Origin of the sequence: Enterobacter sp. 148H3 (assembly GCF_034107425.1) — a bacterium.
Classification (GTDB): Bacteria; Pseudomonadota; Gammaproteobacteria; order Enterobacterales; family Enterobacteriaceae; genus Enterobacter; species Enterobacter vonholyi.
On sequence record NZ_JAWNEI010000019.1, the window covers coordinates 1 to 55,962 of the forward strand.

Genomic DNA, 55,962 nt, shown 5'->3' on the forward strand with positions numbered 1-55,962 from the left:
GGGGGTTGGATGGTTGGGTGCGGTCTGGTTCCCTCACCCCGGCCCTCTCCCACAGGGAGAGGGAGAAAACACTAAAAAAGGCAACTTGCGTTGCCTTTTTGCTTTTACCTATCCGCCCAGATACGCGCTCCGCACCGCTTCGTTCGCCAGCAGCGCGTCGCCGGTGTCCTCCAGCACCACGCGGCCGTTCTCCAGCACGTAGCCACGGTCGGCGAGCTTCAGCGCCTGGTTGGCGTTCTGCTCGACGAGGAAGATGGTCATCCCCTCTTTGCGCAGCTGCTCGATGGTGTCGAATATCTGCTGGATGATGATTGGCGCCAGGCCGAGCGACGGCTCGTCCAGCAGCAGCAGGCGCGGCTGGCTCATCAGCGCGCGGCCGATCGCCAGCATCTGCTGTTCACCGCCGGACATGGTGCCCGCACGCTGAATGCGGCGCTCCCACAGGCGCGGGAAGAGTTCGTACACCCACTTGATGCGGGTCTGGTATTCATCGCGGTGGGCGAAGAACCCACCCATCGCCAGGTTCTCTTCCACCGTCATACGCGAGAACACGCGGCGCCCTTCCGGAACAATCGCCACCGCCTCGCGCATGATTCTGGCGGTCTGCCAGTCGGTAATGTCTTTGCCATCAAACACAATCCGCCCGCTGGTGGCGCGCGGGTCGCCGCACAGGGTGCCGAGCAGCGTGGTTTTGCCCGCGCCGTTGGCGCCAATCAGAGTCACGATTTCACCCTGATTGATATGCAGGCTGACGTCGTGCAGCGCCTGGATCTTGCCGTAGTGCGCGTTGACCTTGTCGAACGTTAACATCGCTTTTTCCATCTTATGCCTCACCCAGGTATGCGCGGATCACGTCCGGGTTGTTGCGGATCTCTTCCGGCGTGCCGTTTGCCAGCGGCGTACCCTGGTTAACCACGTAGATACGGTCCGAAATGCCCATTACCAGCTTCATGTCGTGCTCAATCAGCAGAATGGTGGTGTCGTGGTGATCGCGCAGCTCGGCAATCAGCTCGTCCAGCTCTTTGGTCTCTTTCGGGTTGAGGCCCGCCGCCGGTTCGTCGAGCATCAGGATTTCCGGCTGGGTGACCATGCAGCGCACAATCTCCAGACGACGCTGGTCGCCGTAGGCCAGATTGCTCGCCTGGCGGTTAGCGTGCTGCAGCAGGCCAATTCGGTCGAGCCAGGTGGCGGCGCGATCGAGCGCTTCATCCTGGGCGCGGCGGAAGGCCGGGGTTTTCAACAGGCCGGAGAACAGCCCGGTTTTCAGCTGCTGATGCTGTGCCACCAGCAGGTTCTCAATCACCGTCATCTCGCGGAACAGACGCACGTGCTGGAAGGTACGCACCACGCCCATGCGGGCAATCTGCTGGCCCGGCAGCCCTTCAAGGTGCTTGTCGCGCAACATGATGGTGCCGCCCGTCGGCTTGTAGAAGCCGGTCAGGCAGTTAAAGACCGTGGTTTTCCCCGCGCCGTTCGGGCCAATCAGGGAGACAATCTCTTTCTTGTGAAGATCCAGTGACACATTGTTGACCGCCAGCAGGCCGCCAAAACGCATCATCAGACCGTTAACGGATAATAATGGCTGACTCATGCCTGCTCTCCTTTCGCTTGCCCGTTCTTCAGCTTCAGCTGTGGACGGGTCATCGGCAGCAAGCCCTGCGGACGCCAGATCATCATCAGCACCATCAAACCACCCAGCATTAACATGCTGTATTCGTTAAAGTCGCGCATCAGCTCGCGCGAAACCACCAGAAGGATGGCCGCGAGGATAACGGCGAACTGCGAGCCCATCCCGCCGAGCACCACAATCGCCAGCACAAAAGCGGATTCGGCAAAGGTGAACGATTCCGGGCTGACGAAGCCCTGACGCGCGGCAAACAGCGTCCCGGCGAAACCGGCAAACGCGGCGCTGATGGTGAACGCGGTCAGCTTGATGCGTGTCGGGTTCAGGCCCAGGGAACGGCAGGCGATCTCATCCTCGCGCAGCGCTTCCCACGCGCGGCCCAGCGGCATGCGCAGCAGGCGGTTAATCACGAACAGGGTGATCACCACCAGCAGCAGCGCTACCAGATAGAGCCAGATCACGCGGTCGGACGGGTCATACTTCACGCCGAAGAAGTTACTGAAGGTATCCCAGCCGCCTTCGCGGGCGGTACGGCTGAACTCCAGACCGAAGAAGGTCGGTTTCGGGATCTGGCTGATGCCGTTCGGGCCGCCGGTCACTTCGGTGTTGTTCAGCAGCAGGATACGGACGATTTCACCGAAGCCTAAGGTCACGATCGCCAGGTAGTCACCGCGCAGGCGCAGCACCGGGAAGCCAAGCAGGAAACCGGCTGCGGCGGAGACCAGCCCCGCCAGCGGCAGACAGGTCCAGAAGCCGAGGCCGTAATAGTGGTTCAGCAGCGCGAAGGTGTAGGCGCCGATGGCGTAGAAGCCGCCGTAGCCAAGCACCAGCAGGCCAGATAGCCCCACCACCACGTTCAGACCAAGACCAAGAATCACGTAGATCATGGTCAGGGTAGCGATATCTACGGTTCCACGAGACACCACGAACGGCCACGCCACGGCGGCTACCAGCAGCGCCACGAGGAACAGCTTCTGCTTAACGGTTGACCCGTCGATGGCCGGCAGAACGAATTTCGGCCCGGAGACGTTTTTCAGCGACTTCTGGAACAGCGGACGCAGCAGCTGGAACAGGAACACGACGGCAGTGCCGATAAACACCCACTGCCAGCGGATGTCGGGGGCGGCGTCCACCACCAGCTTCGTCCCGTCCAGACCTAACTGGACGCCCATAAAGACGCCCGCCAGCACGAAGAACATGGCGGCAGAGAGCAGCGCCATTGCAAAATGCATCGGTTTCATACTTTCTCTACCTCCGGACGGCCCAGAATGCCGGTAGGCATGACCAGCAGAACCAGAATCAGCAGGGCAAACGACACCACGTCTTTATATTCCGTGCTCAGATACGCCGAGGAGAGCGCTTCCGCCACGCCCAGGATCAGGCCGCCGATCATCGCCCCCGGAATACTGCCGATACCGCCCAGAACCGCCGCGGTGAAGGCTTTCATCCCGGCCATAAAGCCGATGTACGGGTTGATCACACCGTAGAACTGGCCGAGCAGCACGCCTGCGACGGCCGCCATCGCGGCGCCAATTACGAAGGTCAGGGCAATCACGCGGTCGGTGTTGATGCCGAGCAGGCTCGCCATCTTCAGGTCTTCTGCGCAGGCGCGGCATGCGCGACCCATACGCGAGTAGCGGATGAACAGCGTCAGGGCGAGCATCGCAATAAAGGTCACGACCCAGATAACCAGCTGCATAGTGGTGATAGAAGCCGAGAAGTTTTCACTGGCCCCCACAATCCACTGGCCGTTAAACAGGCTTGGCAGCGCCACGTCACGCGAGCCTTCGGTGAGGCTGACGTAGTTTTGCAGGAAGATCGACATCCCGATCGCGGAAATCAACGCAATCAGACGCTTGGAGCTGCGCACCGGCCGGTAGGCCACGCGCTCGATGCTCCAGCCGTAGGCGCTGGCAATCACAATCGCGCCAACAAACCCGGCGGCGACCAGCAGCCAGCTGCTGTCGATGCCCATCATCATAAGGGCAGCAATAATCATAAAGGAGACATAGCTACCGATCATGTAGACCTCGCCGTGGGCGAAGTTGATCATGCCGATAATGCCGTAAACCATCGTATAGCCGATGGCGATCAGCGCGTAGGTGCTTCCCAGCGTAACGCCGTTAAACATCTGCTGCAGGAAATAGAGAAACTGCTCGGACATATGCAAACCTTTTTATACCCGCCCGTCAGTCCGGGCGGTGGGATAATTATTTGGCGGCCGAGGATGAACCGTCGGCGTGCCACTTAAAGACACCAAACTCAAATCCCTTCAGATCGCCTTTCTCATCCCAGTTCAGCGGCCCAATCACGGTGTTCGCCCCGTGTGCTTTTAAATCTTTCACCAGATCCAGCGGTTCTTTGCTGCCGGAGCGTTCCAGCGCGGTGGCCAGAGACTGTACGGCGGCGTAGGTGATCCAGACGTACGGACCACTCGGATCTTTCTTCTGCGCCTTGAGCGCATCCACGATAGCCTTGTTGGCCGGATCCTGGTCATAGCGTTTTGGCATCGTCACCAGCATGCCTTCAGCAGAATCCCCGGCGATGTTCGACAGAGAGGCATTGCCCACGCCCTCTGGCCCCATAAACTGGGTCTTCAGACCGGTGGCGCGCGCCTGACGCAGCATCTGCCCCATCTCCGGGTAGTAGCCGCCGTAGTAAACAAAGTCGATATTCTCTTTTTGCAGGCGGGCGATCAGCGCGGAAAAGTCTTTCTCACCGGCGGTAATCCCGTCGAAGAAGACGATGTTTGCGCCGCCTTTTTTCAGGCCGTCCTGAACGGAGCGCGCCAGGCCTTCGCCGTACTGCTGCTTGTCATGAATAATGGCGATACGCTGCGGCTTGACGGTTTCAAGGATGTATTTGGCGGCGGTTGGCCCCTGAGAGGAGTCCAGCCCCGCGGTACGCATGATGTGCTGGTATCCGCGCTGGGTCAGCTCAGGGTTAGTGGCGCCAGGGGTGATCATCAGAATGCCTTCGTCTTCGTAGATATCAGACGCGGGCTGGGTGGACGACGAGCACAGGTGGCCGATCACATACTGGATGCCGTCGTTAACGATTTTGTTGGCGACCGCGACGGCCTGTTTCGGATCGCAGGCGTCGTCATATTCTACGCCCACCAGCTTGTCGCCTTTGATGCCGCCCTTAGCGTTGATGTCTTTGATGGCCTGGCGCGCACCGTTGAACTCCATATCACCCCACTGGGCAACAGGGCCGGACATCGCGCCCACTACCGCAACTTTAATGTCCTCCGCCATGGCGGCATGCGAGATCGACAGTGCGACCATCCCCGCGATTAACGTCTTCGCGTTCCTTTTCATCTCTGAATCCCCATTCGTGATGTCGTGTTTATATTTTGTTTTATTATGGTTAAAAAGCATTCTGTACTTTTAATGAACAACGCTATTTTTACCAGTGCCTTTAATGGTTTAGCGCAGGTTTTTGTCAAAAACCAGACTAAAATCTCTATTTTTCAGGCGATTAAGCAAAGATAATATTCTGAAATCAGGCAGAGATAAACAAATAAAAGTGCAGTTTGCAGCATAAAATAACGGTACAAAGCGCCGAATAAATCACTACCATTCAGGTTAAAATTCTGCTTATTTTTCGATCCATGTGTTTTCAAACTGCCCATCGCGTTGCCAAAAAACTAATCACCTGGTTAATGAGAATAAAAAGAGGAAGCCGCTGAGTGAATAAATTGAGTACACTGCCTCTACTCAATTTGATTTGGACAAGTAGCTAATGAAACTGACTATCGTGCGTCTGGTGACCTTTAGCGACCAGGATCATATCGACCTGGGCAAGATCTGGCCGGAATATTCCCCTTCGTCGCTGCGCGTTGATGAGACCCACCGCATTTATGCCGCGCGTTTTAACGAGCGCCTGCTGGCTGCGGTTCGCGTCACCCTGAGCGGTACAGAAGGAGCGCTGGACTCACTGCGCGTTCGTGACGTCACCCGTCGTCGCGGCGTGGGACAGTATTTAATTGAAGAAGTGATCCGCGAAAACCCAAGCGTGACCTCATGGTGGATGGCCGACGTGGGCGTAGAAGACCGCGGCGTGATGGCAGCGTTTATGCAGGCGTTAGGCTTTACGGCACAGGAAAGCGGGTGGGAGAAGCGCTAAAAGAAAGCCGGGTGGCGGCTGCGCCTTACCCGGCCTACATTCTCCACTGTATTTTCCCAAGCATTTCGTGTTGCAGGAAGGCGGCAAGTTATGAAATCCCCGGGAGCTTACATAAGTAAGTGACCGGGGTTGAATAACGCAGCCAACGCACCTGCGGCGCGAAAGGAGACGGGAAAATTATTTTGCGTCTGTCGCCGTGCCATTGGCATGCCAGTCAAACACGCCGAACTCGAAGCCCTTCAGGTCGCCCTTCGCGTCCCAGGAGAGTGGTCCCATAACGGTCTGAACCGTATTCGCTTTAAGCCAGGTGGCAATTTCAGCCGGATCGGCTGACTGGTTCAGGCCTGCCTGCAGAGACTGCAGCGCCGCGTAGGTGGTCCAGACGAAAGCGCCGCTTGGATCCTGTTTCTTCGCCTTGATGGCATCTACGATAGGTTTGTTCGCAGGGACCTGGTCGTAGTTCTTCGGTTTGGTCACCAGCAGGCCTTCGGCTGATTCACCCGCGATGTTAGACAGAGAAACGTTCGCCACGCCTTCCGGGCCCATAAACTGGGTTTTCAGGCCAGCAGCGCGCGCCTGACGCAGGATCTGGCCCATTTCCGGATGGTAGCCGCCGTAGTATACGAAGTCGATATTCTCTTTCTTCAGACGCGCCACCAGGGTGGAAAAGTCTTTCTCACCGGCGGTGATCCCGTCGAAGAACACCACGTCGGCATTGGCTTTCTTGAGGTTGTCCTGTACTGAACGCGCCAGACCTTCACCGTACTGCTGCTTGTCATGAACGATAGCAATGCGCTTCGGCTTCACTTTTTCAACGATGTATTTCGCCGCGGTTGGGCCCTGGTCAGAGTCCAGACCGGTGGTGCGCAGGGTCAGCTTGTATCCACGCGCAGTCAGCTCCGGTGCGGTCGCTGCCGGGGTGATCATCAGAATACCTTCGTCTTCGTAGATGTCAGACGCGGGCTGAGTAGAGGAAGAGCACAGGTGACCGATAACGTATTTGATCCCGTCGTTCACCACTTTGTTCGCGACCGCGACCGCTTGTTTCGGGTCACAGGCATCATCATATTTTACGATCTGCAGTTTTTCGCCTTTGATACCGCCCTTAGCATTAATGTCTGCAACCGCCTGTTCAGCGCCGGTAAATTCCTGGTCGCCGTACTGTGCTACCGGACCGGACATCGCGCCAACCACAGCCACCTTGATGTCTGCCTGTGCCATGGTGCTGAATGCCAACGCGATACATCCTGCCAGTAACGCTTTACCCTTCATGTTCATCCTGAGATTCCCCATTATTATGGTTATTACGATTGTTGTGATGTTGTTGTGCAGCGCTTTATGTCAGTTATAGGTGTGCTGTCCGCGCTTTTTCAGCATACTCTGCTAAAACATACCCGATTTTTATGATTTTGGAATAGCTAATTTGAAATGAATATATGATAAGCCCGGCAGGATTTACCGCCGGGCATGTGGCTTTAACGTGTCAGCGACGCGGAGATAATGTCCAGCGCTTTACGGAACTGCGCTTCAGGGATAGTCAGCGGATAGAGGAAACGAATGACGTTGCCGTAGACGCCGCAGCTCAGAAGAAGCAGCCCTTCCTGCAACGCGCGCTCCTGCACCTCACGGGTAAATTCCGGCGAAGGCTGACCCGTTTGCGGGTCGTTAAACTCTACCGCCACCATCGAGCCCTGCCCGCGAATGTCAGCGATATACGGGCAGTGTTCCTTGGCTTTGTTGAGCACTTCCACCAGGTGATGGCCGAGATGCGCCGAGCGCGTGCAGAGATCTTCCTCGTCAATCACGTCCAGCACCGCGTGCGCTGCGGCAATCGCCAGCGGATTGCCCGCGTAGGTGCCGCCCAGCCCGCCCGGCGCAGGCGCGTCCATCACGTCGGCACGGCCCGATACCGCCGAGAGCGGCATCCCGCCCGCCAGGCTTTTTGCCATGGTGATCAGGTCCGGCTTCACGCAGTGGTGTTCCATCGAGAAAAGCTTGCCGGTGCGGGCGAAGCCGCTTTGCACCTCGTCAGCAATCAGCAAAATACCGTGGGTATCGCACAGGGCGCGAAGAGCCTGCATAAAATCAGCAGGCGCAATGTTGAAACCGCCCTCTCCCTGAACCGGTTCGAGAATAATCGCCGCGACCTGGTCAGGAGCAATATCCGCTTTAAAGATACGTTCCAGGCTTTTTAACGCCTCAGCGGTGCTGACGCCGTGCAGGTCATTCGGATACTGCGCGTGGTAAACCGAGCCGGGGAAGGGTCCGAAGCCGAGCTTGTACGGCGCAACTTTGCCGGTCAGCGCCATGGTCATAAAGGTGCGGCCGTGGAACGCGCCGCCGAAGGTGATAAGGCCAGGACGTTTGGTATAGGCGCGCGCAATTTTGACCGCGTTTTCGACCGCCTCAGCCCCCGTCGAGAAGAACGCCGTTTTGGCAGGACCTTCTACGGGCACGCGTGCGTTGATACGCTCGGCAAGCGCCACGTAGCCTTCGTACGGCACAATCTGGTAGGCCGTGTGGGTAAACGCGTGGAGTTGTTTTTCGATGGCGGAAATGACTTTGGGATGGCGATGGCCGGTATTCAGCACCGCGATCCCAGCGGCGAAGTCGATATACTCATTGCCTTCCACGTCCCACACCGTGGCGTTTTCGGCTTTATCGGCATAGAAGTTACACATCACGCCGATGCCACGCGGCGTCGCCTGTAAACGCCGGTCGATCAGTTCGTTATTTTTCACCCTGTCCCCCCTGAGAAAGTCGCCTGCTTAGCGCATCAGTAAGTGTTTGCCAGGGGGAGGAAATTAGCCAGAGCGGGCGCTAAAAAAACAAAACCCCCGAATTTGCATTCGAGGGTTCTCGGTGTACTTCGCGAAAATTACGCTTCGATAGCGGCGCGAAGTTTTTTCATGGCGTTCTTTTCAAGCTGACGCACACGTTCTGCAGAGACGCCGTAGCGGTCGGCCAGCTCCTGCAGCGTGGACTTGTTGTCTTCGTCCAGCCAGCGGGCGCGGATAATATCCTGGCTACGTTCGTCGAGGCCTTCCATCGCATGGGTCAGCTTGTTCGCAGCCTGATCTTCCCAGTTGTCCTCTTCGATGCCGTCAGCAAAATTAGAGGTTTTATCCTGCAGATACAGAACCGGCGCCATTGGCTGGCTGTCGGAGGCGTCATCGTCGGAGGACATATCAAAGGTCATGTCCTGCGCGGCCATACGGGATTCCATCTCACGCACGTCTTTGCTGGATACGCCCAGCTCGCGCGCCACCATTTCCACTTCGTCCTGATTGAACCAGCCCAGACGCTGCTTGGTTTTACGCAGGTTGAAGAACAGTTTACGTTGCGCTTTTGTCGTGGCGACTTTCACGATACGCCAGTTGCGCAGCACGTATTCATGAATTTCTGCCTTGATCCAGTGTACGGCGAAGGAGACGAGTCGCACACCCACTTCCGGGTTGAAGCGACGCACAGCCTTCATCAGGCCGATGTTACCTTCCTGAATCAAGTCCGCCTGCGGCAGGCCATAGCCCGCATAATTACGAGCAATGTGAACAACAAAGCGCAGGTGAGACAGAATCAGCTTTTTCGCTGCTTCCAGATCGCCCTGGTAATGCAGCTTTTCAGCAAGCTCCTTTTCTTCCTCGGCCGTTAACATCGGCCAGGTGTTCGCAGCCCGGATATAAGATTCCAGGTTACCAACAGGGGCTAAAGCTAAAGTTTGCATTTCTTTGGTCATTCATTCCTCTCAGTATTTCTTCTGGTCCAGGCTGTCCCCGTCAGGCAACAACCATGCCAAAGCGTTTGAGCAACGAGATTAGCATTCACTCTTTTATCAGACAGTGATTTTATCCACAAGTTCCAGGTGCAACGGTGAATAAATTACGCACAAAATGTGACATGGAGATGATAACAGGGGAAGAGACAACAGGGACGCTTTCCCTGCAGAGCGAACATCTCGGTGCAGGGAAAGATTATATCACGCTTTTATTAGTCGGGAGTAAAGTGACGTAAATGTTGAACGGTTGCCAGCCACGCTGCCACCCACCCAATCATCGAACACACCAGCAGCAGTAACAGGCACTCATCGAACCCTAAGCCACTGATATCAAACTTCGTTCCGAAAACCTGCGCCACTTCAGTCACGGCAGAGGAAAGCCGCATCACCAAAATTTCTGACAATATCAGTGAAAGAAATGCGCCGGAAAAACCGAGCAGTGCGCCGCCGTAAAGGAACGGACGGAGGATGAAACCATCCGTCGCACCAATCAGTTTCTGCACGTTGATGGTATCGCGACGGGCGAAAATGCTCAGGCGCACGCTGTTGCCGATGACGAGGAAGACCGCCGCCACCATCAGCACGCCAATCATCGCCGCGACGCGGCCTACCAGCCCGGTGAGAGCAGAAAGGCGCGCAAACCAGCTGTCATCCATGCGCACTTCATCAATGCCCTTAATGCGCGTGATGCGATCGCGCAGGGTGTTAAGCGACTCGGTCCCCTGGAAATCCAGCTTCGGGATTACCACCGCCACGGCGGGCAGCGGGTTCTCTTCGAGCATATCCAGCGCGCCGCCAAAGCCAGACCAGTTACGAAACTCGCCCAGCGCGTCTTCACGTGAGAGATAGTTGACCTTCTCTACGCCCTGCTCGGCCTGAATTTGCCCAACCACTTGGGCAGCCGCGTTATCGTCGAGCGCTTTATCCAGATAGACCGTGATCTGCGGGGACGGATAATACTGTGAGGCCGCCTGGTTGACGTTTTTATAGACCATATAGCAGACGCTCGGCAGCGTGAGGGAGATGGCAATCACCATCACCGTCAGGAACGTCGCCAGCGGTTTGCTTTTCAGGTCCTGCAGCGCGCCGTGGAACGCGTAGCGCACCTGCTCGTTAAAGACGTTGGTTTTACGGGAGGCCGGTTTTGGCGCGGCCTTCTGGCGCTTCGGCGCATTACGATTGCCGTCACCCCCGCCCTGCGGCTTACGGAAACGGTCAAACCGGTTCCCGAACTGCCGAATCTGGTTTATTGCATCACGCTTATTCACCGTGGCCTCCGTGCAAATGACCGTCGCTCAGGGTCAGCATGCGGTACGAACGACGGGAAATCAGCCCGATGTCGTGCGTTGCCATCAATACGGTAACCCCTACGCGGTTAAATTCCTCAAACAGACGCAAAATCCCTTCTGACAGAGCATCGTCCAGGTTACCGGTCGGTTCATCCGCCAGCAGCACCGCAGGCTTGTTCACCACCGCGCGGGCGATACCCACGCGCTGCTGTTCACCGCCGGAGAGCTGGATCGGGAAGTTCTTCGCTTTGTCCAGTAGCCCGACCTTATCCAGCGCCGCAGAGACGCGGCGGCGGATATCGTCATAGCTGGCGCCGGCAATAATCAGCGGAATGGCCACGTTATCGAAAACGGTGCGATCCATCAGCAGATGGTGATCCTGGAAAATCATGCCGATCTGGCGACGCAGGAACGGCACCTCACGGTTTTTCAGGCGGCTGATCTCATGGCCGCTGAAAAAGATCTTCCCGGCGCTTGGGCGCTCGATCCCACAGATAAGCTTGAGCAGGGTACTTTTCCCCGCGCCGGAATGGCCGGTCAGGAATGCCATCTCGCCTGGCTGCAGGTGGAATGTGACCCCCTGCAGCGCTTGTCTCCCACCGAGATAGGCCTTGCTGACGTGTTCAAAGCGAATCATTGTTAGTCCTCTCGGGCAAATAATGCCTCAATAAAGTCGTCCGCCTTAAACGGACGTAAATCCTCAATACGCTCGCCCACACCGATGTAACGGATAGGAATGCCGAACTGGTCAGCCACGGAAAAAATCACCCCGCCTTTCGCGGTGCCGTCCAGTTTGGTCAGCGTGATCCCCGTCAGTCCTACCGCTTCATGGAACAGCTTCGCCTGGCTGATGGCGTTCTGTCCGGTGCTGGCATCAATGGTCAGCATAATTTCATGCGGTGCGTCTTCGTCCAGCTTCTTCATGACGCGAACGATTTTCTTCAATTCTTCCATCAGGTGCGATTTGTTCTGCAAACGCCCTGCGGTATCGGCAATCAGCACGTCCACGTTGCGCGCCTTCGCCGCCTGGATAGCGTCAAAGATCACGGACGCGGAATCCGCGCCGGTATGCTGGGCAATCACCGGAATGTTGTTGCGCTGGCCCCACACCTGCAGCTGCTCAACCGCCGCTGCACGGAAGGTATCGCCCGCCGCCAGCATCACCGATTTGCCCTGCTGCTCGAACTGGCGCGCCAGCTTGCCGATGGTGGTGGTTTTACCCACGCCGTTCACGCCGACCATCAGAATAACAAATGGCGTTTTGCCTTCAATATTAAGCGGTTCGTCAACTTTTGCGAGAATTTCACCCATCTCGTCTTTCAGCAGACCGTACAGCGCTTCGGCGTCGCGCAGCTGTTTGCGGCTCGCCCCTTCGGTCAGATTGGCGATGATCTTACGGGTAGTTTCTACCCCAACGTCAGCAATCAGCAGTTGTTCTTCCAGCTCTTCAAACAGATCGTCGTCGATCTTCTTGCCGCGGAACAGACTGATAAATCCGGAACCTAAGTTTTCTTTGGTTTTAAGCAGGCTGCGCTTCAGGCGCGCGAAGAAACCTTCTTTGGTCGGTTTTTCCTGCTCCTGAACGATCTCGTCTTCGGCCTGCTCTTCTACCGGCACAACGATGACCGCTTCTTCAGCTGCCTCCGCCGCCAGCGCCTGGGCTTCCAGCTCGTCGTCGGTCAGCTCTGGCTCAAGCGCCGCTTCTTCTTCCACCGCCTCAACGATTTCAACGGTTTCCGCTTCGGCCTGCCACTCTTCGGCAGACACCGCTTCGTCTTTGACCTCTTCCGGCAGCGGAAGCTCTTCGTGTTCGATAGCGGCCTGTGGCGCTTCGGTAACGGCTTCGACGACAACCGGTTCTGGCATCTCGTTCTCCTGAACCTGTTCAGTGACTTCAATCACCTCTTGTGCAAAGGATTCAATTTCTTCTTTGCTGTGCGCCGTTTCTTCCGCTTCGACAACCGCGGCGGTTTCTACAGGCGTTTCAGGCTGCGACTGCTCTTCAACGGCTTGTTGCTCTTCGGTTTTCTGTTCTGTTTCTTGCTCTTTTTCACCGAAGCCCAGCCAGGAAAAGAAGCCACGTTTTTTTTGTTTTGCCATCTGCGACTACACTCCTCGCGGCGCTATATACATGGAAGCTAAAAAAATGATGAAATAGTCTAACACTTTACTTAATTGACATCACCGCCCGCAATCGCAGGCCAATTGTTAACAGAGCTTTCCTGAGATGAAGAAACCCAACCGCGCCCCGGCCGGTCAAATTCGTATTATCGGCGGTCAGTGGCGAGGCCGGAAATTACCGGTGCCGGACAGCCCCGGTTTACGCCCAACTACCGACCGCGTGCGCGAGACGCTGTTTAACTGGCTGGCTCCGTCTATGGTAGACGCCCACTGCCTGGACTGCTTCGCAGGAAGCGGCGCCCTCGGGCTGGAAGCGCTGTCGCGCTATGCCGCCAGCGCCACGCTGCTGGAGATGGAGCGCGGCGTTGCGCAGACGCTACAGCAAAATCTGGCGACGCTGAAGGCGAGCAACGCCAAAGTGGTGAACACCAACACGCTGAGCTTCCTCGCGCAAAAGGGCACGCCGCATAACGTGGTGTTTGTCGACCCGCCGTTCCGCAAGGGGCTGCTGGAGGAGACGTTATCCCTGCTGGAGCAAAACGGCTGGTTGGCGGATGACGCGCTAATTTATGTTGAAAGCGAAGTGGAAAACGGTTTACCGCCGGTTCCCGCCCACTGGGATCTGCACCGTGAAAAAGTGGCAGGTCAGGTTGCTTATCGTCTTTATCACCGTCAGGCACAAGGAGGATTCGATGCCGGTACTGATTAACCTGGGACGCTTGCTGATGCTGGGCGTCTGGGCGTTCTTGATTCTGAATCTGGTGCACCCGTTCCCGCGCCCGATGAACATTTTCGTTAACGTGGCGCTGATTTTCACGTCGTTTATGCATGCCCTTCAGATGGTGATGCTGAAAAACGGCCTGCCGAAAGACGGCCCGCAGATGACGGGCTGGCAGCAGCTGCGCGTCTTTATTTTCGGCGTGTTTGAGCTGCTGGTGTGGATGAAGAAGTTTAAGGCGCAGGTGAAGAAGTAAGGTGCGGCCTGATGCCCTCACCCTAACCCTCTCCCACAGGGAGAGGGAAACGATCGCGCATTACTCAGCCCTAAAATCTTCAAACCGCGACCCTTTGTAACTCAGCGTTCCTTTCTCTCCCACCGTCAGCTGGTGGTACTGTTGCGCCTCCAGGCGGAAGGTCATCTCAAGGCCGCCCGTTTCCGGCTTAAAGCTCGCTTCATAGCGCATTGTTGTGCCCGCAGGCGTCACCTGCTGCTGGCGCGAGCGGCGGTCGTTGAGCGGTTTTTCGCGTTTGTTCGTCACCACCACGCGCTTTTGCATCAGCGGTGCGGCATCGTTATCCGCCTTCTCGCGGCGCTGCTGCACGAAACGAAACGAGGCGGCAATGACGATAATCGCCACCACGATAATGAAAAAAAGCGGCATCTTGCTCATTGAAAAATCCCATCAGATTATGCGGAATTCAGGATACCTTGCCTTCCCTACCATTGCCAAACGCCCGCCCGCGTCACTACACTGGATCAGAAACTGATTATTCAGGCTTAACAGATACAGGGAGTTAATATGCTTTGGTCATTTATCGCTGTCTGTTTTTCCGCATGGCTTTATGTCGATGCGTCGTACCGTGGTCCCACCTGGCAGCGCTGGTTGTTTAAACCGGTCACGCTGTTGCTCCTGCTGCTGCTGGCCTGGCAAGCGCCAATGTTTAACGCCGTCAGCTATCTGGTGCTCGCCGGGCTGTGCGCCTCTCTGATTGGCGATGCCCTGACCCTGCTGCCGCGCCAGCGCCTGCTGTATGCCGTAGGGGCATTTTTCCTGTCGCATCTGCTGTATACCATCTACTTCGCCAGCCAGATGACGCTCTCTTTCTTCTGGCCGCTGCCGCTGGTCCTGCTGGTGATTGGCGCCCTGCTGATCGCGGTGATCTGGTCGCGTCTGGAAGAGATGCGTTTGCCGGTTTGTACGTTTATCGCCATGACGCTGGTAATGGTATGGCTGGCAGGTGAACTGTGGTTCTTCCGTCCGACCGCTCCGGCGATGTCAGCGTTCTTCGGCGCCGCACTGCTGCTGATCGGTAACGTCGTCTGGCTGGGCAGCCACTATCGCCGCCGCTTCCGGGCGGATAACGCGATTGCCGCCGCCTGTTACTTTGCCGGGCATTTCCTGATTGTGCGTTCGCTGTATATCTAAATAGCGCTTGACTCTGGAGTCGACTCCAGAGTGTATGCTGCGGTTAATGAGAAAATTATCATTGCCGGAGACTGCCATGTCGACTCCAGAAATACCTAAAAAAGTTCCTCAATTCTCGGCGCTTAAGCTCAGCCCGGTTCCGTCGAAAGACGACTGCTGCTGCGAAGGCGCGTGCGAAACGCAAACTCAACCCCTTCCTGAAAGCGGCAACCGCTACAGCTGGGTCGTCAACGGCATGGACTGCGCCGCCTGCGCGCGCAAAGTGGAAAACGCCGTCAAACAGGTGCCGGGCGTGAGTCACGTTCAGGTGCTGTTCGCCACCGAAAAGCTGCTGGTTAGCGCCGATAACGACGTCAGCAAGCAGGTTGAAGCCGCCGTCAGCAAGGCGGGCTATACCCTGCGCAGCGAAACGGCGCCCGTTGAAAAAGTCTCCTCCCTGAAAGAAAACCTGCCGCTCATTACCCTCATCATCATGATGTTCCTGAGCTGGGGTCTGGAGCATATTAACCACCCGTTCGGCAATCTGGCGTTTATCGCCACCACCCTGGTCGGTCTGTTCCCGATTGCCCGTCAGGCGCTGCGCCTGATGAAAAGCGGCAGCTGGTTTGCCATCGAAACGCTGATGAGCGTGGCGGCCATCGGCGCGCTGTTCATTGGCGCGACGGCAGAAGCGGCGATGGTGCTGCTGCTGTTCTTAATCGGCGAACGTCTTGAGGGCTGGGCGGCGAGCCGGGCGCGTAAAGGGGTCAGCGCGCTGATGGCGCTGAAGCCGGAAACAGCCATTCGCGTGGTAAACGGTACGCGTGAAACGGTCGCCATCACTACGCTGCGTCCGGGCGACGTGATAGAAGTCGCGGCAGGCGGACGCCTGCCTGCAGACGGCGCGCTGCTTACCGCCACCGCAAGCTTTGATGAAAGCGCCCTGACCGGGGAATCCATTCCGGTAGAGCGTGCCGCGGGTGAAAAAGTGCCTGCAGGCGCCACCAGCGTCGACCGTCTGGTACAGCTCACCGTGCTTTCCGAGCCGGGTGACAGCGCCATCGACCGTATCCTGAAGCTGATTGAAGAGGCTGAGGAGCGCCGCGCGCCGGTCGAACGCTTTATCGATCGCTTCAGCCGGATCTACACGCCCGCCATTATGCTGGTTGCCCTGCTGGTCACCGTCGTCCCACCGCTGTTCTTTGGCGCGCCGTGGGAGGGCTGGATTTATAAAGGGCTGACGCTGCTTCTGATCGGCTGCCCATGCGCGCTGGTGATTTCCACCCCGGCGGCGATTACGTCCGGGCTGGCGGCTGCGGCGCGTCGCGGGGCGCTGATTAAGGGCGGCGCGGCACTGGAGCAGCTCAGCCAGGTCCAGCATATCGCCTTTGATAAAACCGGTACGCTGACCGTGGGCAAGCCGCAGGTGACCGGCGTGTATCCGCAGGATATCAGTGAGGATGAACTGCTGACCCTGGCCGCCGCCGTTGAACAGGGCTCCACCCACCCGCTGGCGCAGGCGATTGTGCGTGAAGCGCAGTCGCGCGGACTAAACATACCTCCGGCAACCGCCCAGCGGGCGCTGGTAGGGTCAGGGATTGAGGCCACCGTTGACGGTAAAAAGGTGCTGATTGTCGCGGCTGGCAAGTCTTCTACTCCAGAGGTGGAGACGTTAGAACAGACCGGACAGACGGTCGTGACCGTCATGCAGGACGGTACCGCAAAAGGAATGCTGGCGCTACGCGACACCCTGCGCGATGACGCAAAAGAAGCCGTGGCGGCGCTGCGTCAGCTGGGCGTGAAGGGCGTGATTCTCACCGGTGATAACCCTCGCGCGGCGGCAGCGATTGCCGGTGAGCTAGGGCTGGCGTTTAAAGCCGGATTGCTGCCTGCGGATAAGGTCAGCGCGGTGACGGAGCTGAACGATCAGGCGCCGCTGGCGATGGTCGGTGACGGGATTAACGATGCCCCGGCGATGAAAGCGTCCACCATTGGTATTGCGATGGGTAGCGGTACTGACGTGGCGCTGGAGACCGCCGACGCGGCGCTGACCCACAACCGCCTGACCGGGCTGGCCCAGATGATCGATCTTGCGCGCGCGACGCGGGCCAATATCCGTCAGAACATCGGCATCGCGCTCGGGCTGAAGGGGATTTTCCTGGTGACGACCCTGCTCGGCATGACCGGACTGTGGCTGGCGGTGCTGGCGGATACCGGGGCAACGGTGCTGGTGACGGCGAACGCGCTTCGGCTGCTGCGCCGCCGGTAAAAAAACGCCCGGTGGCGCTAACGCTTACCGGGCCTATATGTCCCGCCAGATCGCAGGTCGGGTAAGGCGAAGCCGCCACCCGACTTTTTTATAAGAAATAGCTCATCGCCAGGCCTAAAAACAGCACCAGACCGACGTAGTTATTGTTCATAAACGCCTTGAAGCAGGCGTCACGTTCACGCTTCGCAATCAGCTTCTGCTGATAAGCAAACAGCAGCCCCGCCACCAGCACTGACCAGTAAAACTCCCAGTTCAGCCCGTTCAGGCGGCCAATCGCCACCATCAGCGCCAATACCGCGACCTGCAGGATACCGATTATCAGCTTGTCGTGACGACCAAAGAGGATGGCGGTGGATTTGATGCCGATTTTCAGGTCATCGTCGCGGTCTACCATTGCATATTGCGTGTCGTAAGCCACCGCCCAGAGAATGTTCGCCAGGAACATCAGCCAGCAGCTGAGCGGTAAGGACTCACTAACCGCCGCAAACGCCATCGGAATCGACCAGCCAAACGCCGCGCCCAGCACCACCTGTGGCAAGTGGGTATAGCGCTTCATAAACGGATAAACCCAGGCCAACGCCAGCGCCGCAACGGAAAGCAAAATGGTCATGGTGTTCAGGGTTAACACCAGCAGGAAAGAGAGCAGCACCAGAACAATAAACAGCACGCGGGCTTCTTTCCCGGTGACCTGCCCGCTGGGTAACGGACGACCGGCAGTACGCTTAACATGACCGTCGAATTTACGATCGGCATAGTCATTCACCACGCAGCCCGCCGCGCGCATCAGCCAGACGCCGGCAACGAACACGCCCAGGATCCACAGCGGCGGCACGCCCGGCGTGGCAAGCCACAGCGCCCAGAGGGTCGGCCACAGCAGCAGCAACGCGCCAATGGGTTTATCGGTACGCATTAAGCGGTGATACGCCAACAGCTTATTCTGCGTCAGGCTCCACTCCATTTTTTCTTCCTCTTAGTACAACGGTGATGCCGGTAAAAAAAGCTCCGTCAGTATTAACGGTTTACCGCTCAGGCGAAGGCGGGAACGACGCCCCCACAGTTCAGCATCACGACCAATCTCAATAAAATCACGGGTAAGCTCAGACGAGGTGAAAAGGTAACGCCCCAGAGGCGTTTTCCCCAGACGTTGCAGCGCCAGCTCTGGCCCGGAAAGGGTGGACTCGGGCACTACCGTCCGTCCGGCAAGCCACGGCTCGCCATCGGCACAGAGCAAAATTTCGCGCAGCCAGTAACGTGGCTCGTGCGGCAGCAGCGGCAGCTCGTTGGCGATCTCATCGCCAGAGACAAACCCTTCCTGAATCAGGGTCACCGTGACCGTTTTACCCTGCTGCTCAAAACGTTTCGTCATGGAATCTTCCAGCAGCAACCAGTCCAGCTGCTGCGAATCAAGCGCAGGTATTTGGTCGAAATAGCGCAGCGCACGCAGTTGCGTTAGCGCAGGGTGTGACATGCCAGACTCTCCGATACATAACGTAATGGCATTGTATCGCAGAAACACGGATTGAGGGGGGCCAAACGTTATTTAACGATCACGATCGCAACATGGGCGCAACAGCCTGGCCGATACGAAAAAAAGTGCGCCCACTCAGGCGCACCAAACTACTAACAAATCAGCACTGTGGGGAAACGGTTACCCCTTGCCTTTTACACTGCTGATAAAGGTGGAACGGGCAGTGGTTGAACCTAAACGTTCGGCTTCATCAAGCAGCTTCAGCGCTTTATCGACATCGCCGCGCTTCACCGCCTGCTTAATGGCGTTGTTGAAGTACTCTTCGGTGTCGTTCAGTACCGGCTCGGCTTTCTTCGCCGGGGCAGGCGCTGCAGTCGCTACCGGTGCGGCTGCCGTGGCAGCGGGTGCGGTATAGGCAGGTGCAGGTGTGTTGCCTACGGTGACAGGGCCGGTACCGGAGGAGCCAAACAGCGGTCCGACCAGGACGCTGGACGCACTGTTGGTCGACACTTTCAGCTTCACAAGGCCGTCGGTGGTGTGGCGGGCGATCGGGTCCGGGATATCCGGCACGGCGTTACCTACGCCTTTGGCATAGGCCTTAGCGGGATCAAGCAGCGTGGTGGTTTGCTGCAAATCTTTTTCCGTGGTGAAGACGAGTACATAAATTTTCTGCTGACCCAGCGCAGGCGTCAGTCGCATTACCCCTTCGAGGCGGTCTGCGCTCATGACACCGGGTTCCTGATAGGTAAAGTATTCGCTCGGGAAGAACGCAGAAGGCGTCATGTTCTGGTCAAGAATCAGCACGTTAGGTGCAAAGACGCTGGTCTGCTTATTAACTTCACTTGTGAGCGTCAACGTCAGTTCGCCAATGTTTGCAGGCACACTGTATGCAACCACCGGACCACTGATGCCCGGAACATTAAGCGGCTGTCCACCCGTCGAGAGCTGGGTCGTTTGGACTTTAGATTGATCGACAGGCGTCCAGACCAGCTGCTGTAACGCAGCGGCCGGAATGGCCGGTGCGGATGTTGTGTTTTGCGGAACGAAATTCACATTAGCGAGCGTTACTGCTGGCGCGCTTGCCAGCAGCCCTGCGGATAAACAAAGAGCAAGGAGAGTTTTGTTCATTTTCATTGTTATCACCTCAAAATGCACAGGTCAGCGGTAGCCAGGCAATAGCGCGCCGTCCTAAGGATTGAGGGGCTTGCGCCCCTCAGTTAGGTCATTACGTCAGGTTAAGACGGCATTACCACCAGATTTCCATCTGGGCGCCGAAGGACCACTCGTCGTTGTCGCCGCGACCGAAGGAACCACCGTTAAAGCCATCTTTGACTGCTTTACCAAAGTTCGCGTTGTTGGAAGGGTTACCGGTGTAGTCGTAGCCCCATTTTTCATCCCACTTGGCATAGGTTGCGAAGACGCGGATTGCTGGACGTGACCAGATGCTGTCACCTGCCTGCCACTGTTGCGCCAGGGTGATTTTGTATTGGTTGTTGGTTTCGCCAGTTTCCTGGGATTTGACGTTGTCGTAGCCCACTTCCAGCAAGGTGCTCATGATTGGCGTCCATTTGAACATTGGACGAACGCCCACGGTCCACCACTTGGTGCCGTTGTTATTATCCCAGTCGATATCCTGATACATACCAACGTACATCAGGTCCCAACGATCGCCCAAAGAGATTGCACCATGATCCAGGATGCGCAGCAGGCTACCGTTATTGTTGATGTCATAGGCAAAATGTGAGTTAGGATCGATACCTACACCAGAACCTTGAGACAGGCCTTTACCCTGAGAAGTCATTGAATCGGTGGCATACTGAACCACAAATTTGTTATAGCCCTTCAGCATGCTCTGGGTATGTTCGGCAGTGAACATCCAACCATCTTTAGACGCGCCATCAACCAAGCGATAATCATCACGTGGGTTAGCACGACCGTAGTCAACGCCCAGTTCCAGCGTACCACCTGGGTTGATTTCCATCTGAGCTAAACGAACATCGAAAACATCGTTCGCCGTTTTTTGGTTGTAATCATAAATGCTATCGCTACCAAAGGTAGCAGAGCCGCCTGTTTCAGTGGAGCGTGTCGCGGCTAAAGACAGTTTACCGAAACCTAGATCGATGTTTTCAAGACCTGCACCAGGCCCTGAAATATCCCAGTAGTAGAAGTCGATCATGTGGACGTCATGACGCTGATAGAAGCGCTTACCGGCCCAGATAGTAGAACCTGGCAACCATTCAATCAGGTTTTTACCCTGCACGTTTGCTTCACGGAACGCCGGGCTGGTGGCTTCCCAGTCGTTTTCCTGGTTAACTGAATAAGCTACGTTGGTGTCAAAATAGAAGCTTTTATCGCCCTCTTTCCACACTTCCTGACCCAGTTTCAGTTCCGCATAGGTTTCACATTCGTTACCCAGACGGTATTTACTTTGAGCACCGGTTGCCTGGAAGCATTGTTGTTGACCACCACTACCCGTCCAGCCGATACCGGAACGAGCATAACCATGGAAATCCACGGCCAGTGCCTGAGCAGACATTACGCCCGCTGCGACGGCAACTGCCAGAGGAAGTTTGCGCAGAGTAATCATCATTCTATCTCCTGAGATCATTGCTTTTCTTTGAACACTTCACCTGTCGGTTTCGTGTCTTCTTTTGGGATTGCTTAAACGCCTGGCTCTTTATGCAACCGACGACATGCAGTGCCATCCTCACGGAACAGATGGCAACGCTCTGGCGGCAAGCCGATAGCGAATGTGGCACCCTCTTCTACCAACACCACGTCGTTCTGGCGGTAGACCAGGTTCTGACGGATGGCGGGGATCTGGATATGAATCTGTGTTTCGTGACCAAGCTGTTCGACGACCTGAACGTCACCTTCCAGGGTCACATCAGCGATGTGGCTCGGCAGCAGATGCTCAGGACGAATACCGAGGGACATGTTTGCCCCGACCTGTACGTTAGCGCTGTCGACCGGCAGCCAGACCTGCTGGCGGTTTGGCAGCTCCACCTGTACCTGTTCAATGGCTGTCGCGGTCACTTTGACGGGCAGGAAGTTCATCTTTGGCGAGCCAATGAAGCCCGCAACAAAGCGGTCTGCCGGGTAGTGATACAGCTCCAGCGGTTTGCCCACCTGCGCCACACGACCGGCATCCAGCACCACGATTTTGTCGGCGAGGGTCATCGCTTCGACCTGATCGTGGGTGACGTAAATCATCGTGCGGCCAAGACGCTTGTGCAGACGGGAGATTTCGATACGCATCTGGACGCGCAGGGCGGCATCCAGGTTGGAAAGCGGTTCATCGAGCAGGAAGACGCGCGGCTCGGCGACCAGGGTACGGCCAATCGCCACGCGCTGACGCTGACCGCCGGAAAGCGCTTTCGGCTTACGCTCCAGCAGGTGCGCCAGCTGTAATACTTCAGCTACCTGCGTCACGCGCTGGTTAATGACCTCTTTCTTCGCGCCGGCCAGCTTCAGGCCAAAGGACATGTTCTCGGCAACGGAAAGATGGGGATAGAGTGCATAAGACTGGAACACCATGCCTACGCCACGTTCGGCAGGCGGGATGTCATTCATTCGGGTATCACCAATCAGCAGGTCGCCGCTGGTGATGGTTTCAAGACCGGCAATCATACGCAGCAGAGTAGATTTACCACAGCCTGATGGGCCAACAAACACCACGAATTCGCCTTCGTTGATGTCCAGATTGATGTCTTTCGACACCACAACGTCACCCCAGGCTTTCGTTACATTACGCAGCTGTACGCTCGCCATGCCCTTCTCCCTTCGTTACAACCTGTCACCGACAGAAACATTCAAGATAAGTTCACTATGGGGTATCCATTACTTTCCCGAATCCTCCACCCCCCGCCTTTTTTATGGGGGAGGAGGCGGGAGGATGAGAGAGCAGGCTCTGCGACCGCCGTGGGAGGGCTGAGGCAAAATTCGTGAAGCCGCCTGCAAAATTCGGTGGGTTTTTATGTGCGCCAGCACTCATAACTTAAATTTATGCAACGGAGATCACACAAACGGGGGGTGGGGCGTAGGGGTTGGGAGGATGGAAAGAGGATGTCAAATAAGGAGACTGAGACACGTTGAACCACTGAAGTCATACCATGAGACATCACCAAAAAGGATGGCAGCTATGAATATCAAGACTGGCGCACGCGTTTTCGCATTGTCCGCCCTCGCAGCAATGATGATTTCCGCACCGGCGCTCGCCAAAATTGAAGAAGGCAAACTGGTTATCTGGATTAACGGCGACAAAGGCTATAACGGCCTGGCCGAAGTGGGCAAAAAATTCGAGAAAGACACCGGCATCAAAGTTACCGTAGAACACCCGGACAAACTGGAAGAGAAATTCCCGCAGGTTGCGGCAACCGGCGACGGCCCGGACATCATCTTCTGGGCGCATGACCGTTTCGGTGGTTACGCGCAGTCTGGCCTGCTGGCTGAAGTCACCCCGGACAAAGCTTTCCAGGACAAGCTGTTCCCGTTCACCTGGGACGCTGTTCGCTATAACGGCAAGCTGATCGCTTATCCTGTCGCGGTTGAAGCCCTGTCTCTGATTTATAACAAAGACCTGGTACCTAACCCGCCGAAAACCTGGGAAGAGATCCCGAAACTGGATAAAGAGCTGAAGGCGAAAGGTAAATCCGCCCTGATGTTCAACCTGCAAGAGCCGTACTTCACCTGGCCGCTGATTGCTGCCGACGGCGGTTACGCGTTCAAGTTTGAAAACGGCAAGTATGACGTGAAAGACGTGGGCGTCGACAGCGCGGGCGCGAAAGCGGGCCTGACCTTCCTGGTTGACCTGATCAAGAACAAACACATGAACGCGGATACCGATTACTCCATCGCGGAAGCGGCGTTCAACAAAGGCGAAACCGCGATGACCATCAACGGTCCGTGGGCCTGGACCAACATCGACAAGAGCAAAATCAACTACGGCGTGACGCTGCTGCCAACCTTCAAAGGCAAGCCGTCTAAACCGTTCGTTGGCGTGCTGAGCGCGGGCATCAACGCCGCCAGCCCGAATAAAGAACTGGCGAAAGAGTTCCTGGAAAACTACCTGCTGACCGATCAGGGTCTGGATGAAGTGAACAAGGACAAACCGCTGGGCGCCGTTGCGCTGAAATCCTTCCAGGATCAGCTGGCGAAAGACCCACGTATCGCGGCTACCATGGATAACGCCCAGAAAGGCGAAATCATGCCGAACATCCCACAGATGGCTGCGTTCTGGTACGCCACCCGTACCGCGGTCATCAACGCTGCAAGCGGTCGCCAGACCGTTGATGCCGCGCTGAAAGATGCTCAGGGTCGTATTACTAAGTAATGACGTAGTCCCCTCTCCCTTTGGGAGAGGGTTAGGGTGAGGGTTGTCGCTATTCGCACGCCCTCACCCCGGCCCTCTCCCCCAGGAGAGGGAGAAAAGATCAAACGTTGTAGAGGAAAAACCCCATGGATGTCATTAAAAAGAAACGCTGGTGGCAAAGCGACGCGCTGAAGTGGTCAGCGATAGGTCTGCTGTGTCTGCTGGTGGGTTACCTTGTTGTTTTAATGTACGTACAAGGGGAATATCTGTTCGCCATCATGACGCTGATTTTAAGCTCTGCTGGCCTGTATATTTTCGCCAACCGTAAAGCCTATGCCTGGCGCTATGTCTACCCGGGCGTGGCCGGGATGGGGCTGTTTGTCCTGTTCCCGCTGATTTGTACCATCGCCATTGCGTTTACCAACTACAGCAGCACCAACCAGCTTGCGCAGGAACGCGCCCAGCAGGTCCTGCTGGATCGCTCATATCAGGCAGGCAAGACCTTTAACTTCGGCCTCTATCCTGCTGGGAACGAGTGGAAGTTAGCGCTTACTGACGAAGCAAGCGGCAAATACTACGTTTCCGACGCGTTCAAATTTGGCGGCGAGCAGAAGCTGGCCTTAAAAGAGGCCCAAGCCCTGCCGGAAGGTGAACGTGCCAACCTGCGCGTCATTACCCAGAACCGCCAGGCGCTGACCCAGCTCACCGCCGTGCTGCCAGATGAAAGCAAGGTGACCATGAGCTCGCTGCGCCAGTTCTCCGGCACGCAGCCGCTGTATACCCTGGCGGACGACGGCACGCTGACCAACAACCAGAGCGGCGTGAAGTACCGTCCGAATAACGACATTGGTTTCTATCAGTCCATTACTGCCGACGGCAAATGGGGTGATGACAAGCTCAGCCCGGGCTACACAGTCACCATCGGCTGGGACAACTTTACCCGCGTGTTTACCGACGAAGGCATTCAGAAACCCTTCTTCGCCATCTTTGTCTGGACGGTGGTCTTCTCGGTGCTGACGGTGATACTGACCGTTGCCGTGGGCATGGTTCTGGCCTGTCTGGTCCAGTGGGAATCCCTGAAGGGCAAAGCAATCTACCGCGTGCTGCTGATTCTGCCGTATGCCGTGCCGTCGTTTATCTCGATTCTGATTTTCAAAGGGCTGTTTAACCAGAGCTTCGGTGAAATCAACATGATGCTGAGCGCCCTGTTCGGCATCAAACCGGCCTGGTTCAGCGACCCAACCACCGCCCGCTCGATGATCATCATCGTGAATACCTGGCTGGGTTATCCGTACATGATGATCCTGTGCATGGGGCTGCTGAAGGCCATCCCGGATGACCTGTACGAAGCTTCGGCGATGGACGGCGCGGGCCCGTTCCAGAACTTCTTTAAGATTACGCTGCCGCTGCTCATCAAGCCGCTCACCCCGCTGATGATTGCCAGCTTCGCCTTTAACTTTAACAACTTCGTGCTGATTCAGCTGTTGACCAACGGCGGCCCGGACCGCCTCGGCACTACGACGCCGGCAGGCTATACCGACCTGCTCGTGAGCTACACCTACCGTATCGCCTTCGAAGGCGGCGGCGGCCAGGACTTCGGTCTGGCGGCAGCGATTGCCACCCTGATCTTCCTGCTGGTAGGCGCACTGGCGATTGTGAACCTGAAAGCCACACGTATGAAATTCGACTAAGGAGGGCATCGATCATGGCAATGGTACAACCCAAATCTCAGAAACTGCGCCTCCTGGCGACGCACTTAGGCCTGCTGATTTTCATCGCGGCGATCATGTTCCCGCTGCTGATGGTTATCGCCATCTCCCTGCGTTCGGGTAACTTCGCGACAGGAAGCCTGATCCCGGACGAAATCTCCTGGGAGCACTGGAAGCTCGCGCTGGGCTTTAGCGTGGAACACGCGGATGGCCGCGTCACGCCACCGCCGTTCCCGGTGCTGCTGTGGCTGTGGAACTCGGTGAAAATCGCAGGCATTACCGCCATTGGTATCGTGGCGCTGTCCACCACCTGTGCCTACGCCTTCGCCCGCATGCGCTTCCCGGGTAAAGCGACGCTGCTGAAAGGGATGCTAATTTTCCAGATGTTCCCGGCGGTGCTGTCGCTGGTGGCGCTGTATGCCTTGTTTGACCGCCTGGGCCAGTACGTCCCGTTTATCGGCCTGAACACCCACGGCGGCGTAATCTTCGCCTACCTTGGCGGTATCGCACTGCATGTGTGGACCATTAAAGGCTATTTCGAAACCATCGACGGCTCGCTGGAGGAAGCGGCCGCGCTGGATGGGGCTACCCCGTGGCAGGCGTTCCGCCTGGTGCTGCTGCCGCTGTCGGTGCCGATTCTGGCGGTGGTGTTTATCCTGTCGTTTATCGCTGCGATCACTGAAGTACCGGTTGCCTCACTGTTACTGCGTGATGTGAACAGCTACACCCTGGCCGTGGGTATGCAGCAATACCTCAACCCACAAAACTACCTGTGGGGCGACTTTGCCGCGGCGGCCGTACTTTCCGCCATCCCGATTACCGTGGTGTTCCTGCTGGCGCAGCGCTGGCTGGTGAACGGCCTGACGGCGGGCGGTGTGAAAGGTTAAGTTTCATTTTGTTATGCCACTGCAACCCTCAACTTTAGACGTATTGTATTGACCCAACTTGTGACTGTTGTTAGGCGCTCTTCGGAGCGCCATTTTTTTATTCCCGTTTCAGCCGCTTCGAATTGCACAGCCAGAGGGTGATCACCAGCAGCAGGATCGCCGCCGAGTAGATCAGCACGTCGAGCGGGGATTTATGATCGACGATGATCAGCCGCACAATGGCGGTGATCCCAATGTAGACAAAATAACGTAGCGGGAAGTGAAAGCCGGACTGAAAATACTTCACAATCAGGGCGATAAATTCAAAGTAGAGAAAGTAGACCACCAGTCCTTCCACCAGCGCATATTTGCTGGTTTGTTCAGGGGCAAACAGCACATCCGCCAGATGCACCGTCTCTTTACCCAAAAAGACGACCAGTATCAGGCCAAGGCTCAAAAGACCGAGGTTCAGCACGGTCTGGAGGATAGTTGAGATAAACTCAACGCGCGGGCGAGTCAGGGATGTCATACAGCACCTCATTCTCCAGGGCGAGGTTTCTGTATAACGCAAAAATGTGACGGAGATCTATATTTTTTAATTATGTTTTATGTACGGAGGTAACCGATGGATCGTAAACCAACCGGGGTTCGCAACGTGACCTGCGGCGACAATGTGACCGTATATGAACCTACTAATCTTTACGACTGCGTGCTGGGCAACGGCGTATTCGTCGGCCCGTTTGTTGAAATCCAGGGCAATACGTACATAGGCGACGACAGCAAAATTCAGTCGCACACCTTCATTTGCGAGTACGTCACCGTAGGCGAACGCTGTTTTATTGGCCATGGGGTGATGTTTGCCAACGATATGTTCCGCGAAGGCAAACCCAATGCTGACCGGAACAGCTGGGGACGCATTACCGTGGGGAATGACGTATCAATAGGCAGCGGTGCCACCATCCTGGCGGTCTCCATCTGCGACGGGGCGGTGATTGGAGCAGGAAGCGTGGTAACAAAATCGATCGTCGAGAAAGGTGTCTATGCCGGTAACCCTGCGAGGCTGATGCGCCGCTTGTGACTTCCCGGTGGCGCTGCGCTTACCGGGCCTACGAAATCGTAGGCCGGGAAAACGCAGCGCCGCGCGGCGTGAAGCATCAGCGGAAGTTAATGTTCTTATCGCTGGTCATGTCGTACAGCTGGAACTTACGTCCAAGCTGCTGGCCGCCGTCGCGCGTCAGCGGCGTCCAGCCAACCGCTGCACGGCTGCGGGTTGGGCCTGACGAGAAGAGATCCAGCGGAATCGACACATAGACTCCCTTGGTGAAGTCCCCTTCCCCGTATTCGTCCGGCGAGACGTTGGTAATGGTGGCGTAGCCGCCTACCACGACGCCGCTATCGAAGTGTTTGGAGATGTCCAGCGTACCGCCCTTATCGCCCGCCAGGTACTGGCCTACGCTGGCTTTCACCAGCACGTCAGGCGCGAACGACGGCGTCCAGTAGGCGGTCAGGTGTCCGGTTTTGACGCTGTAGTCGGTGAACTTCATCATGTCCTGCGCGCTGCGCCAGTCACGCTGTTTAACATAGTTAGCATCAATCCCGAACGCCCAGTTGCTGTCGACAGGACGATAAAGCACTTCCGCCCCCGCGCCGCCGTACATGGTTTCCAGATATCCACCGTACACCTGGCCGTAGAAGCCGTTGCCGAAGTACTGGAAGTAGTTGGCCTGCAGGTTGTTCACGTAAGCATCGTTCTGCACGTACTCACGCACGCGGGTACGCACGCGCGGCAGCGACGAGTCTTTTGGCGGGTTGGTGTAGTTGAACTTGTCGTAGTTGTTGGCGATGTTGCCGAACAGGCTGCCGGTGGTCAGCAGATGGTCGGTCAGCCACAGATCCGCCGTCGCCATGACGCCCAGCTGATACATGTAGAAGTTTTCCGGCCCGCCGACGGACTGGTTCAGCACCGGATCGATATGGAAATCGAAGCGCGACTTGTCGATATACCAGCCCTGCTCTGTGGTTTCTGGCACGATCGGCTCAACGCGTTTTTGCACCAGCTCGGTTTCATGTCCGAGCGGCTCGCCTTCCAAGTGGCGCTTAAGGCTGGCAACATCCGTTTCCGTCGTCACCTGCGGCAGGTTGAGACGATTCTCCGTCACGCGGATCGTGCGGATCCCCTCTGGCAGATCGTTCATGATGATCCGGTTGGCGCGCTCGATCCCTTCCCGCGAGTCGCGGTATTTCACCTGCTCGCCGGTGACGTAAAGCGCATCGCCTTTCACCTGAATTTTCGGATCCGCCAGGCCGGCATTGTATTTCAGCAGCGTAAGCTGGTTTGCCACCACCGAGTGCTGCAGGATCGCATCCTGCGGTTCCGGCTGGTATGCAGGCCGCGCGTTGTCATTGTAGTGCGGCCGCATGTCGTTAAAGTTGGTGCGCAGCGTGAAGCCGAACATCACCGTATTGCCGCGCTCGTAGCTGAGGTTAACGTCGGCCCAGTCGGTGACGCGATAAATTGCGCCGACGTTAAACTTGCTCTTCTGCTCAATCTTCCCGGCGAAGTCCTGCGAGTAATCATTCCCCTCGTACTCCAGCTTCAGGCGTAACGGCTGCCATGGGGTTTGATACTCCACACCGCCAAACAGCGATGCCGGACCGTGGAACATCTGATCCCCGTTGATGGAGCCCGCTTTCTTATAGCTGTTATCGCGGTAGCAGTATTTATCGCTGTAGGAGCAAAACGGGTTTTTCACGTTTCCGCTGGTGCCGAGATAGCCCCATCCCAGGCCAAGCGAGAAGTCGAACGGCCCCCAGGCCTTGCTGGCCACGATGTATTCCGCATCAAACAGGCCGGTACCGCCGATATCTTTGGCGCCCACGGAGACCTGCGGCATCCAGTAGCTCTCTTCCCACAGGCGCAGCTTGACGTCGAAGGCTTTATCTTTGTAGGTCTGATCGCCTGAGAACGCCTCGACGCTGCTGTATTGTTTCGTCCGCACGTCGGTATAGCGCAAGGTGGTTTCAAGCCACGGGAACAGCTGCACTGACCCCGAGTAGTAGCGATACTGGTCGTTATCACGGTAGTTAAGGCTAATTTCCCCTTCGCGCGCCATACGCGCGGTGGGCGTTTGCAGTAAACCGACGCCGCCGAAGTCTGACTGAGACGGGCCAATGGGTGCCGGATACGTTTCTGCATGGCAGGCGGCACTCACGCAGAGCGCCAGCATGCTGTAGAGATAGGTTCTTTTCATTATTCCGGTATCCGCTGAATCAGGGAGTGAAGGATATCGGCGTTAAGCCCGTCATACGCCTTCGTCCAGAAATGGTCGGCAAAACCGACAAAAATAATGCTGCCCGGCATGGGTTCGATATGACGTTTATTCCAGTAAGCAACAGGGGCTTTTTGCGTGTGGCCATCGGGGTAAATCACCCAGGCGTAGCTGTTATCCGCGCCGCTCAGCCGACTCTGCTCGTCGAGATAACTCGCCACGTCACGACCGGGGGTAAAGGGCTTGTTACCCGGGCTGCTGATAAGCCCCATCACGGTCACCGTCGTCGGCTTCGCCGGAAGCCAGAGCGTGTAGTCCCCTTCCAGCGCCGGGTTGCCGTTTTCCGTGACCCGCACGTCATCCGGGTCAAGATTGACGTTCTCTCGGCCCGTCACCTTCAGCGCCTGCAGCTGCTGGCGAACGCTATTAATCGCCGCCGCGTCGTCGCCGTCTTCCTGCTCCGCTAATCCCGTTAGCCTGGCAAGGAGCGCCTTGTGCTGCTGTTCCGCTTCAGCGGTCTTCTGCCGTTCAGCGATGACCGCGCCTGGCCACCAGCTGTTGGCAAGCCTTGGCTGTCCGACGAGATCGAGCAGATGTTCGGCGTGGGTTAAGGTTTTAGGTTTTTCACTGTCCGGCGTGTAGACTTTCACAGTCCCGGCGGACCATGCCAGCGGCGCGGCAAAACTGGCGATAAGCGCAACGTGGATGAGCGTTTTCATGATTTCGCCGCCTTGATCAGGGTGGTTTTAACCGGGAAGAATCCGGCACCAAGATACTGTAATGACTGGCGGATCTGCCCTTCCTCGTCAATCCAGAAGCGGTTGTGCCAGGTGGCCCGATCGGTAGTGACCTCTTCATCCAGCACGCGAACCTGCGTTTCGTCGCTGCCGACCTTCACGCTGTCGGTGCCGTCCCAGCGGAAGATCGAGCGTGCCGTGGCGTAACGCACCTGCTTGTGTTCAGTCCAGCCCATCGTGCGCGTCCAGCCTGCACCGTCGACGATCTGGTTCGGCTTGATCAGCGGGTCGTCGGCGAGATTATTCACCTCCAGCAGGTTGTCGCCGCCCAGCAGGGTTTTCACGATACGGCCATGTTGCGTCACGATGGTGGCCTGATCCTGCGTCACCCATTTCTGCTGCCCGTTTTCATCGAAAGCGAGCACCACAAACAGCTGCGGGCCATCGTTAAGCTGCATGTACTGACTGGCATAAGGCATGTTCTGAAGTTCGTCATCGGTCAGATGCACGCCCGGCGTGCCGAACATGCTTTCCCACAGTGAATTTCCCAGCCCTTTAGTGGTGGCCGAGCACGCCTGCAGCAGCAGGCAAATCAGAATGATTGCAGGTCGCTTCACGACTCTTCTCCGAAGGGGCGAAATAACCACACCGAAGTGTGGTTATGATTAAAACACCCGCTATTACTGGGTGCTGGTTGTCGTGGTGGTCGTGGTTCCGGTGTTGGAGCCATCACCGCCACCGGTTGCCGCCAGCGCGACACCCACGGCTGAACTTACGGTGCTGGCGCTGGCTGCGGTAGAACTTCCCGCAGACGCAGACGTCGCAGCCGACCCTGCCGCTTCCCCGACCTGAACCGGAGCTGCATAAACAGATGTCGCCGCAAGCGCAGATATGGCAAAAATGCCATACAGTACTTTCTTCATAACAATTTCCCTTCAATGAATGAATGGAGATTTGCCCGAAAAGAATTTCAGGCGGAATCGAGTATACACAACTCATGCCGTGGGTTTGCCGTAAGGGGAAATAGGGGGCGGGTTTTCGGAATAATGGTTAAAATGGAAATGAAGGACAAATCCAAAAAAATACAAAAGAAATATAAAACAAATACTTATAATATATTTGCATTATCTGATTTCTGCGTATTTTCTTAAAATAAACCGCAGCAATTAACGGGTTAAGCGTCTTTTTCGGATTAAACTCAGATCCAGAATTTGAGTTAACTAACAGACATCAGGAATTATCCGATAAAAAAATGCCGGCATTAAGCCGGCACGTTTTCATGTCGTTTTAATTACGCACGCCATGCTTTATAACGGTTGATCAAACCATTTGTCGAGCTGTCATGGCTGGTAATCGCTTTATCGTCACCCAGCTCTGGCAGAATACGGTTTGCCAGCTGTTTGCCCAGCTCAACGCCCCACTGGTCAAAGGTGAAGATGTTCAGGATCGCGCCCTGCGTGAAGATTTTGTGCTCGTACAGGGCAATCAGCGCGCCCAGGCTGAACGGCGTGATTTCGCGCAGCAGGATGGAGTTGGTTGGACGGTTGCCTTCAAACACTTTGAACGGTACCACGTGCTCCAGCGTGGCAGGATCTTTACCCTGGTCACGGTATTCCTGCTCAACCACCTCGCGGGATTTACCGAACGCCAGCGCTTCGGTCTGGGCGAAGAAGTTGGACAGCAGCTTCGGATGGTGGTCGGACAGCGGGTTATGGGTGATAGCCGGAGCGATGAAATCGCACGGTACCATTTTGGTGCCCTGGTGAATGAGCTGGTAGAAAGCATGCTGACCGTTAGTGCCCGGCTCGCCCCAGATAATTGGACCAGTCTGGTAGTCCACCGCGTTGCCGTTACGGTCAACGTACTTACCGTTGGATTCCATGTTGCCCTGCTGGAAGTAAGCCGCAAAGCGGTGCATGTACTGGTCGTACGGCAGGATCGCTTCGGTTTCAGCGCCGAAGAAGTTGTTGTACCAGATCCCGATCAGCGCCAGCAGTATCGGTAGGTTTTTCTCAGGCGCGGTAGTGGAGAAGTGTTTGTCCATCGCGTGCGCGCCGGAGAGCAGCTCGACGAAGTTGTCGAAGCCCACGGACAGGATGATGGACAGGCCAATCGCAGACCACAGGGAGTAGCGGCCGCCAACCCAGTCCCAGAACTCGAACATGTTCGCGGTGTCGATACCGAACTCGCTGACGGCTTTACCGTTGGTAGAAAGCGCCGCGAAGTGTTTCGCCACGTGCTTGTTGTCGCCAGCGGTTTTCAGGAACCAGTCGCGCGCGCTGTGGGCGTTGGTCATGGTTTCCTGAGTGGTAAAGGTTTTAGACGCAACCAGGAACAGGGTAGTTTCCGGGTTCACGTTCTTCAGCACTTCGGCGATGTGGGTACCATCGACGTTAGACACAAAGTGCATGTTGAGGTGGTTTTTATACGGACGCAGCGCTTCGGTCACCATGAACGGGCCGAGGTCAGAACCGCCGATACCGATGTTAACCACGTCGGTGATCGGTTTGCCGGTGTAGCCTTTCCAGCTACCGGAGATAATCGCTTCGGAGAACGCTTTCATCTTTTCCAGCACCGCGTTCACTTCCGGCATGACGTCTTTGCCGTCAACGATGATTGGCGTATTGCTACGGTTACGCAGGGCCACGTGCAGCACGGCACGGTCTTCGGTGCGGTTGATCTTCTCGCCGGAGAACATGGATTTGATGGCGTCTGCAAGCTCAGTCTCTTTTGCCAGATCCTGCAGTTTTGCCAGCGTCTCTTCGGTAATGCGGTTTTTAGAAAAATCCACCAGCATCAGGTCGTCGAAGGTCGCGGAGAACTTGTTGAAACGATCGGCATCTTTCGCGAAAAGATCCGCGATGGTGACGTCTTTCATTTCATCATAATGTTTCTGGAGTGCCTGCCAGGCAGCGGTCTGCGTTGGGTTGATGTTTTTCATTAGCAATACTCTTCTGATTTGAGAATTGTGACTGCGGTCGATTGTAGCGCCTGCAAATAAAAATTGTGATGGTTTTTATGCCATTGCCCTGGCCTGCATCAAACACAGGTGAAAAGACCCGAAAAGTATAGCTGCTGAAGCGCCCTCCCGGAGCGGAGAAATGTCGGTCAAAATGCCCTAAAACGGAGCATAAAATCTGGCCCTGTTATAAGTCCTGTTTCTCAGGGGTACCCCCCCATAAAAAATCCGCATAATCCCAGCATTGACAGGACCTCCCTCGCATTTTATTTATAGGGCCGTATTTTGCGCCTGCACCTGTTTTCGTTTCACTCTTGTGCCAAGGTCGCTTATTCATTCCCTGACACGAGGTTGTTATGACGAGTTTTGTGGTCGCCAAATTTGGCGGCACCAGTGTGGCCGATTACGATGCCATGAACCGCAGCGCCGATGTGGTGCTGGCCGATCCGAATACCCGCCTGGTGGTGCTGTCTGCCTCCGCCGGCGTGACGAACCTGCTGGTTTCTCTGTCTGAAGGACTGGAAGCGACAGAACGTTTCGTGAAGCTGGATGCACTGCGCAAAATTCAGTTCGACATTCTTGAACGTCTGCAGAACCCTAACGTCATCCGCGAGGAAGTGGAACGTCTGCTGGAAAATATCACTACCCTGGCAGAAGCGGCTTCTCTGGCAACCTCCACCGCCCTGACCGACGAGCTGGTCAGCCACGGTGAGCTGATGTCCACCCTGCTGTTTGTTGAAATCATGCGCGAGCGTAACGTTCAGGCGCAGTGGTTTGACGTGCGCAAAATCATGCGTACCAGCGACCGCTTTGGCCGCGCCGAGCCGGACGTTGAGGCGCTGGCGGAACTGACCAATCAGCAGCTGGCCCCGCGTCTGGCAGACGGCATCGTGGTCACCCAGGGCTTTATCGGCAGCGAAGCGAAGGGCCGCACCACCACGCTTGGCCGTGGCGGCAGCGACTACACCGCAGCGCTACTGGGCGAGGCCCTGCATGCCACGCGCGTGGATATCTGGACTGACGTTCCGGGCATTTACACCACCGACCCGCGCGTCGTTTCCGCGGCGAAACGTATTGATGTGATCGCCTTTGAAGAAGCGGCGGAAATGGCCACCTTCGGTGCGAAAGTGCTGCACCCGGCCACGCTGCTGCCTGCCGTACGCAGCGATATCCCGGTCTTCGTCGGCTCCAGTAAAGATCCAAAAGCAGGCGGCACGCTGGTCTGCAAGAAAACGGAAAACCCGCCGCTGTTCCGCGCCCTGGCCCTGCGCCGTCGCCAGACGCTGGTGACCCTGCACAGTCACAATATGCTGCACTCCCGCGGTTTCCTGGCGGAAGTGTTTGGCATTCTGGCACGCCACAATATCTCCGTGGATCTGATCACCACCTCGGAAGTGAGCATTGCGCTGACGCTGGACACCACCGGTTCAACCTCAACGGGTGACACCCTGCTGACGCAGTCGCTGCTGATTGAGCTGTCTGAGCTGTGCCGCGTGGAAGTGGAAGAAGACCTGGCGCTGGTTGCCATCATCGGCAACAAGCTGTCGCGCGCCTGCGGCGTGGGTAAAGAGGTATTTGGCGTGCTCGACCCGTTCAACATCCGCATGATTTGCTACGGTGCGTCCAGCTATAACCTCTGCTTCCTGGTGCCAGCCGATCAGGCCGAGCAGGTCGTGCAGAAACTTCATCAGAATTTGTTTGAATAAGCGCAAGAGTGGCCCGGGCGTTTTCACTACCGGGCCATTCTTTAGCTTTTCATTACTGTTCTCATCAGCAGCGAATCCAGATCTTTTAAATTTCCTTCTCTGCTGTCGGGTAGTACCGGCGGCACTTCTCCTCTCACCAGCTCACTTTGCAAAAAAGCGTGGAGTAAGGGCCGTTTAGGACCATATTCCGCTTCACCTGCGCGCTGTTTTATTTCCAGTAATGCATCGATTTCCGCACGTAACGGCGCGCACAGTTCGCTCCCGGCAAGCAGTTCGGCAAAACGCATCGGTGGAACGTCTTTCCCCGCTTCTACCCACCGCGCCGCCAGCAAAGGGCGCAGAACATAAAAGTACTTTTTCAGCCGAACCGTTTCCCCCTGTAAATATCCACGGAAGTTTTTTCGGGCCATTGAGTAGTAATGCCAGCGGGCGCGCAATGGCGAAAACCACGCAGGTATCAGCGCACGCAACTCGGCCACTACCGTCTCATCCTCCTGATAAACAACAGGGGAATCCAGCCACTCGATAAGCGTCGGGTTTGCCCCCTTCAGCAGGCCCAGTGCCTTGCGCCATTCCCAGCCACAAACGTCCAGTTCATCATCTATCGGCAGCTCGATCACATCCCGCTGGGATTCGACGCGCAGATACCATTCTGGGTGGTGAACGTACAAAAACCGCACATCATAATCGCTATCCGGTGAGGCAAATCCCCATCCCCGGCTGCCCGATTCACAGGCGTAGAGCACGCGCACGTTATAGCGCTGCTCTATATCGCGAAGTTGCGCGCAGACACGTGCGCGCATCGCGCTATCAACATCGTTGTTGCTCATTTTTTTATCCTTTTACACACACTACCTGACGCAGGGTGTGAACGATCTCCACCAGCGACGATTGCGCGGCCATCACGGCGTCAATGTCTTTATAGGCCATCGGCGTTTCATCGATCACCTCATTGTCTTTGCGACACTCTACGTGAGAGGTCGCCTGAATATGGTCGCTGAGGGTATAGCGTTTTTTTGCCGCCGTTCGGCTCATCACTCGCCCGGCGCCGTGGCTGCAGGAACAGAAGCTTTGCTCGTTGCCGAGGCCACGCACGATGAAGCTCTTTGCGCCCATTGAGCCCGGAATAATCCCCATCTGCCCTTTCTGCGCCGACACCGCACCTTTGCGCGTGATCAGTACCTCTTCCCCAAAGTGATGCTCTTTCTGCACATAGTTGTGATGGCAGTTAACCGCCTCCTGCTGCGTAATAAAGGGCTTTGTCACTTCGCGAGAGAGCGCCGCCAGCACGCGCGACATCATCACTTCCCGATTGTGGCGGGCAAAATCCTGCGCCCACTCCACCGCCTCAATGTAGTCCTCATAGTGACGACTCCCCTCCTGAAAATAGGCCAGATTTTTATCCGGCAGATGTCCCAGATGATGCTGCATATCCTGCTGTGCCAGGGCGATAAACACATTACCGATGGCGTTTCCTACGCCGCGCGAGCCGCTGTGCAACATCACCCAGACGCGCTGCTGCTCATCGAGGCAAATTTCAATAAAGTGGTTTCCGGTACCCAGCGTGCCCAGATGCTGGTAGTTGTTGGTTTTCCGCAACTGCGGGTATTTATCCGTGAGTTGTTTAAAACGTGGGGCCAACACCAACCAGCGATCGTCCACTTCTTTCGGTGGCGTTTCCCACGCGCCTTTATCCCGTCGAGAACGCATATTGGTTCTCCCATGCGGTACTGCCTGTTCAATGGCGCTACGTAAACCGCTGAGATTATCCGGCAAATCACCGGCCACCAGCGACGTGCGAACGGCAATCATCCCGCAGCCAATATCCACGCCAACCGCCGCAGGAATAATTGCCCCTTTGGTCGGAATCACGCTGCCGATGGTTGAGCCTTTACCGAGATGAACGTCGGGCATCACCGCAAGGTGTTTGAAAATAAACGGCATCTTTGCAGTATTCAGTAACTGCGCCTGTGCCTCTGGCTCCACGGGAACGCCGTGAGTCCACATTTTGATCGGGGCGCCGTTTGACGCCGTCAGTAATTCAAAATCATTCTGTTGCATTGCGTTATCCTTTCAGGTTAACAAGGCCGTGTAATACCTGGTCCAGGCCACCAAATACTGAAATTTTGTCGATACGCTCCGCGACCCTTTCCAGGGTTTCCAGCTCTTTTAAACGCAGCGCCACCGGGTTGTTCTCCATCACCTTTGCGGTGTTTAACAGCGATCGTGTCGCCGCCGTTTCTTCACGTCGGCGAATAACATTCGCCTGGGCCGATTTTTCGGCCTCTACCAGACGGGATAAAATCGTTTTCATATCACCAGGTAAAACAATATCTTTTACCCCAAGCGACGCAATTTCCATTCCAAAGGATGACAGGCGGCCTTGCACCTGTTTGCTGACCACCTCATCAATGATCTGCTTATCTTCCAGTAACTCATCGAGCGTGCGGGTGCCGACCGCCTCACGCAGTGCGAACTGGAGTTCGCGGTACAAATGTTCCAGCGGTTTCGTAAGCTGTCCGCAGGCCTGCAGCACGTCGCTGTAGCGCCAGTTAGCCGCCAGGTTCAGGCGCAGGTTAACTTTGTCCTTCGTCAGGATCTCCTGCCCGCTCACTTCCACCACCTGAAGGCGCGTATCCACTACCTCTGCCTCAACCAGATGGTTAATTTTCCAGTAAGCCGTCAGTCCCGGCGGTAACAGTGCCTGAATTTCTCCGTCGATTTTCACCACCCCGACGTGCCAGGCAGGTACCTGTACGACCAGCATCGCGTCGCGCCCCTTTAGCGCGCCATTACGACGCGGTTGCAGAGCAGCATTCATCACGTCCACCGGCACCCGCACGTCGCGGGTATCGATTCTTTGCAGGGTCAACGCCGCATCCTGCTGCCAGTACAGACGACGAGTCGAAGGCGGCACAATTTCCTGCAATACGCCGTTGTTCGATAACACCCCGATTTCATCTGCAGTAAGGTCAACCGCCAGGCAGTAACGTACCACCCAGTCAGGCTGAAAGCGGCGCAGATAATCCGCCAGCGCACCCGGCACCTCGCTGCCATCCTGGCTCACCACCAGCACGTCGTCAGTATTGAACCAACCCAGACGGTGTTCACCCGCCTCCAGTACCCGGTAATAATCGCCAGTTTTTGCTACCAGTCCTAACTGACCTTTTTTTATCGTGATTTTTTTAGCCATTTTATATTCCTTAAAGTCAGGCGCGGGTGCAGGCACGAAATCACAGGGGAATGCCTTTTCGCCTGCGATCCGGCGCCATTACCGGCGACCTTCATTGGGATTGCTGACTGCGCAATACCCGTTTTTACTTTGATGTTTACAACCAGTTTTCATTGGGAGAATGAATCGGGAATCGAACCCTTCTATCTGTCATTGTTTGACGGAACGCCCCCGGAAAACAGCCTTGCCGTTCCTGGTGCGCCGACGGGGCCTTAACCCCCAGTGTGCTCAACGTCATGACGTTATCTGTATTGCCAGAAGCGTGCCAAAAACAAAAATCGCTGTTTTATTTTTTTATTTTATTGATAATCAATGATTTTTATTTATCGCGCTTTTCATGCATTGCCGTTCGGCTCAACATTTCTTATCCTGCTATATCGACAATTATCTTTCTGGATAAACATGAAGAAGCGGAAGGTGGTGATCGGGGTGCTTGGCACCGTGATGGATAAACGAGGAAAGCGGGCTAATCGCTTTCGCAAATGGCGACCGACCGTCGGGCTGTGCCAACAGCCGGATTTCCCGGTCGACAGGCTGGAGCTACTACATCAACCGCGAGATCTCGGCATGGCTCAGCAACTGGCGGAAGATATTGTGCTGGTTTCCCCCCACACCGAGGTGCGTCCCAGCACGGTAATCATTGAAGACCCGTGGGATTTCGAAGAGGTTTATGCCGCGTTTCTCGATTTCGCCACCCAGTACACTTTTGATACCGATCGCGAAGAGTATTTCGTCCACATCACCACCGGCACGCATGTGGCGCAGATCTGTTGGTTCCTGCTGACGGAAGCCCGCTATCTTCCCGCCAGCCTTTTGCAGACTGGCCCTGCCAGAAAAGAAGCCTCTGCTGAGGAGACTGCAGCCGGAACTTACTCAATTATCGATCTGGATTTAAGCCGCTACACGACCCTTACCAACCGTTTTCAGCGCGAGCAGCAGCAGTCAATCTCATTTCTGAAAGCGGGTATTGAGACGCGAAATGCCACCTTTAACAGTCTGATCGACAAGATTGAACGCGTGGCGCTACGTTCAACAGCCCCGATCCTGCTGACCGGCCCCACCGGCGCGGGCAAGTCGTTCCTTGCGAACCGCATTTATCAGCTTAAGCAGTCACGCCATCAGGTTTCCGGCAAACTGGTTTCCGTCAACTGCGCGACCCTGCGCGGTGATAACGCCATGTCCACGCTGTTCGGCCATGTGAAAGGGGCCTTTACCGGCGCACTGTCGGCGCGCAGCGGCCTGCTGCGTGAAGCCGATGGCGGTGTCCTTTTCCTCGACGAGATTGCCGAACTAGGCCTGGATGAACAGGCGATGCTGCTCAAAGCCATTGAAGAGAAAACTTTTTTCCCGTTTGGCTCCGATAAAGAAGTTCACAGCGATTTTCAACTTATCGCCGGAACCCACCGTGATATGCGCCAGTGGGTGGCAGAAGGACGTTTTCGTGAAGATCTCTATGCCCGTATTAATATGTGGAGCTTTGCATTACCCGGCCTTGCCCAACGGAAAGAAGACATCACGCCGAATGTTGACTACGAACTTCAACGTTTCTCTCGCGAAAGCCAGACGCAAATCCGCTTCGATAAAGAGGCACGCGAAGGCTATCTGGCCTTTGCCTGTTCCAGCAGAGCGCTGTGGCGGGGCAACTTTCGCGAACTGAGCGCCAGCGTCGCACGCATGGCGACGCTGGCGGAACGAGGGCGTATTACTCAGGATCTGGTGCTGGAGGAGATCTCACGTCTTCAGACCGACTGGCAAACTGACGTGACGCAGCCTGCAACTGACATGGAGATTGATCTCTTTGACCAGCGGCAACTGGAAACGGTGCTGGAGGTATGTCGCCGCAGCGCATCGTTGTCTGAAGCCGGACGTGAGCTGTTTGCCGTTTCACGGCTCAAAAAAGCCAATCCTAACGACGCCGACCGACTGCGCAAATATCTGGCTCGCTTTAGTCTGAGCTGGGAAAGCATCCGGTCATAATTCATTTGAATATTACTTCCTTACGCGATAAACAATAACTATAGCCGGGCTCGATCCCGGCTTTTTATAACAAACACACGCAACATTCATCGCAAGGAAATCATTATGTTATCCGCCATTACGCGGCTGTTCCCGTTATGGGCGCTGCTGCTCTCCGTACTCGCGTATTACACGCCCACCACGTTCACCGGTATTGGTCCGTGGGTCGCCACGCTGCTGATGCTGATCATGTTCGGTATGGGTGTGCATCTGAAAGTAGACGATTTTAAGCGCGTGTTGTCTCGCCCTGCGCCCGTCGCGGCAGGAATATTTCTGCACTATCTGGTGATGCCGCTCGCGGCGTGGCTGCTGGCGATGGCCTTTAAGATGCCGCCCGACCTTTCCGCCGGGATGGTGCTGGTGGGCAGCGTGGCCAGCGGCACGGCGTCCAACGTCATGATCTACCTCGCGAAAGGGGATGTGGCGCTCTCCGTCACTATCTCATCCGTCTCCACGCTAGTTGGCGTCGTTGCCACACCGCTGTTAACCCGCCTGTACGTGGATGCGCATATTCAGGTGGACGTGATGGGAATGCTGCTGAGCATTCTGCAAATCGTGGTGATCCCGATTGCGCTGGGGCTGGTCATTCACCACCTGTTCCCTCGCGTGGTGAAGGCCGTTGAGCCGTATCTGCCCGCGTTTTCGATGATCTGCATTCTGGCCATCATCAGCGCCGTGGTGGCGGGCTCCGCCTCGCACATTGCTTCCGTAGGCTTTGTGGTGATCGTCGCGGTTGTGCTGCATAACACCATCGGCCTGCTGGGCGGCTACTGGGGCGGGAAGCTGTTTGGTTTTGACGAATCTACCTGCCGCACGCTGGCAATTGAGGTAGGCATGCAGAACTCCGGCCTGGCGGCGGCGCTCGGTAAAATTTACTTCTCGCCGCTGGCGGCCCTGCCGGGTGCGCTGTTCTCCGTCTGGCACAATCTCTCCGGCTCTCTGCTGGCGGGCTACTGGTCCGGCAAACCGATTGATGAACAAACGAAAAAAGATGCGGTGAAGCAGGGTTAATTGACTCAGCTTGCTTTACACTGAAGCCTCTCTCTCAGGAGGCTTCAGCAATGGCGACACCACGTTTGACCCAGAAAGACATGACGGAAGCCGAGCAGCGCGAACTGAAAACGCTTCTCGACCGCGCCCGCATCGCGCATGGCCGCACGCTGACCAACGCCGAAACCAATCAGGTGAAAAAAGAGTACATCGACAAGCTGATGGCGCAGCGTGATGCCGCAGCGAAAAAAGCCCGCAAGCTGAAAAAAGAGCAGGCTTATAAACCTGATGCAGAAGCGACCTTTTCCTGGTCCGCCACCACATCAACCCGTGGAAGGCGCTAATCAGCGCCCTTTCTTTTTACGCCCCGGCTGGGTAAAGCGTTTTCCGTTGCCCGGCTTGCCTCGCCCTTTCTCTTCCGCCTGCGGCGCCTTCACGACCGGGCGCTTAATCGCCTGAGCTTTCGGTTTTGCTTTGGCCTTCGGCTTCGCTTCGGACGAGGAGTTCTCGATAAGCTTGAACAGCTCGATCAGCTCGTCGTCCGTTAAGTCGCGCCACTCACCCAGCGGGATGCCGGACAGGCTGACGTTCATGATGCGCGTGCGCTCAAGCTTCGTCACTTCATAACCGAAATACTCGCACATGCGGCGGATCTGGCGGTTTAAGCCCTGCACCAGGGTAATGCGGAACGCGAACGGCGCTTCTTTCTTCACCTTACACTTTTTCGTGACGGTACCGAGGATCGGCACACCGGCGCCCATGCCGCGAATAAAGTCGTCCGTGACCGGTTTATTCACCGTCACAATGTACTCTTTTTCGTGATCGTTACCGGCACGCAGGATCTTGTTGACCAGATCGCCGTGGTTGGTGAGGAAAATCAGCCCCTGAGAGTCTTTATCCAGACGGCCAATCGGGAAGATACGGCTGCTGTGGTTCACGAAATCTACGATGTTGTCCCGCTCGCCGTCTTCTGTGGTGCTGACAATCCCAACCGGTTTGTTCAACGCGATAAACACCAGGTCTTCAGCATCACGCGGTTCGATGACCTGACCATTCACTTTAACCACATCGCCAGGGACCACCTGGTCGCCGATGGTGGCGCGTTTGCCGTTAAGAAACACGTTACCTTGTTCAATGTAACGGTCAGCCTCGCGACGTGAGCAGATCCCGCTCTCGCTAATGTATTTGTTTAATCGGGTTGATTGAGTTGGCAGCATAGTTTCTCCTGTGAAGGGCGAAATATACCTTACCTTGCGGCTGACAAAAAAGTGTTAGTAACCGTTGTTCAAAAAATCGAGTGCATCCCGCAATGAAGCACGGTTTTGCGTAAGATCGGCGACACGCTCGCCTAACTCTTTTGGCGATATGCCTGCCTATTGTTCCATCAGAACGACCTCTGAAAGTCGCTAAAGGAGCCGTTTTCATCAACCCACTGGTTAATGGCCTCGATAGAAACTTTATTTTCTGCTAACCACTCTGCGCGCTGATGCGCACGAAACTGCTCCTGCAGTGCAGCCATGAGTAGTGCACATGAGCCCCCCATCGGAATGCGCATGAATTGGCGAAGTGTAGTGTGTAAATGCGCTTGATAAGGTGTCACGCCTCGCAAAAAGGTTTTGCGAGGCGCTTTCAGAAATTAATACTCATCCCGCTCGTCATCTTCATCCGGCTGTTCCATCACGCTGTAGGCCACCGCGCAGAACAACGAGTTGAGACGCTTCATATCGCCCAGCAGCCCCAGGTGGAGTGAGCTGGTCTCAATACTCTGCACGTTCTGCTGATGCAGACGCTCGACGTGGGCGTGCGAATAGCGGCGGTTCAGGATACGGAAACGATGCTTGTTGCGGCGCAGGCGGCGCGCGCTCGGCACGTCGCTGGAAAAGAAGACCAGCATCGCCAGCTTGAGGTTGCTGACCAGCTGTTCGTGCAGCGCTTCAAGCTCTTTTAAGCCTTCAACGGAGAACGCCCGGCGTGCGGCCAGCGATTTATCGGCTATCTCGCTGCCCATGCGCTCAACAATATCGGAGGCCTGCTCAAGGTTAAGCGACATCTCAATGATTTCCGCCCAGCGGCGGGACTCCTCTTCCGCCAGTTCGTCCTGTGGCATTCGCGCCAGGTAAAGCTTAATGGCGGTATAGAGCACGTTGATATCGTCCGCCAGTCTGCGCAGCTCTTTCTCCTCTCGCGGCTCGCCGTGCATCACCTTTTGCAGGCCTTCGAGCATGGTTTCCATTGCGTCGCCCATGCGCAGCGTCTCGCGCGCGGCATTCGCCAGCGCCAGTGCCGGGGTATCCAGCGCGGACGTATCCAGGTGCTTCGGCTTCAGGCGCGCATCCAGCTCCGGTTCGTCCTGAATGAGACGTTCGCAGAAGCGGGCCATCGGCCCGGCAAAAGGCACCATCGCCAGGCAGCGCACCAGGTTGTAGAACACGTGGAAGTAGATCACCAGCTCCGCCTTCGGCAGCGGGAGGTTATCCATCAGGTTCGCCAGCGGGTGGATAAAGGGCAGGATAATCAGGCTGCCCACCAGCTTAAACAGCAGGCTACCGAGCGCCACGCGGCGGGCGGCAGCGTTGGCCGCGCTGTTATTGAGCATCGCCAGCAGGCCAGAGCCGAGGTTGGCACCTATCACCAGACACAGCGCCACCGGGAAGGAGATCGCCCCGGCGGCGGTAAGCGTGGCCGTCAGCAGCACGGCGGCCAGGCTGGAGTAGCTGACGATGGCAAACACCGCGCCAATCAGCGCGTCGAGCATGATGTCCCCGGTCAGGGAAGCGAAGATGACCTGAACGCCGTTGGCCTCGGTAATAGGGGTGACCGCCTGCACAATCAGCTCCAGCGCCAGCAGAATCAGCCCCAGGCCAATGCCTACGCGCCCTAGCTGCCCGGCGCGCGTCTGTTTACGACCGAGGAAGAAGATAACGCCGACAAAAATCAGCAGCGGCGACAGCCAGGAGAGATCGAAGGTCAGTATACGCGCCATCAGCGCGGTCCCCACGTCGGCCCCCAGCACAATGACCAGCGCCGGAGCCAGCGCCACCAGATCCTGCGCCACAAAGGAGGTGACAAGCAGGGTTGTGGCGTTACTGCTCTGCACCAGTGCCGTTACGCCAATACCCGCGCAGAAGGCGAGCGGCTTCTTCTCAACGCTGCTGCTGAGAACGGTACGCAAGCGCGCGCCAAAGACGCGCATCACACCGGTACGAACGATATGGGTGCCCCATACGAGCAGTGCGACTGCAGAAAGCAGGTGTAACAAGGTCAGCACGAAAGGTTTTCCTCCTTATCGTTATTCGTTTTCCATAGGTTCAGTATAAGGGTTTAAGCGTAAGAAAGAGACAAGGCACCCTTGAGGTGCCCTGTTTGTTGTAAGGAAAAGTGACGTTAGTCTGCGTCGTAGCCTAAATTCGGTGCCAGCCAGCGCTCGACTTCTGATACGCTCATGCCTTTGCGCAGGGCGTAATCTTCAATCTGATCGCGCTGCAGCTGCGCCACGGCAAAGTACTTGCTGTCCGGGTGGCTGAAGTACCAGCCGGAGACGGACGCACCCGGCCACATGGCGAACGACTCGGTGAGCTTCATTCCGGTATGGGCTTCGACGTCCAGCAGTTGCCAGATAGTGCCCTTTTCGGTGTGTTCCGGACAGGCCGGATATCCCGGTGCCGGACGAATACCCTGGTAGTTTTCGCGGATCAGCTCCTCGTTGCTGAGGTTTTCATTCGCCGCGTAGCCCCAGTGCACCTTGCGCACGCGCTCGTGCAGGTACTCGGCGAAGGCTTCCGCCAGGCGGTCGGCTATCGCTTTCACCATGATTTTATTGTAATCGTCGTGCTGCGCTTCGTACGCGTCCGCCAGCGCATCTTCTTCCAGACCGCCGGTTACCGCAAAGGCGCCGATATAGTCGGCTTTTCCGCTCAGCTTCGGCGCGACAAAATCGGCCAGGCAGTAGTTGGCAAAGCCCACTTTCTCGGTTTGCTGACGCAGATGGCGGCTGACCGCCAGCACGTGGGTGCGGGTTTCATCGCGATAAATTTCGATGTCGTCTCCCACGCGGTTGGCCGGGAACAGCCCCACCACGCCGCGCGGATTGAGGGTTTTCTCAGCACTCAGCGTGTCGAGCATATCGTTGGCATCTTTAAACAGGCGTTTCGCCTCTTCACCCACGACCTCATCTTCCAGGATGCGGGGATATTTGCCCGCCAGCGACCAGGTCATAAAGAACGGCGTCCAGTCGATGTAGTTGCGCAGCGTTTCGATGCTGGCGCTGACCTCCTGAACGCCCAGGCGATGCGCGACCGGCGGCGTATAGCTCGACCAGTCAAACGCCAGATCGTTATCGCGCGCCGCCTGGAGTGAAACTGGCGGGGTGCGCGGTTTCTTGCGCCCGTGCTGGATGCGAACGGTTTCGTACTCTTTGCGGGTGCGCTCAACAAACTCGTCGCGCTGGGTGTCAGAGAGCAGTGCGGAGACCACGCCCACCGTGCGCGAGGCGTTTTGCACGTACACCGTCGGGCCGCTGTAGTTCTGCTCGATTTTCACCGCCGTGTGCGCTTTGGAGGTGGTCGCCCCACCAATCAGCAGAGGAATGGTGAAGCCCTGGCGCTCCATCTCCTTCGCCACGTTAACCATCTCGTCCAGCGACGGGGTGATCAGCCCGGAGAGGCCAATCAGGTCGGCATTCACTTCGCGCGCGGTCTTGAGGATTTTATCCGCCGGGACCATGACGCCAAGGTCGATAATCTCGTAGTTATTGCACTGCAGCACCACACCGACAATGTTCTTGCCGATGTCGTGCACGTCGCCCTTGACGGTGGCAATGACCATTTTGCCGTTGCTGGAGCCTTTCTCTTTGCTGGCCTCGATAAACGGCTCCAGGTACGCCACGGCCTGCTTCATCACGCGGGCAGATTTCACCACCTGCGGCAGGAACATTTTGCCCTCACCGAACAGATCGCCTACCACGTTCATGCCGTCCATCAGCGGCCCTTCGATCACCTCGATCGGGCGGGCTGACTGCTGACGCGCCTCTTCGGTATCCTGCTCGATAAACTCAGTGATGCCTTTTACCAGCGAATATTCCAGACGCTTTTTCACGTCCCAGGCGCGCCACTCGGCCTGCTGAACGTTGGCAGATTCATCCGATTTGCTGCCGCGGTATTTTTCCGCCAGGTCCAGCATGCGCTCGGTGGCGTCGTCGCGACGGTTAAGAATTACGTCTTCTACCGCGTCGCGCAGCTCTGCGGGCAGGTCGTCGTAAATCGCCAGCTGGCCGGCGTTGACGATCCCCATGTCCATCCCGTTACGGATGGCGTAGTAGAGGAACACGGCGTGGATCGCTTCGCGCACCGGGTCGTTACCGCGGAACGAGAACGACACGTTCGACACGCCGCCGGAGATCAGCGCATGCGGCAGCTCGCGCTTAATGTCCTCGCACGCGCCGATAAAGTCCTGGGCGTAGTTATTGTGCTCTTCGATGCCGGTCGCCACGGCGAAGATGTTCGGGTCAAAGATGATGTCTTCCGGGGGGAAGCCCACCTCTTCGGTCAGAATTTTATATGCCCGGCGGCAAATCTCGATTTTACGCGCGCGGGTATCGGCCTGGCCCACTTCGTCAAAGGCCATCACCACCACGGCGGCACCGTAGCGGCGCACCATCTTCGCGTGGTGGATGAAGACATCAACGCCCTCTTTCATCGAGATAGAGTTGACGATGCCTTTACCCTGAATGCACTTCAGCCCCTTCTCGATCACGTCCCACTTGGAGGAGTCGATCATGATCGGCACGCGGGCGATGTCCGGCTCACCGGCAATCAGGTTAAGGAAACGCACCATCGCCGCTTCGGCGTCGAGCATCCCCTCATCCATGTTGATATCGATAATCTGCGCGCCGTTCTCTACCTGCTGACGCGCGACGTCCAGCGCTTCGCTGTACTTCTCTTCTTTGATCAGACGTTTGAACTTGGCGGAACCGGTAACGTTCGTACGCTCGCCCACGTTCACAAACAGGCTGTCTTCGCCGATGGTCAACGGCTCAAGGCCGGAGAGACGACAGGCAACCGGAAGCTCGGGCAGCTTGCGCGGCGGCAGCCCGGCCACGGCGTTGCTCATAGCAGCGATATGTTCAGGCGTGGTGCCGCAGCAGCCGCCGACGATGTTCAGAAATCCAGACTCGGCCCACTCGCGGATTTGTGCCGCCATGGTGTCGGCATCCAGATCGTATTCACCGAAGGCGTTTGGCAGACCGGCGTTCGGGTGCGCGGTGACGTAGCATTCCGCAATACGCGAAAGCTCCTGCACGTACTGGCGCAGTTCATCTGGACCCAGCGCGCAGTTCAGGCCGAAGGAGAGTGCGTCGGCGTGGCGCAGGGAGTTATAAAACGCTTCGGTGGTCTGGCCGGACAGGGTACGGCCAGAGGCGTCGGTGATGGTACCGGAAATCATGATCGGCAGGTCAACCCCCAGCGCCTCAAACTCCTCTTTCACCGCATAAATCGCGGCTTTGGCGTTGAGGGTGTCGAATACCGTTTCAATCAGGATCAGATCGGAACCGCCTTCCACCAGCGCTTTGGTCGATTCACGGTAGGCAGCAACCAGCTGGTCAAAGGTGATATTACGAAACGCCGGGTCGTTGACGTCCGGTGAAATCGACGCGGTGCGGTTCGTCGGGCCAAGCACCCCGGCAACGTAGCGCGGTTTATCCGGCGTGCGGGCCGTCCACTCGTCGGCGCAGGCGCGCGCCAGCTTCGCGGCTTCCAGGTTGATTTCCGCCGACAGGGATTCCATCTGGTAATCCGCCATGGCGATGGTTGTCGAGTTAAAGGTGTTGGTTTCAACGATATCCGCACCCGCTTCGAAGTAGGCGTTGTGGATATCCTTAATCACGGACGGCTTGCTGAGCACCAGCAGGTCGTTGTTCCCTTTCAGGTCGCAGGGCCAGTCGGCAAAGCGTTCGCCGCGGAAATCATCTTCACTCAGACGATAGCCCTGGATCATGGTGCCCATGCCGCCGTCCAGCACCAGAATTCGTTCATTTAACTGCGCACGCAGTTGCTCTACTTTGCTGCTCACACTTGCTCCCGACAACGCTCAACAAGGCCAAAAGGCTGCGTTCCATACTGGCACAATCTCGCAGGGCGGAAAAGTCGCTCAGCGGTAACATGAGACATGTTCACCATCACTCCTCCGATCAGTCAGGATAACGGTTGCAAATTCACCAAATAAAACGAAAATGATTTCCACGATACAGAAAAAGGAGATCGTCATGGTCGCGACCGTTCCCGCTAAACGCGGCAGAAAACCTGCTGCTGCCACCACCGCACAACAGGGCGGACAGGTTCAATCGCTCACGCGCGGTTTGAAGCTGCTGGAGTGGATAGCCGAGTCGCACAGCAGCGTGGCCCTGACGGAGCTTGCCCAGCAGGCTGGCCTGCCGAACTCCACGACGCACCGTCTTCTGACCACCATGCAGCAGCTGGGCTTTGTCCGCCAGGTGGGCGAGCTGGGGCACTGGGCGGTGGGCGCGCATGCATTTATCGTTGGCAGCAGCTTCCTGCAGAGCCGCAACCTGCTGGCGATTGTTCACCCGATTCTGCGCAAGCTGATGGAGGACTCCGGCGAGACCGTAAACCTGGCGGTGCTGGACCAGAGCGACCATCAGGCGATTATCATCGACCAGGTGCAGTGCACGCAGCTGATGCGCATGTCCGCGCCGATTGGCGGTAAGCTGCCGATGCACGCGTCCGGGGCGGGGAAAGCATTTCTGTCACAGCTGAGCGAAGAGCAGGTGACGGGCCTGCTGCACCGTAAAGGGCTACACGCCTATACCCACGCCACCCTGGTCTCGCCCGTGCATTTGAAAGAAGATCTGGCTCTGACCCGCAAGCGCGGCTATTCGTTTGATGATGAAGAACATGCTCTGGGCCTGCGCTGTATCGCAGCCTGTATTTTTGACGAGCACCGCGAGCCGTTTGCCGCCATCTCCATCTCCGGACCGATTTCGCGCATGACCGATGACCGGGTTACCGAGCTGGGCGCACTGGTAATTAAGGCGGCGAAAGAGGTGACGCTGGCGTACGGTGGGATTCGTTAAGATTGAGTGCGGCCTGACGCCCTCACCCCGGCCCTCTCCCACAGGGAGAGGGAGAAAACATAACGCCCTTACCCTGCGAGCGAGGGAGAAAACCGGATGCAAAACCGCTGCTTACGCCGATATGCATACACATCTTCCACGTGCCCATTTTTGATCCGCGTTTGCAGCCCGCGCCAGTAGCTGGCACGGAACAGATCCTCATGCATTTCTTCGAATAGCGGCCCGATGCGCGGGTCGGCGCACAGCCAGTGGCGAAACTCTTCGGGAAAAACATCGCCCGGCGAGACGCTGTACCACGGCTCGCTGGAAAGCTCATCTTCCGGGTAGCGGGGCGGTGGGATATCGCGGAAATTCACTTCAGTCATGTAGCAAATTTCGTCGTAATCGTAGAACACCACCCGCCCGTGACGGGTAACGCCGAAGTTTTTGAACAGCATGTCTCCCGGGAAAATATTAGCAGCGGCAAGCTGGCGAATCGCGTTGCCGTACTCTTCAATCGCATCTCTTAAAGCCTGACCTTCGGACTGCTCAAGCCAGATATTCAGCGGTACCATGCGGCGTTCAATATAGAGATGGCTAATCACGATTTTATCACCCAAATCGGTGATTTTCGCGGGAGCTTCCTGCATTAACAGCGCCATGAGCGCCGGGTCGACCTGCTGTTTATCCAGCACAAAGTTTTCGAATTCCTGGGTATCCGCCATGCGACCGACGCGGTCGTGCTCTTTAACCAGCTGATAGCAGGCGCGGACGTGCGCGGCGGTCATCTCTTTCTGCGGCGCGAATCTGTCTTTGATCACCTTAAATACCCGGTCGAAACCCGGAAGCGTAAACACCAGCATCACCATGCCGCGAATGCCGGGCGCTTCGATGAACTGCTCATCGGCCGTGGTGACATAGCGCAGGTACTCCCGGTAGCTTTCCGTTTTGGCGTGCTTCTGGCAACCGATGACCATATACAGCTCGGCGGTGGTTTTACCCGGCAGGATCTCACGCAGCCACTCCACCAGCGCGGCAGGTAACGGTGCATAGACCATAAAATAGGAGCGCGCGAAGCCAAACACGATGCTGGCCTCGGCGCCGGTTGTCAGGCAGGTATCGACAAACAGTTCCCCGTCGTCTGTACGGTGGATCGGTAACAGAAACGGCACGATGGCCGTAGGGGTAACCAGTTTACCCACCATCCAGGCAGCTTTATTGCGGTAGAAAAGCTCGTTGGCAACCTGCAAATGGCTGTGGCTGAGCACCTCCGCGCCAAAGGTTTCGTTGAGATGGGCGTGGATATACCCGATATCCCGGGTTTTATTCTCCCAGGGCAGGCGCAGCGGCAAATCCGTTAGCACGCGGTGCAGGAGCTTTTCCCATCCGCGATCGGGAAAGAAATCTTTCGCCAGCGGACGCGGAATGGTACGAAAGCGCCGCTCGGGCTGGGAGCTGAAGATAAATAACCGCTCAGGAGATAATGAGCGGTGGTCAAATAACCGGCAATAGACGGAGTTGAAAAAGCTCTCCGCAATCTCGAAGCGCGGGTAATCGGGTAACAAATGGGTGTAGTGCTCTTTCACGCGCAGTAAAAATTCCGCGTCCGGGCTTTTACCGTCGGTAATACAGCGCAGCTGCTCCACCACCAGACCTACGTGGTGGTCGTAGAGATGGATACGCTGCTTCATGGCCTGCTGAACCGCATGCCAGTCTGCATGTTCGAAGCGCTGCTGCGCGCCGGAGGTTACTTCAAGAAAACGACCATACTGGGCATCGAAGCCCTGCAAAATAGTTTGGGCAATCAGCAATTCCAGACCACGCGACATATATTCCCCCTCACCCCAACCCTCTCCCCGAGAGGGGAGAGGGGGAAAAGATTAGAACTGTGCTTCTTCCGTTGAACCCGTCAAGGCGGTGACGGAGGAGGTGCCGCCCTGAATAATCGTGGTCACATTATCAAAGTAGCCGGTGCCCACTTCCTGCTGGTGAGAGACGAAGGTATAACCATCTTTGCCCGCCGCAAATTCCGGCTGCTGCACCTTCTCAACGTAGTGCTTCATGCCCTCACCCTGGGCATAGGCGTGCGCCAGGTCGAACATGTTGAACCACATGCTGTGGATGCCTGCCAGAGTAATGAACTGGTATTTGTAGCCCATGTCGGACAGCTGCTGCTGGAAGCTGGCGATGGTTTTGTCATCCAACTTTTTCTGCCAGTTGAAGGACGGCGAGCAGTTGTAGGCCAGCAGTTTGCCCGGGTACTTCGCATGAATAGCATCAGCGAAGCGTTTTGCCAGCGCCAGATCCGGCGTGGACGTTTCACACCAGACCAGATCCGCGTAAGGCGCGTACGCCAGACCACGGCTGATAGCCTGCTCGATACCTGCGTGGGTACGATAGAAACCTTCACTGGTGCGCTCGCCGGTGATGAACTCGCTGTCGTACGGATCGCAGTCAGAGGTGATCAGGTCAGCCGCGTCCGCATCGGTACGGGCAATGACCAGCGTCGGCACGCCGAGCACGTCAGCAGCCAAACGTGCGGCAACCAGCTTCTGAACCGCTTCCTGTGTAGGAACCAGCACTTTACCGCCCATATGTCCGCACTTCTTCACTGACGCCAGCTGGTCTTCGAAGTGAACGGCCGCTGCACCGGCCTCAATCATCGATTTCATCAGCTCGAAGGCGTTCAGCACGCCGCCGAAGCCCGCTTCCGCATCCGCAACGATCGGCAGGAAGTAATCAATAAAGCGCGGATCGCCAGGTTCGATACCGGCAGCCCACTGGATCTGATCCGCACGGCGGAAGGTGTTGTTGATCCGATCCACGACCGACGGCACGGAGTTAGCCGGATAGAGCGACTGATCCGGATACATGCTGGAGGCCAGGTTGGCGTCCGCCGCGACCTGCCAGCCGGAGAGGTAAATAGCCTCAATACCCGCCTTCGCCTGCTGCAGAGCCTGACCGCCGGTCAGCGCGCCGAGGCTGTTGATGTAGCCTTTTTTGGAACCGCCGTGCAGCAGTTTCCACATTTTCGCCGCGCCATTTTGCGCCAGCGTGCATTCCGGATTGACCGAGCCGCGTAATTTCACCACTTCCTCAGCGCTGTAAGGACGGCGGATGCCTTCCCAGCGAGGTTGTGTCCACTCTTTCTTCAATTCTTCGATTTGTTGGGTACGGGTTTTCATGTGCAGATGCTCCATATTGTTATGTGGTGGATTACGCCAGGAAGCGGTAGCCCGGCAGGGTCAGGAAGTCGATTAAGTCATCTGATGTGGTGATTTGCTCCATCAGGCGCGCGGCGTCATCAAAGCGTCCGCTGCTGAAGCGGTGTTCGCCCAGCTCGTCCTGGATCACCCGCATCTCTTCGGCGAGCATCTGGCGGAACAGGGTCTTGGTTACCGGTTTGCCGTTGCTGAGCGTTTTTTGATGGTGGATCCACTGCCAGATAGAGGTTCGTGAGATCTCCGCCGTCGCGGCATCTTCCATCAGGCCGTAGATCGGCACGCAGCCGTTGCCGGAGATCCACGCTTCGATGTACTGTACCGCAACGCGGATATTGGCCCGCATCCCCTCTTCCGTCCGTTCGCCCGCGCACGGGGCCAGCAGCTGTTCTTCAGCCGTTGGGGCATCGTCTTCACGTGTGACAAACAGCTGGTTTTTGTTGTCGCCGAGGACGCGGTTGAAGACCTCCATTGCCGTATCGGCCAGGCCGGGATGGGCAATCCACGTGCCGTCGTGACCGTTACGGGCTTCAAGCTCTTTATCGGCTTTCACCTTGTTGAGCACCTGATTGTTGCGCTCTGCGTCTTTGCTTGGGATAAAAGCCGCCATGCCGCCCATCGCAAAGGCGCCGCGCTTGTGGCAGGTTTTGATCAGCAGACGCGAGTAGGCGCTCAGGAACGGTTTATCCATGGTCACGACCTGGCGATCCGGAAGCACGCGATCGGGATAGTTTTTCAGGGTTTTGATGTAGCTGAAAATATAGTCCCAGCGTCCGCAGTTCAGACCGACAATGTGGTCACGCAGGGCGTGCAGAATTTCATTCATCTGGAATACGGCAGGCAGCGTTTCAATCAGTAGGGTAGCTTTGATGGTGCCGCGCGGCAGATTGAAACGATCTTCCGCGTAGCTGAAGACCTCGCTCCACCAGGCTGCTTCCTGCCAGGCCTGCGTTTTAGGCAGATAGAAATACGGGCCGCTGCCCTTCGCCAGCAGGGCTTTGTAGTTGTGGAAGAAATAGAGCGCGAAATCAAACAGACTTCCCGGAATGGCTTCCCCACACCAGGTGACATGTTTTTCAGGCAGGTGCAGGCCGCGCACGCGGCAGATCAGCACCGCCGGGTTCGGTTTGAGCTGGTAAATTTTACCGGCTTCGTTGGTATAGCTGATGGTGCCGTTCACGGCGTCGCGCAGGTTGATCTGCCCCTCGATGACCTTACGCCAGTCCGGCGCCAGGGAATCTTCAAAATCGGCCATGAAGACCTTAACGTTCGCGTTCATGGCGTTGATCACCATTTTTCGCTCTACCGGACCGGTGATCTCAACGCGACGATCCTGTAAATCTTCAGGGATGCCGCGGATTTTCCACTCGCCACGGCGAATGGAAGCGGTTTCCGAAATAAAACCAGGCAACTTGCCGTTATCAATTTCCTGCTGCTGATGAATGCGTGCCGCCAGCAGCTTATTACGCTGCGGCGTAAAGCGGGTCACCAGTTCAGTCAGAAATTCTACCGCTTCTGCCGTCAATACCTGCTGTTCTTGCTCACCATACGGCTGGGTAAAGGCCAGTTCATCGACCGTCGTTGCCTGTTGAGTCATTACTCTGCTCCTCATCAAAGATCCAAAATCACGCTCCCGATGCGAACGAAAGATCGTTGGGTAGTTTTCGCTCAGCAGAATTAAGACTATCTCCATTTTTTCTAAAATCAAAAACAATTTCCATTTTAATTATAAATAGCAATTAATTTATTGATTTTATTAAGATTAAAGTTTTACAGAATGGTGAGTTATATTTCGGAAATAAAAAAGGCACCCGAAGGTGCCTGATTTGAATAGCTGAAACGCTTTAGGATCGTTTAGTGCAGACGATTACTCCAGCGTTGGATTCATGTGACGCAGATCGTATGGTGTGATCTGGTAGACGTAATAGTTGAGCCAGTTAGTAAAAAGCAAATTCCCGTGGCTGCGCCAGGTCGCTCTTGGTTTGTTTTGTGGATCGTCTTTCGGGAAATAGTTGTACGGGACATCCGGGTTAAGACCCGCTTCGACATCACGGAAATACTCTGACGCAAGGGTGTGCGGATCGTATTCAGGATGTCCGGTCACAAAGGCAATGCGCTTATCTTTACTGGCAAACAGGTAAGCGTCCCCATCTTCCGTTTCGGCCAGGATCTCCAGATCGGTGTAATCACGAATCAGCTGGGCCGGGAAATCGGCGTAGCGAGAATGCGGGGCCAGGAAAGAATCATCGAAACCACGCGTCAGCAACGCATGTGGATGGAGAATGTGGTGTTCGTATACGCCGGAGAGCTTTTCAGTGCGGGTTTGCTTGGGGATGCCATAAAGAATATTCAGTGCGGCTTGTACCGCCCAACAGACAAACAGCGTGGACGTGACGTGATCTTTTGCCCACTCCAGAACCTGTTTGATCTGCGGCCAGTAGGCGACATCGTTAAATTCAACCAGACCGAGCGGCGCGCCGGTCACAATCAGTCCGTCGAAATTTTCACCCTGAATGTCATCGAAGTTACAGTAGAAGTTGTTCAGATGCTCAGAAGGCGTGTTACGTGACTCACGGGCATCGATTCGCAGCAGCTGAATATCGACCTGCAGCGGGGAGTTCGATAGAAGACGCAGGAACTGGTTCTCTGTTTCGATCTTTTTTGGCATCAGATTGAGAATAAGCACCTTCAGCGGGCGAATTTCCTGACCTGTCGCACGTGAAGTCGTCATGACAAAGACATTTTCTTCACGCAAGAAATTGACGGCTGGTAGCTCGTCCTGCACCCGAATCGGCATAGCTTTATATCCTCACAGCATACGTATAAACGTTTAGACATCCAGATAGCTAACGATACCCAGAAACGGTTTGAATGTCGAGTCTGCAAGCGGAAGGTGAGAAAGTTTCAAGGAGAGAATGGTACGGTTTGATGCCCTCACCCCGTCTCTCTCCCACAGGGAGAGGGTGAAAAACAAAAGCAAAAAACCCCGCACCTTTCGGTACGGGGTTCTTCTATTTTGATGCCTGGCAGTTCCCTACTCTCACATGGGGAGACCCCACACTACCATCGGCGCTACGG

48 protein-coding genes are annotated in these 55,962 nt (G+C 56.4%); 14 read left to right on the forward strand and 34 right to left on the reverse strand.

The genetic code is table 11. The features are described from left to right. Nucleotides 1-108 precede the first annotated feature (108 nt). From livF to livK, 5 genes are read right to left on the reverse strand one after another with little or no spacing between them, the layout of a single operon-like run. A complete protein-coding gene (livF, locus tag USH94_RS20300) occupies nt 109-822 on the reverse strand; it encodes a high-affinity branched-chain amino acid ABC transporter ATP-binding protein LivF (protein ID WP_008500102.1) in 714 nt (237 codons plus the stop codon). Between the two features lies 1 nt (nt 823). Next, complete coding sequence (gene livG / locus USH94_RS20305; protein WP_024906698.1) at nt 824-1,591, reverse strand: high-affinity branched-chain amino acid ABC transporter ATP-binding protein LivG; 768 nt, start codon at nt 1,589-1,591, stop codon at nt 824-826. Beyond that, the gene (livM, locus tag USH94_RS20310) at nt 1,588-2,865 is read right to left on the reverse strand and encodes a branched chain amino acid ABC transporter permease LivM (protein WP_048226437.1); all 1,278 of its coding nucleotides are present in this window, start codon (nt 2,863-2,865) and stop codon (nt 1,588-1,590) included. The genes livG and livM overlap by 4 nt, the downstream gene beginning before the upstream one ends. After that, entirely contained in the window at nt 2,862-3,788 is a 927-nt protein-coding gene (gene livH / locus USH94_RS20315) for a high-affinity branched-chain amino acid ABC transporter permease LivH (protein WP_013099131.1), read from the reverse strand. Before livH ends, livM begins: the two co-directional genes overlap by 4 nt. A 46-nt stretch (nt 3,789-3,834) precedes the next feature. Further along, on the reverse strand, nt 3,835-4,944 hold the full coding sequence (gene livK / locus USH94_RS20320; RefSeq protein ID WP_047653117.1) for a high-affinity branched-chain amino acid ABC transporter substrate-binding protein LivK: 1,110 nt from the start codon (nt 4,942-4,944) through the stop codon (nt 3,835-3,837). A 424-nt stretch (nt 4,945-5,368) separates the two neighbouring features. Between livK and panM the strand changes: the two genes are divergently transcribed. Further along, nucleotides 5,369-5,752 (forward strand): aspartate 1-decarboxylase autocleavage activator PanM, encoded by a 384-nt coding sequence (gene panM, locus USH94_RS20325; protein ID WP_023334145.1) that lies wholly within the window; start codon nt 5,369-5,371, stop codon nt 5,750-5,752. Nucleotides 5,753-5,929: 177 nt separating this feature from the next. Here the strand turns inward: panM and livJ are convergent, their stop codons facing one another. From livJ to ftsY, 6 genes are all read right to left on the reverse strand, one after another. After that, nucleotides 5,930-7,030 carry a branched chain amino acid ABC transporter substrate-binding protein LivJ gene (gene livJ / locus USH94_RS20330; protein WP_074147346.1) on the reverse strand — a complete coding sequence of 367 codons (1,101 nt, stop codon included), beginning with the start codon at nt 7,028-7,030 and terminating at the stop codon, nt 5,930-5,932. 197 nt (nt 7,031-7,227) lie between these two features. Continuing rightward, complete coding sequence (locus tag USH94_RS20335; RefSeq protein ID WP_111965832.1) at nt 7,228-8,493, reverse strand: 4-aminobutyrate--2-oxoglutarate transaminase; 1,266 nt, start codon at nt 8,491-8,493, stop codon at nt 7,228-7,230. 137 nt (nt 8,494-8,630) lie between these two features. After that, nucleotides 8,631-9,488, reverse strand: coding sequence for an RNA polymerase sigma factor RpoH (gene rpoH, locus USH94_RS20340; protein WP_028015143.1), 858 nt, complete (start codon nt 9,486-9,488; stop codon nt 8,631-8,633). A 251-nt stretch (nt 9,489-9,739) separates the two neighbouring features. Further along, nucleotides 9,740-10,795, reverse strand: coding sequence for a permease-like cell division protein FtsX (ftsX, locus tag USH94_RS20345; protein WP_111965831.1), 1,056 nt, complete (start codon nt 10,793-10,795; stop codon nt 9,740-9,742). Continuing rightward, nucleotides 10,788-11,453, reverse strand: coding sequence for a cell division ATP-binding protein FtsE (gene ftsE, locus USH94_RS20350; RefSeq protein ID WP_045402529.1), 666 nt, complete (start codon nt 11,451-11,453; stop codon nt 10,788-10,790). Before ftsE ends, ftsX begins: the two co-directional genes overlap by 8 nt. Before the next feature lie 2 nt (nt 11,454-11,455). Further along, nucleotides 11,456-12,916, reverse strand: coding sequence for a signal recognition particle-docking protein FtsY (ftsY, locus tag USH94_RS20355; protein WP_111965830.1), 1,461 nt, complete (start codon nt 12,914-12,916; stop codon nt 11,456-11,458). Between the two features lie 127 nt (nt 12,917-13,043). Here ftsY and rsmD point away from each other — a divergent pair, with 127 nt between their 5' ends. Both rsmD and USH94_RS20365 read left to right on the forward strand, forming a co-directional pair. After that, nucleotides 13,044-13,646 (forward strand): 16S rRNA (guanine(966)-N(2))-methyltransferase, encoded by a 603-nt coding sequence (gene rsmD, locus USH94_RS20360; RefSeq protein ID WP_111965829.1) that lies wholly within the window; start codon nt 13,044-13,046, stop codon nt 13,644-13,646. Further along, nucleotides 13,630-13,911 carry a DUF1145 family protein gene (locus USH94_RS20365; protein WP_010436509.1) on the forward strand — a complete coding sequence of 94 codons (282 nt, stop codon included), beginning with the start codon at nt 13,630-13,632 and terminating at the stop codon, nt 13,909-13,911. Before rsmD ends, USH94_RS20365 begins: the two co-directional genes overlap by 17 nt. Nucleotides 13,912-13,971: 60 nt before the next feature. On the opposite strand, the gene USH94_RS20370 is transcribed toward USH94_RS20365, so the two are convergent. After that, nucleotides 13,972-14,328, reverse strand: coding sequence for a DUF2500 domain-containing protein (locus USH94_RS20370; RefSeq protein WP_111965828.1), 357 nt, complete (start codon nt 14,326-14,328; stop codon nt 13,972-13,974). Between the two features lie 129 nt (nt 14,329-14,457). Between USH94_RS20370 and USH94_RS20375 the strand changes: the two genes are divergently transcribed. Together USH94_RS20375 and zntA are read left to right on the forward strand one after the other, a co-directional pair. Continuing rightward, nucleotides 14,458-15,084 (forward strand): lysoplasmalogenase, encoded by a 627-nt coding sequence (locus tag USH94_RS20375; protein ID WP_024906687.1) that lies wholly within the window; start codon nt 14,458-14,460, stop codon nt 15,082-15,084. A 76-nt stretch (nt 15,085-15,160) separates the two neighbouring features. Continuing rightward, nucleotides 15,161-17,332 (forward strand): Zn(II)/Cd(II)/Pb(II) translocating P-type ATPase ZntA, encoded by a 2,172-nt coding sequence (gene zntA / locus USH94_RS20380; protein WP_111965827.1) that lies wholly within the window; start codon nt 15,161-15,163, stop codon nt 17,330-17,332. Nucleotides 17,333-17,420: 88 nt separating this feature from the next. Here the strand turns inward: zntA and ubiA are convergent, their stop codons facing one another. The 5 genes from ubiA to malK all read right to left on the reverse strand — a co-directional run bounded on the left by ubiA (nt 17,421) and on the right by malK (nt 22,571). After that, nucleotides 17,421-18,290 carry a 4-hydroxybenzoate octaprenyltransferase gene (gene ubiA / locus USH94_RS20385; protein ID WP_111965826.1) on the reverse strand — a complete coding sequence of 290 codons (870 nt, stop codon included), beginning with the start codon at nt 18,288-18,290 and terminating at the stop codon, nt 17,421-17,423. A gap of 12 nt (nt 18,291-18,302) precedes the next feature. Continuing rightward, the gene (gene ubiC / locus USH94_RS20390; protein ID WP_111965825.1) at nt 18,303-18,800 is read right to left on the reverse strand and encodes a chorismate lyase; all 498 of its coding nucleotides are present in this window, start codon (nt 18,798-18,800) and stop codon (nt 18,303-18,305) included. Between the two features lie 180 nt (nt 18,801-18,980). Further along, on the reverse strand, nt 18,981-19,934 hold the full coding sequence (gene malM, locus USH94_RS20395; protein WP_111965824.1) for a maltose operon protein MalM: 954 nt from the start codon (nt 19,932-19,934) through the stop codon (nt 18,981-18,983). A gap of 112 nt (nt 19,935-20,046) precedes the next feature. After that, nucleotides 20,047-21,390, reverse strand: coding sequence for a maltoporin (locus tag USH94_RS20400; RefSeq protein ID WP_111965823.1), 1,344 nt, complete (start codon nt 21,388-21,390; stop codon nt 20,047-20,049). Between the two features lie 71 nt (nt 21,391-21,461). After that, the gene (gene malK / locus USH94_RS20405; protein WP_023310005.1) at nt 21,462-22,571 is read right to left on the reverse strand and encodes a maltose/maltodextrin ABC transporter ATP-binding protein MalK; all 1,110 of its coding nucleotides are present in this window, start codon (nt 22,569-22,571) and stop codon (nt 21,462-21,464) included. A gap of 370 nt (nt 22,572-22,941) precedes the next feature. Here malK and malE point away from each other — a divergent pair, with 370 nt between their 5' ends. From malE to malG, 3 genes are all read left to right on the forward strand, one after another. Further along, on the forward strand, nt 22,942-24,132 hold the full coding sequence (gene malE / locus USH94_RS20410) for a maltose/maltodextrin ABC transporter substrate-binding protein MalE (protein ID WP_045909150.1): 1,191 nt from the start codon (nt 22,942-22,944) through the stop codon (nt 24,130-24,132). Nucleotides 24,133-24,257: 125 nt separating this feature from the next. Further along, complete coding sequence (gene malF / locus USH94_RS20415) at nt 24,258-25,802, forward strand: maltose ABC transporter permease MalF (RefSeq protein ID WP_111965822.1); 1,545 nt, start codon at nt 24,258-24,260, stop codon at nt 25,800-25,802. A 14-nt stretch (nt 25,803-25,816) separates the two neighbouring features. Further along, nucleotides 25,817-26,707, forward strand: coding sequence for a maltose ABC transporter permease MalG (gene malG, locus USH94_RS20420; protein WP_023310002.1), 891 nt, complete (start codon nt 25,817-25,819; stop codon nt 26,705-26,707). Nucleotides 26,708-26,804: 97 nt separating this feature from the next. Here malG and psiE read toward each other — a convergent pair whose 3' ends face one another. Beyond that, on the reverse strand, nt 26,805-27,215 hold the full coding sequence (gene psiE, locus USH94_RS20425; RefSeq protein ID WP_000202963.1) for a phosphate-starvation-inducible protein PsiE: 411 nt from the start codon (nt 27,213-27,215) through the stop codon (nt 26,805-26,807). A gap of 96 nt (nt 27,216-27,311) precedes the next feature. On the opposite strand from psiE, the gene USH94_RS20430 reads away from it, so the two are divergent. Then, the gene (locus USH94_RS20430; protein ID WP_111965821.1) at nt 27,312-27,764 is read left to right on the forward strand and encodes an acyltransferase; all 453 of its coding nucleotides are present in this window, start codon (nt 27,312-27,314) and stop codon (nt 27,762-27,764) included. A gap of 76 nt (nt 27,765-27,840) precedes the next feature. On the opposite strand, the gene USH94_RS20435 is transcribed toward USH94_RS20430, so the two are convergent. From USH94_RS20435 to pgi, 5 genes are all read right to left on the reverse strand, one after another. Further along, entirely contained in the window at nt 27,841-29,937 is a 2,097-nt protein-coding gene (locus tag USH94_RS20435) for a YjbH domain-containing protein (RefSeq protein ID WP_111965820.1), read from the reverse strand. Beyond that, the gene (locus tag USH94_RS20440; protein WP_111965819.1) at nt 29,937-30,674 is read right to left on the reverse strand and encodes a capsule biosynthesis GfcC D2 domain-containing protein; all 738 of its coding nucleotides are present in this window, start codon (nt 30,672-30,674) and stop codon (nt 29,937-29,939) included. The genes USH94_RS20435 and USH94_RS20440 overlap by 1 nt, the downstream gene beginning before the upstream one ends. Next, a complete protein-coding gene (locus USH94_RS20445; RefSeq protein WP_111965818.1) occupies nt 30,671-31,309 on the reverse strand; it encodes a YjbF family lipoprotein in 639 nt (212 codons plus the stop codon). Before USH94_RS20445 ends, USH94_RS20440 begins: the two co-directional genes overlap by 4 nt. 63 nt (nt 31,310-31,372) lie before the next feature. Further along, on the reverse strand, nt 31,373-31,615 hold the full coding sequence (gene yjbE, locus USH94_RS20450; protein ID WP_008503423.1) for an exopolysaccharide production protein YjbE: 243 nt from the start codon (nt 31,613-31,615) through the stop codon (nt 31,373-31,375). Between the two features lie 368 nt (nt 31,616-31,983). Beyond that, nucleotides 31,984-33,633: a glucose-6-phosphate isomerase gene (gene pgi, locus USH94_RS20455; RefSeq protein WP_111965817.1), complete on the reverse strand. Its 1,650-nt coding sequence runs from the start codon at nt 33,631-33,633 to the stop codon at nt 31,984-31,986. A 374-nt stretch (nt 33,634-34,007) separates the two neighbouring features. Here pgi and lysC point away from each other — a divergent pair, with 374 nt between their 5' ends. After that, complete coding sequence (gene lysC / locus USH94_RS20460; protein WP_111965816.1) at nt 34,008-35,357, forward strand: lysine-sensitive aspartokinase 3; 1,350 nt, start codon at nt 34,008-34,010, stop codon at nt 35,355-35,357. Nucleotides 35,358-35,398: 41 nt separating this feature from the next. On the opposite strand, the gene USH94_RS20465 is transcribed toward lysC, so the two are convergent. From USH94_RS20465 to USH94_RS20475, 3 genes are read right to left on the reverse strand one after another with little or no spacing between them, the layout of a single operon-like run. Continuing rightward, nucleotides 35,399-36,187, reverse strand: coding sequence for a DNA polymerase beta superfamily protein (locus USH94_RS20465; protein ID WP_111965815.1), 789 nt, complete (start codon nt 36,185-36,187; stop codon nt 35,399-35,401). Nucleotides 36,188-36,191: 4 nt separating this feature from the next. Beyond that, nucleotides 36,192-37,418 carry an RtcB family protein gene (locus USH94_RS20470; protein WP_111965814.1) on the reverse strand — a complete coding sequence of 409 codons (1,227 nt, stop codon included), beginning with the start codon at nt 37,416-37,418 and terminating at the stop codon, nt 36,192-36,194. A 4-nt stretch (nt 37,419-37,422) separates the two neighbouring features. Then, nucleotides 37,423-38,550 (reverse strand): slipin family protein, encoded by a 1,128-nt coding sequence (locus tag USH94_RS20475; protein WP_111965813.1) that lies wholly within the window; start codon nt 38,548-38,550, stop codon nt 37,423-37,425. A 441-nt stretch (nt 38,551-38,991) separates the two neighbouring features. Here USH94_RS20475 and rtcR point away from each other — a divergent pair, with 441 nt between their 5' ends. The 3 genes from rtcR to USH94_RS20490 all read left to right on the forward strand — a co-directional run bounded on the left by rtcR (nt 38,992) and on the right by USH94_RS20490 (nt 41,939). Beyond that, complete coding sequence (gene rtcR / locus USH94_RS20480) at nt 38,992-40,566, forward strand: RNA repair transcriptional activator RtcR (protein WP_039024657.1); 1,575 nt, start codon at nt 38,992-38,994, stop codon at nt 40,564-40,566. A 105-nt stretch (nt 40,567-40,671) separates the two neighbouring features. Then, the gene (panS, locus tag USH94_RS20485; RefSeq protein WP_111965812.1) at nt 40,672-41,616 is read left to right on the forward strand and encodes a ketopantoate/pantoate/pantothenate transporter PanS; all 945 of its coding nucleotides are present in this window, start codon (nt 40,672-40,674) and stop codon (nt 41,614-41,616) included. A 50-nt stretch (nt 41,617-41,666) separates the two neighbouring features. Further along, nucleotides 41,667-41,939 carry a DUF3811 domain-containing protein gene (locus USH94_RS20490; RefSeq protein WP_023309994.1) on the forward strand — a complete coding sequence of 91 codons (273 nt, stop codon included), beginning with the start codon at nt 41,667-41,669 and terminating at the stop codon, nt 41,937-41,939. Here the strand turns inward: USH94_RS20490 and rluF are convergent, their stop codons facing one another. The 4 genes from rluF to metH all read right to left on the reverse strand — a co-directional run bounded on the left by rluF (nt 41,940) and on the right by metH (nt 48,663). Beyond that, entirely contained in the window at nt 41,940-42,812 is an 873-nt protein-coding gene (rluF, locus tag USH94_RS20495; protein WP_111965811.1) for a 23S rRNA pseudouridine(2604) synthase RluF, read from the reverse strand. 167 nt (nt 42,813-42,979) lie between these two features. After that, on the reverse strand, nt 42,980-43,150 hold the full coding sequence (locus USH94_RS20505) for a type II toxin-antitoxin system CcdA family antitoxin (protein ID WP_376708935.1): 171 nt from the start codon (nt 43,148-43,150) through the stop codon (nt 42,980-42,982). An 81-nt stretch (nt 43,151-43,231) separates the two neighbouring features. Continuing rightward, complete coding sequence (locus tag USH94_RS20510) at nt 43,232-44,863, reverse strand: Na/Pi cotransporter family protein (protein WP_111965810.1); 1,632 nt, start codon at nt 44,861-44,863, stop codon at nt 43,232-43,234. A gap of 116 nt (nt 44,864-44,979) precedes the next feature. Next, complete coding sequence (gene metH / locus USH94_RS20515) at nt 44,980-48,663, reverse strand: methionine synthase (RefSeq protein ID WP_111965809.1); 3,684 nt, start codon at nt 48,661-48,663, stop codon at nt 44,980-44,982. A gap of 193 nt (nt 48,664-48,856) precedes the next feature. Between metH and iclR the strand changes: the two genes are divergently transcribed. Further along, nucleotides 48,857-49,684, forward strand: coding sequence for a glyoxylate bypass operon transcriptional repressor IclR (gene iclR / locus USH94_RS20520; protein ID WP_127729219.1), 828 nt, complete (start codon nt 48,857-48,859; stop codon nt 49,682-49,684). Between the two features lie 68 nt (nt 49,685-49,752). Here iclR and aceK read toward each other — a convergent pair whose 3' ends face one another. The 4 genes from aceK to metA form a co-directional block, all read right to left on the reverse strand. Beyond that, nucleotides 49,753-51,492, reverse strand: coding sequence for a bifunctional isocitrate dehydrogenase kinase/phosphatase (gene aceK, locus USH94_RS20525; protein ID WP_111965807.1), 1,740 nt, complete (start codon nt 51,490-51,492; stop codon nt 49,753-49,755). A gap of 51 nt (nt 51,493-51,543) precedes the next feature. Beyond that, the gene (gene aceA, locus USH94_RS20530) at nt 51,544-52,848 is read right to left on the reverse strand and encodes an isocitrate lyase (RefSeq protein ID WP_024906665.1); all 1,305 of its coding nucleotides are present in this window, start codon (nt 52,846-52,848) and stop codon (nt 51,544-51,546) included. A gap of 31 nt (nt 52,849-52,879) precedes the next feature. Further along, the gene (gene aceB, locus USH94_RS20535; protein ID WP_111965806.1) at nt 52,880-54,481 is read right to left on the reverse strand and encodes a malate synthase A; all 1,602 of its coding nucleotides are present in this window, start codon (nt 54,479-54,481) and stop codon (nt 52,880-52,882) included. Nucleotides 54,482-54,751: 270 nt separating this feature from the next. Next, nucleotides 54,752-55,681, reverse strand: a complete 930-nt coding sequence (gene metA, locus USH94_RS20540; RefSeq protein ID WP_008503405.1) for a homoserine O-acetyltransferase MetA — start codon at nt 55,679-55,681, stop codon at nt 54,752-54,754. Between the last annotated feature and the right edge of the window lie 281 nt (nt 55,682-55,962).

Bases quoted from the DNA above. Each gene is read 5' to 3' on its own strand.
- livF (WP_008500102.1), bottom strand. From the start codon at position 822: ATGGAAAAAGCGATGTTAACGTTCGACAAGGTCAACGCGCACTACGGC.
- livG (WP_024906698.1), bottom strand. From the start codon at position 1,591: ATGAGTCAGCCATTATTATCCGTTAACGGTCTGATGATGCGTTTTGGC.
- livM (WP_048226437.1), bottom strand. From the start codon at position 2,865: ATGAAACCGATGCATTTTGCAATGGCGCTGCTCTCTGCCGCCATGTTC.
- livH (WP_013099131.1), bottom strand. From the start codon at position 3,788: ATGTCCGAGCAGTTTCTCTATTTCCTGCAGCAGATGTTTAACGGCGTT.
- livK (WP_047653117.1), bottom strand. From the start codon at position 4,944: ATGAAAAGGAACGCGAAGACGTTAATCGCGGGGATGGTCGCACTGTCG.
- panM (WP_023334145.1), top strand. From the start codon at position 5,369: ATGAAACTGACTATCGTGCGTCTGGTGACCTTTAGCGACCAGGATCAT.
- livJ (WP_074147346.1), bottom strand. From the start codon at position 7,030: ATGAACATGAAGGGTAAAGCGTTACTGGCAGGATGTATCGCGTTGGCA.
- rpoH (WP_028015143.1), bottom strand. From the start codon at position 9,488: ATGACCAAAGAAATGCAAACTTTAGCTTTAGCCCCTGTTGGTAACCTG.
- ftsE (WP_045402529.1), bottom strand. From the start codon at position 11,453: ATGATTCGCTTTGAACACGTCAGCAAGGCCTATCTCGGTGGGAGACAA.
- ftsY (WP_111965830.1), bottom strand. From the start codon at position 12,916: ATGGCAAAACAAAAAAAACGTGGCTTCTTTTCCTGGCTGGGCTTCGGT.
- rsmD (WP_111965829.1), top strand. From the start codon at position 13,044: ATGAAGAAACCCAACCGCGCCCCGGCCGGTCAAATTCGTATTATCGGC.
- USH94_RS20365 (WP_010436509.1), top strand. From the start codon at position 13,630: ATGCCGGTACTGATTAACCTGGGACGCTTGCTGATGCTGGGCGTCTGG.
- USH94_RS20370 (WP_111965828.1), bottom strand. From the start codon at position 14,328: ATGAGCAAGATGCCGCTTTTTTTCATTATCGTGGTGGCGATTATCGTC.
- USH94_RS20375 (WP_024906687.1), top strand. From the start codon at position 14,458: ATGCTTTGGTCATTTATCGCTGTCTGTTTTTCCGCATGGCTTTATGTC.
- zntA (WP_111965827.1), top strand. From the start codon at position 15,161: ATGTCGACTCCAGAAATACCTAAAAAAGTTCCTCAATTCTCGGCGCTT.
- ubiA (WP_111965826.1), bottom strand. From the start codon at position 18,290: ATGGAGTGGAGCCTGACGCAGAATAAGCTGTTGGCGTATCACCGCTTA.
- ubiC (WP_111965825.1), bottom strand. From the start codon at position 18,800: ATGTCACACCCTGCGCTAACGCAACTGCGTGCGCTGCGCTATTTCGAC.
- malM (WP_111965824.1), bottom strand. From the start codon at position 19,934: ATGAAAATGAACAAAACTCTCCTTGCTCTTTGTTTATCCGCAGGGCTG.
- USH94_RS20400 (WP_111965823.1), bottom strand. From the start codon at position 21,390: ATGATGATTACTCTGCGCAAACTTCCTCTGGCAGTTGCCGTCGCAGCG.
- malK (WP_023310005.1), bottom strand. From the start codon at position 22,571: ATGGCGAGCGTACAGCTGCGTAATGTAACGAAAGCCTGGGGTGACGTT.
- malE (WP_045909150.1), top strand. From the start codon at position 22,942: ATGAATATCAAGACTGGCGCACGCGTTTTCGCATTGTCCGCCCTCGCA.
- malF (WP_111965822.1), top strand. From the start codon at position 24,258: ATGGATGTCATTAAAAAGAAACGCTGGTGGCAAAGCGACGCGCTGAAG.
- malG (WP_023310002.1), top strand. From the start codon at position 25,817: ATGGCAATGGTACAACCCAAATCTCAGAAACTGCGCCTCCTGGCGACG.
- psiE (WP_000202963.1), bottom strand. From the start codon at position 27,215: ATGACATCCCTGACTCGCCCGCGCGTTGAGTTTATCTCAACTATCCTC.
- USH94_RS20430 (WP_111965821.1), top strand. From the start codon at position 27,312: ATGGATCGTAAACCAACCGGGGTTCGCAACGTGACCTGCGGCGACAAT.
- USH94_RS20435 (WP_111965820.1), bottom strand. From the start codon at position 29,937: ATGAAAAGAACCTATCTCTACAGCATGCTGGCGCTCTGCGTGAGTGCC.
- USH94_RS20440 (WP_111965819.1), bottom strand. From the start codon at position 30,674: ATGAAAACGCTCATCCACGTTGCGCTTATCGCCAGTTTTGCCGCGCCG.
- yjbE (WP_008503423.1), bottom strand. From the start codon at position 31,615: ATGAAGAAAGTACTGTATGGCATTTTTGCCATATCTGCGCTTGCGGCG.
- pgi (WP_111965817.1), bottom strand. From the start codon at position 33,633: ATGAAAAACATCAACCCAACGCAGACCGCTGCCTGGCAGGCACTCCAG.
- lysC (WP_111965816.1), top strand. From the start codon at position 34,008: ATGACGAGTTTTGTGGTCGCCAAATTTGGCGGCACCAGTGTGGCCGAT.
- USH94_RS20465 (WP_111965815.1), bottom strand. From the start codon at position 36,187: ATGAGCAACAACGATGTTGATAGCGCGATGCGCGCACGTGTCTGCGCG.
- USH94_RS20470 (WP_111965814.1), bottom strand. From the start codon at position 37,418: ATGCAACAGAATGATTTTGAATTACTGACGGCGTCAAACGGCGCCCCG.
- USH94_RS20475 (WP_111965813.1), bottom strand. From the start codon at position 38,550: ATGGCTAAAAAAATCACGATAAAAAAAGGTCAGTTAGGACTGGTAGCA.
- rtcR (WP_039024657.1), top strand. From the start codon at position 38,992: ATGAAGAAGCGGAAGGTGGTGATCGGGGTGCTTGGCACCGTGATGGAT.
- panS (WP_111965812.1), top strand. From the start codon at position 40,672: ATGTTATCCGCCATTACGCGGCTGTTCCCGTTATGGGCGCTGCTGCTC.
- USH94_RS20490 (WP_023309994.1), top strand. From the start codon at position 41,667: ATGGCGACACCACGTTTGACCCAGAAAGACATGACGGAAGCCGAGCAG.
- rluF (WP_111965811.1), bottom strand. From the start codon at position 42,812: ATGCTGCCAACTCAATCAACCCGATTAAACAAATACATTAGCGAGAGC.
- USH94_RS20505 (WP_376708935.1), bottom strand. From the start codon at position 43,150: ATGCGCATTCCGATGGGGGGCTCATGTGCACTACTCATGGCTGCACTG.
- iclR (WP_127729219.1), top strand. From the start codon at position 48,857: ATGGTCGCGACCGTTCCCGCTAAACGCGGCAGAAAACCTGCTGCTGCC.
- aceK (WP_111965807.1), bottom strand. From the start codon at position 51,492: ATGTCGCGTGGTCTGGAATTGCTGATTGCCCAAACTATTTTGCAGGGC.
- aceA (WP_024906665.1), bottom strand. From the start codon at position 52,848: ATGAAAACCCGTACCCAACAAATCGAAGAATTGAAGAAAGAGTGGACA.
- aceB (WP_111965806.1), bottom strand. From the start codon at position 54,481: ATGACTCAACAGGCAACGACGGTCGATGAACTGGCCTTTACCCAGCCG.
- metA (WP_008503405.1), bottom strand. From the start codon at position 55,681: ATGCCGATTCGGGTGCAGGACGAGCTACCAGCCGTCAATTTCTTGCGT.